Here is a 43,970-nt window from a genome sequence, read left to right on the forward strand (position 1 = left end):
GGCCCGTTGCAGCAGAAGGTGTTCGCCGCCACGATGCGACTGGCCGCCGCACTGCCCGCGCGTGGGGGCCAGCCCGATCCGGAACGGGTGCTCGAGGCGTCCGCCGCATTGGCGCGGACGCTGTATGACCTGGGCGCGCGGGCGGACGGTCTGCGTGGCTTCGCGGCCGACCTCGGGTCGCGGTTCAACCCCGACCATGCAGCCGCGGTGGCTGAGATCGCGACGCTGCTCGAGGACGTGGTGGCGACAGGCCGGGCACAGGTCACTGCGGCGCGCAGGTCGGTTTCCGAGGCGGTGGCCGCACGCCAGCGGACCGTTGACGCCTTCAAGGCTGCCAATGACGAGTTGGGTCGCTACGAGCGGCTGCTGAAGCTGGCCCGCGCCGGCAGGCCGGCGCTGACCCCCAGACGGTGGGCGAAGATCATCGCCGAGAGCCGGCTGGTGGGTCACGACCTGCCCGGGACCGTCGAGGATCTGCGGCTGCGGCTGATCGAGCTCCAGTCCGAGGAGACGCTCCAGCGGTGGGTTCACCTCGAAGGGCCCAGCCAGCGGCGGCTGCTCAGCGACTTCCAGGACCGCGCCGCCACGCTGACTCGGGCGCTCACCCGGGACGGCATCGCGGTGCGGCAGGCGCTCGACCGGCTGGCCAAGCCGATGCCCGTGCCGGTGGCGATCGACGGTCTGCGGTCGGCGCTGGCCGGTCCGGCCCCCGAGGGGCGGGGCACGAGCCACGTCGTCATCTGGGTCAGTGGCGACCCGCCGACGCCGGAGAAGTGGGAACAGCTCGAGTCGCTGGGGACCGTCCACTACCAGGGCGGGGACGGCCCCGCTCTGGCCGAGGTACTGGTCGTCTCGGACCTGCTGACGCAGGTCACGACGCTGCTCGGCAGGATCGGCGCCGAGGTGCGCGAACAGCCGGAGAGCGTGGACGCCTGGCGCGCCGTGCTCACCGCGACCATGCGGCTGGCCGCCGTGCTGGCCGCGCACGGCGGGAAGCCGGAATCGAAGACGGCCAGGACCGAGGTGCACAAGGCCGCAGCGGCCCTGCAACGGACGCTCGACCGGCTCGGCGAAACGCAGGCTCCGGAACCCCTGTCCGAGTACATCGCGACGCTGACGGTCCTTGGCCGGGCCTACGCCACGGTCGCGGTCCGGTCGGCTTCCGGCCCGCTGCCGCACGAGGCCCCCAAGGATCCCGAGCCGGACGGCATCCTCGACCCACGCGAGGACGAGATCGTCGAGCAGCGGCCGTCCGGCCCGGAGTTCGGCGAGACACTCAGGACCGCCCATGCCGAGCTGTCCCTGTTCAGCCGGCTGGTGACCGAACGGCTGTACGTCGACGCTTCGCTCAGCATGGCGGTGTGGGCCGGCGACCCCGGGACTCTTCCCGCCATCCGCGTCGAGCTGGACGTGCTGCTGGACACGCTGAACGAGATCGAGCGGCTGGCACTCGACCTGCTGATGCGCCTGGCCGGGAGCGACAATGCGGACCAGTTGCGGCTGGACTACTACCGGGACCGCGTGACCGACCTGCGCCGCGACATCGAGGCGGTGCGCGAGCAGGTGGAGCAACGGGTGCTCGACGGGCTGCCGCCCTCGGCCCGGCGCACCGATCAGGACCGGCCGCGACGCGAGCCCCAGACGGACAGCCTCACCGCGCTGCGCCGCGAGGTCGATGCCATGCTCGCGGCGGATGAGCTGTGGTCGCCCGGGTCCCCGAAGTCCCCGAAGTCCCCGATCATCGACGCGAAGCTCAACGGTGCCGCAGCCGAGCTGGCCATGATCACCCAACTGCGGTATCTCGCGGATCGATTCGGCGGTTCGGCGCGGGTCGCCCTGCTCGACACGCTGGCGGGCACGCTGGATTACCTCGAGGAGCGGACCCTCGGCCGGGTGCCCCAGTTGAACACCTTCCGCACGGAGCTGAAGTCCTACCAGCGGCAGGTTTCCCAGCTGCGCCAAGGGCTTGCGGCATGGCGGCAGGTGGTGGCAGCTGGCCCGGTGCCTTCGGTGGAGTCCGGAGAATCGGTGCCGACCTCGCGGCAGTCCGTCGCGGCGCTCCTGGACGCTCAGGCCCAGTTGCGGCCGTTCATCGACCTGCTGCGCCTCGACTATGACGTCCATTCGCGGCCGGGCGAGCGCGACCAGCTCATCGAGGACAGCGGTCTGCCCGGTGTGCTGGGCGGCAACGTCGACGAGGTGCTGCGCACGCTGGAGGATGTCGCGAACCGGGTGTTCGACGTGCTGCGGCCCATCGCCGAGGTGGAAGGTCCGTCGCTGGAGCAGCCGTACCTGGACCGGGTGCTGCACCTGCGGTCGGAGATCGCCAGGCGTCGCGACGCGCTGGAGCCGACGCTGCGCGAGTTGGCCGCGCCGAGGGTCGTGACCGGGGCGCCCTCCGACATGCGGGCGAAGTTCGCCAGGGTCATCGCCCTACGCCGGATTCCGCAGCCCCGCCGGGGCACCGCGGTGTTCATGGTCAGCGGGCCGCTGCTGGCCGAGGACAGGGAACTGCTCGACACCGAGGGGGTCGTGTTCGGCGTTCCCCGGGACACCGGCGGCCAGGTCCGGGTCGAGATTCGGATCATCCCGGACCTGGCCGCCGAGTTGACCTCGAAGCTCCAGGGCCTCCGCAACCAGATCAGCAGTCTGACCTGGTCGGTTCCGGACGATGAGCCGACCGTGCAGGAGTTCGTGCGGGAGCTGGACGAGCGGTATCAAGCCGCGCAGAAGGCCGCGGGCCGCCTGGCCGCCATCCTGGCCGAGCACCGGTGGCGGCTGGGGGACCCCGAGGTTCGGGAGCTGGTGCGCAAGCAGGCCGAGACCCTTCGGGACAACGTCATCTCCTTGGCGGAGCTGGTGCGCGGTCCGCGTCCGGAGCTGGTCAAGTCGGAGAGTTTCACGTCGGTCAGGAAATGGGTCGAGGGCGTGTTCGTGGCCGGCGTGGCGCACAGCGAGACCCTGCTCAGGGAGGAATTCACTCCGAGCCAGCAGGCCGCTGCCGTTCTGCGGGATCACCTCAGGCAGGCGCGCCGCACCCTCGAGGCCCTGTCCGGCATCACGGACGTGCCGGCGCCGCGGTGGCAACGCCAACTCGCCGAGGCACACGCCGACCTTGACAGGATTGCGGCACTGGCCGAGCGACTGGCGGACCATGCGGACGCCGACAAGCTGGTTGATTCGATGGTGGGTCGGGCGAAGCTGCTGAGCCATGAGCTCGACGAGATCCGGACCGTTGTGGTGAACAGCTACCGCGCGCTGGAAGCCGTGGACCTCGACACCAATCGCGGCAAGGCGATCGACGCCACCATGGTGCACATCGTCGCGCTCGAGGGGGTCGCGGCGGCCGTGACGGCACTGAAGAGCGCGCGCGAGGCCATACCGTACCTCCGCGACACCGATCCGTCGGTGTCGTCGGAGCCGGATCCGGCTCCGGCTCCACAGGGGAACCCGGTGGCACTGGACACCGGCATCGTCGTGACGATCACCGAGCTGCAGACCGCGATCCGGGCCGCGCTGGCCGGCATTCCCAGGAAAGACTGGGACCACGCGCACCGGCCGCTGGCGTTGCTCGATCTCACCATCACCAGGCTGAAGGCGCACCGAGCGGCGCTGAGCTGGGGCGATGCCACCGCGGCCGAGGCGGCGATGGCCGGGATGATCGCCGGGTTCGCCGAGTTGGCGCGCGAACTGGCGGTCCTGGCCTCGGTCGAGGCCCGGGCGCGAGCCAACCCCGAGGTGCGCCGGTCGGTCGTGTACCTGCTGGACAAGGTCGTGGCGGCGGGGAAGGCCGTTCTCCGGGCGGGGGAGCGGGACGCCCTGGCGAGCCTCCTCGAACACGGAATCGCGCGGTTCAACGAGGCCCTGGAAGGCGACCCGGAGACCGCGGACACGGATTTTGTGAGGTGGTGGCTCCGCCAGCCGCTGAACGCGGTGCTGGCTGGGATCGCGAATCCGGCCGCGACCAGTGCCGAGGACGTCGGTCTGGTGACCGAGCTCGCCGACTACCTCGCCGGCCGCGGCGAGGCGGCGGAGCGTGCCGTGGCGAAGCGGCGAGAAAGGATGAGCCAGGCGTCGAACGCCCAGTTGCAGGCCGTTGATTCGTTCCGGCGGGAGGCCAACGAGCTGGTCCGGTGGGCCAAGAGCAAAAGGCTGTCCGCAACGCAGCAGCAGGCCCTCGTTGACCTGATCCGGATCGCCAAGCAGGTTCGGAGCCGGCTCAAACTCCGCGGCCAGGAGATGGCCGCGAACGTGGCCTTCGCCGACGATCTGTCGAGCCTCGCCGGCCAGATCGGTGTCAATCAGACGCTCACCGAGTTCATGACCCGGGCACGACCTCCGGCGGATCCGCTGAGGCCGGATCCGCCGAAGATCGGTCACCAGTGGTCGCCGGTCGCCGTGGCGTTGGTGGGCGACCTCACCGCCGCGCAGCTGCGCCAACTCCTGAAGTTCGTACATGTCAAGGAGAACCAGGGCACCTTCTACGTGTACTTCGGGCGCAAGGAGGTCCTTGGCGCCGAACCCGACGCCGACGGCAACGTGTCACTGACGGCCCACTACCGGGTGTTCGAAAAACTGGCCGAGCGCGGGCTATCCGCCCAGGGACAGCCGTCCACGGTGGTTTCCCTCATCGAGGGTCGGGACGGCCTGTTCGTCATGCCCATCGGCGAAACGACCGACGTCGACACCACTCTCACCGGCCGGCACTACGAGCAGCTTCTCGCGGCCGTTCTGGGTCTGCCGGCCGGTGCCGAGATGCAGCAGATCAGCTGCCTCCCCCGCACGGTGTCCCAGCCCGAGGCGATGCAGCAGCGGCTGGCCGACACCCTGAAATGTGTACTGCTCACGTCGATAGTGCCGATTTTCTCGACCTGGAAGGTGACTCCCGGCCTGAACACCAATGCGGTGACCGTCGGCTGGCGTCCGGATATCAGCGAGGCGGGCTGGCTCACCGCGGGAGAGCCATTCACGCGCGAGATGCGCGTGCTCAGGCGCTTCGAGCCGTATTTCGGCTACAGCACCGTCAAGGCCACGACGTGGGCGGCGGGAGAGCTCGACATGGCGGAACTCGGCGTGAATGCCTGGTCCATCCTCTGGGGCGACGAGGATTCCCAGGCCACCCAGGCGGGGCCGGCGTCCCCGGAGCTGCCGTCCGCGGAGGCCGGTGGCGATCCGGAGTGGACGGCCGATGACGACACACTCGTCGACGAGCCGGTCGGCCGGTGGGACCTCGTCGAGACCGAGCTGTACCGCATTCGTCAGGTGGCGGACCTGGCGGATTCGTTCCTGCTCCATCGGAAGCGGGGCGTGCGGATCGGGTTGATTATCGACAGTCACTTCTACGGCGGGGTGCTCGAGACGCGTCCGGGGCAGTTGCTGGCTCGTCTGGACGAGATCGAGCGGTGGTTGGGCGACGGCGCGCAGGCCGGCGTCCGCGACCGGGTGGCGGGGCTGCGCAGGAGGATCAACGACCACGCCGGGGGCGCCGCGCTGCAGGACGTGCTGACGATGCTGAGCGGACCGCTGGAGTTCACGGTCCCGGCGAACAAGGATCTGTGGTCGACGATGAGCGGGCTGGCTCCCCGCGCCCGCCGCACCCGTGGCGCCCTCGTCTTCCACATCGCCGGCCGTCGGGTGAATCCGACGGATCTGGAGCGTCTTTCGAAGCTGGGAGCCATTGTCAGGGGCACCGAGAACGTACCGGACGACGATTCCGTCCGGGTCAGGGTCGAGTTCCTCCCGGAGCCGTACCTGACGTTGCTGGACGATTTCGCGCCGCTTCGACTCCGCGCTCTGCAATCGACGGACGATTTCTGGCGGTCGGGTTCCATCGACCTGAGGCCGCTGCGCGATGTGCTTCCCGACGTGACGGACGCGGCAGCGGAACTGGACCGCGTTCTGGCCAACCACGGTACGGATCAGGCGCAGGTGCGCGAGATCGCCACGGATCTGCTGGGCAAGGCGACCAGGCTGGCGGATGAGGTATCGGCACTGCGTGCCAGGAACGACGGTTCCCTCGATGAGTACGTGCTGGTGGCTGACCGGGTCGCCCGGGATGGGACGGCCTATGCCAGGTCCGCGCTCATCTCGGCTCGCGGCGAGTTCGCCCCGGCGTTCCGCGACGCCTACGACAAGTTGGATGCCATCGAGCGGCTGGTGACCCTGGCGGACGACCTCGCCGCCGTGGAGGCCGACGACCGCCCGGCCCTGGCCGACGAGGACAAGGACAACTTCAAGGTGAGCCTGCTCGCCGCGAGCGGTCTGCTGGGCGCACGGCCGGCCGAGGACATCGCCGGGCTGGAGGCCGTCCTGACCGAGGTCGAACGGGAGATACGCGAGCGGTTGGCGGACGTGGCCAGGCCGGTGGACGAGACGTTGGGGAAGGCCGTACAGCGGTACGTTGCCGGCCTGCGTTCGCGGATTGCCGGCGGCCGCGAGTGGCTGACGTCGACCCTCGATCTACTGCAGGAGCCGACGGTGTCCATGACCGTGGAGCACCCGGACAAGTTGCGGATGGTGGTCGCCACGGTGGTTCGTCCGCGTCCGGACGCGGACCGCGGCGTGATCTTCAGGCTCCGCGGACACCCGGGGCGGGCGAACCTGGAATGGCTGATGCGGCAGGGGATCGTCCTCATCGAGGACCGTCGGGCCCGGAACCAGGTCGAGGTCGAAGTCAAGTTCGTGCCGGCCGTGCACAGGGTGTTGCGGACGGAGCTCGACGAGCTCGGGACCGCCGTCAACCGGCTGCTGGCCTCGACACCAGATCATGAGCCCACGACGGCACTGGCCGGCCGGGTGCGCGCGATGGCGCAGGCGGCGGACCGGCTGACCGACGTTCTCGCCGGGCACGGGGGGAACCTGGTCTCCCGGGCCGCGCGCGACGAGGTGCGCGCGGCGGCCATGGCCCTGCGGCGAGAGCAGGACCGACTCCAGGCGCAGGCGGCGCGGCTGGAGGTGGAGGCGGGCCTCGATGCCGGACCGGCCGACCTGGCTCGCGTCGTGAAGCTGACCAGGCTGGTGGCGCAGCTGGGCCAGGCCCGCGTCGCGGCCGTGCTCGGGCTGGTTTCCGGTGCGGAGCCGGCCCCCAGGGCGATCGCCGACGGGCTCAGCGCCGCCTACGGCACGTTGCACCGCATCGAGCGGCTGCTGACGCTCGCGAACGAGACCGATCCGGACGGGACGCGGTTGCTCACCAGCGGTCTGGCCGGCGCGGACCTTGGCCGGGATGTCGTGGGGCTGCGGGCCTTGCTGGACCAGGCCAGGAAGGAGACGCTCGAGTGGTTCGGGCACGTCGCCGGGCCGGAGCACGCGTCGCTGGCGGCCGCCTACGAGGCGTACGTCGCCGGGGTGCGCAGCAGGATCGACGCCGGCGGCGAGGCGGTCGAGCGGATGCTGACCAGGCTGCGGCGGCCGATCCCGGTGATCCTGGCGGCGGGCGAGGTGCGGTCGGCGTTGGCCGGGGTCGTTGCGCCGGAGCCGGGCGAGCGTCACGGTCTCGTCTTCGAGGTCAGCGGCAAGCCGACCGGGGCGGACCTGGAGCGGCTGGGGGAGCTGGGGGGCATCGTCCACGTTTCCCGCGACGATCTTGCCGATGGTCGCCTCCGGATCGTGGTCCGGTCCGTTCCGGACCCGTGGACGCACGCGATGGAGCAGCTCAACGAGCTCGGTGCCCGGCTCGACGAGCTGGCGACGACGACCCGGTTCCAGGAACTCGTGCCGACGCTGCGCGAGCGGCAGCAAGCGGCGTTCGACGCGCTGATGAAGCTGGCCGCCCGGCTGGCCGCGCATGCCGGGCAGCCGGACTGGGTACAGGAACAGGTGCGTGCGGCCGCCCACACTCTCGAGGATGAGCTGGACGAGCTGAGCGAAGGCGCTGACCAGCTCCGGGCAGACGTCGCCAGCCTTGATGCGGCGGCCGAGGTCGCGGCGCTCCTGGATGAGGTGGTGGCGGCCGGCCGGGCCCACCTCGCCTCGGCGGCCGGGCCGATTCTCGCCGCGCACAAGGTGAACGAGCGGTCCGTCGGGAAGGTCAACGCTGCCTACGCCGAGTTGGGCCGGATCGGCGAACTGCTGCGCTTGGTGAAGGAGGGCGACAACGCCACCGAGGCCGAGTGGGCGCGCTTGCAGGCCAACAGCTACCTGGTCGGCGCGCCGCTGCCGGAGACCGTCCCGGCGCTGCGGACGAGACTGGCCGAGCTCGAATTCGAATCGCTCGAGCTGACGTTGCCGATGGCGTGGGAGGGGTGGGGACAGAACAGGAGCGGCGCCCACGCGTACTACCTGGCCGAGCTGCGTTCCGACATCGAAGAGCTCGCCGGGCCACTCCGGCGGACGCTCGCCAGTTCCAGGCTGCACAAGAACCTGTCCGTGACCGTGCGTGCGGATCGCCTGTGGCGGGTCTGGACCCCCCGCGACGGCTCGACGGGAGAGGCGGCGGCGCTCGCCGGCATCGTTTCCGACTCGCGTTCGGCCCCGCCCGGTGGCGGGTTCGTCTTCCGGGTCTGGGGCCGGCCGAAGCAGCAGGACCTGGCTCCGCTGCGGCGGCACGGGGCCGTCGTGCTCGCCGGCCCGGTACCGGATCTGGACCCCGATCACGTACGGGTCGAGATCGGGGTCATCCGGGACGTGGTCAAGTACGGGACGGAGAAGCTCGGCGCGCTCGGCGCCATCGTCGAGCGCCTGCGTCGTAAGAATCCGGCGGATCAGGTCCTGGCGGACCTCGGCGCACGGCAGCAAGCGGTGTTCAACGCGCTGATGACGCTGGCCGCCGTCCTGGCCGCGCACGGCGGGAAGCCGGCGACGGCCCGAGCCCGGGCGGAGGTGCACGCGGCCGCCGGCGCGCTCGAACGCGCGCACCGCGAGCTGACCACGCAGACAGCCCGGCTGCGCCCGGCCGACGACGCGCTCCGCGGCGCGCAGCCCGCGCCGAGCGCGCGGGCGCGCCAGCTGCGCAGGGCTGCCCGCCGGGACAGCTTGGCCTCCTCCGCGACCCGCGCGATGGGCGCGTTCCGTACTTTCACGGCCACCTCGGGGAACACGACCCTGGCCGGGCGACCCGAGGTGACCGAGCTGCTGACGCTGGCCGACGACGTGGAAACGCTGGCGCAGGCGTACGTCGCGGCCGCGCGGGTGTCCGCCTCCGACCCGGTGTTTCCGGTGGCCTCCGAGCTGCCCGACGTCCAGGCGGTGAGCGAGTTCGATACCGCTCCGGAGCCGTGGAAGGGGCCGTCGGCCCCCGCGTTCACCGGGGAGGTCGAACGCGCCAATGCCGAGCTCGCGGCCGTCGCCGACCTGGTGCGGTCGCTCGAGGACCGGTTCGCCGGTGTGGTGGACGCCGGTGATGATCAGAGGTTGGTCACCGCCGGCGTCCTGGTCGACGTGCTGCTGGACACCCTGACCGAGGTGCGGCGGAGCGCTCTCGACCGGCTGGCGCCGCTCGCCGGGGGGACCGACCTGGACCAGCTGAGGCTGGACCACTACGCGGGGCGCGTGGCGGAGCTGCGGGCGCCGCTGGAGGCCGTCCGCACCACGCTGGCGGACAAGCTCGCCACGTCGACCGGGCCGGACCGGTCGGCGGATGCGGTGCTCGCTCGTGCCGATGCCGAGCTGGCGGCGGTCACCAACCTGGTGAACCACGTCATCGGGCGGGGTGAGCGCAGGGTGGCCGCCGTCGTGCTCGAGGTGCTGTCGCGCCCGCGCGCGCAGCAGCAGCCGGACACCCTCGAGGATCTCCAGGAGCGAACGCTGGGCCGCCTCGAACACCCGGTTCCCGCGGGGGATCAGCCGAAGCTGGACTCCTACCGGGAGCGCGTTGCCGGCATGCGCCGGGAACTGGAGGCGCGGCTCGCCGGTGTGGAGTCCGCGGCGAGGTCCGCGAGTTCGGCGTGGGGAATGCCGCAGTCCGGCAAGGCGCTCGCGGATGCTCGCGCTCAGCTGTGGCCGATCGTCAAGTTGCTGAAGGTCGCGGCGAGCGTGCGCGGGCCGGGCCTGCTCATCGCCCCCGAGTTGATCCGCACCAGCCGGTTGTGGGGTCTGCCGCTGGGGCGAGACGTCGGGGAGTTGCGTCTCGCACTGACGAACCTCGCGGCCCGGACGATCGACGTGCTGCGGTCCATCGACGAGGCGGAAGGCTCGTCCACGGTGCAGGACTACCTGGATCACATCGCCGCACTGCAGGCGGAGATCAACCGCAGGAATGGCGCCCTGAACCGGATTCTTCGCAAGCTGGCCAGGCCGATGGTCGTGGTCGGCCCGCCGGAGGCACTGCTGGCTGCGCTTCCGCCGGCGACGCCGTGGCATCCGGTGCGGCGCCAGGGTCTCATCGTGTTCGAGGTCGGCGGCCCGATCGACGCCGCGCAGCTGCGGACGCTCCAGACGCGGGGGACCGTCGTCCGGGTTCCCGCGCACCCGCTCTTCCCGAGTCGCACCCGGATCGCGGCGCGGTTCGTTCCCGACCTGGCCCGCGAGCTGGCGCGAAAACAACAGGCGCTCGGCGAGCACCTCGCCACGATGAAGGTCTGGTTGCCGCGCGCGCTGACCAGCCGGGTGGCGTACCTGGAATACCAGTACCGGCTTGTCACGAATGCGGCGACGGAGCTGACCGACACTCTGGGGGATTCCGCCTGGCGGCTGGACAATCCTGAGGTTGAGGAGTTGGCGCGCGCGGACGCCGAGTGGCTGAAGACGTCGCAGAACACCCTGAACGGTCTGGTGAACGCGCTGTTCGGGTCGCGTCCCGCCTACCGGTTGGTCCGGCAGCTTCGGGCACTCAACCACGAGGTGAGCGTGTTGACCACGGCCCACTACCAGGCCGTGACCGATCCAGCGCCCAGCGAGGACAGCCGTGTCCTGCTGAGCGGTCGCCTCAAGCAGGCTCGGCGCGGCTACGAAATTCTGCGGGTCAGCACCATCGCCATGGAGGGGCCAGGGCAACCGCCGTGGCTGGCTGAGCTGGGGAAGGCGGACGGACACCTCGTCGAGATCGAGGCGCTGCACCAGGAGCTGGCCTCGGATGGTTTCGACCCGGCCCGCTTCGCCGGGTTGGCCCAGCAGATGGCACAGCACGCGAATCGGTTGGGCCAGGTGCTCGACCCGATCCGGAACGACGTCTGGGCTCGGCACCTCGAGATGCTCAACCCGATGAAGCCTGGCCCGGCTCCCGCGAGCCACGCCACGTGGATCGATCTCGTTCCGGATCACCTCGCCGCGCTCGACATGGTCCGGGACGCGGTACGGACGCTGGAAGAGGAGTCGCGCTCCGGATCGGACCGGAACCGCAACCGGCACACGGGTCGGGTGCCTCCCGTGGCGGGGTTGTGGGAGCAGCGGGACGAGCTGGCCATGGCGCCGCCGCCGGTGCCGGCGGATCTCGCCGAGGACCCGGTGGCGGTGCGGGTCGGTGCTGCCCTGGTCGCGGCGCTGGACAGGCTGGACGCCGCGCTCGGAGCCGTTTCCCCGGATCTGCCGGGCGACGCCGGCCATCCGGTCAAGATCATCAAGTCCACCGCCGCGAGCATCCGGCAGCGGTGGCGGACGGTGGACGCGTCGCTGGGCGAGGACGCCAGCGACGTCAGGTCGGCGATGTACGAGCTGCTCGCCGAGGCCGACCGGTTGGCGCTCGACGTGGCGGTGTTGGCGGGACTCGCCGCCCGGACGCGGTCCGGGCCGGGCACGGGCGGCCTGGCGTCGTCGCTGGACCGGGTCGTGCAGGCTGGGGTACTCGTCGTCGACGCGGGGCGGCGCAGCGCCGCGGCGATGGTCCTCGATTTCGGGATCGCGCAGTTCGATGAGGTGCTGCTGACCGACCCGATGGGTACGAGCACCGAGTTTCGGCTTTGGTGGCAGGGCAAGCCGCTGGACGGCGTACCGGACCTGGTTTCGGAGTTGTCGTCGACCGGTGCCGACGACGCCGCCATGGTTGCCTCCCTGGCCTCCTACGTCGGTGGCGCGCGGGACCAACGCCAGGTTGCCGAGCAGCTGCGACGCACGATGGAGACCGATGCGGCGACCTGGTCGTCGGCCGCCAGCGCACTCGACCGCATGGCCGGCGAGCTTCGCCAGTGGACCATGCGCGACCTGCTGTCCGAAGCGTCGCGGGAGGCCATCGCCTCGCTGAGCGACGGGAATTGGCGGTCGGCCGCCACCTCGCTCGGCCGCGTTGTCACCGAACTTCACCGCCTGGCCAGGCCGGAGGAGACGTCCGGAGCGTCGCGGGAGGCCAATGCCTGGCTGAGCAACGAGGAATGGTTGCCGGTGGCCAGGTCACTCGACAGCATGCTGGGCGAGCTCAGGCGGTTGGCCGAGTCGGCTACGTCGCGCGAAGCGGCGCGGGAGGGCGTGGACCGCATGGTCGGCGAACTTCGCCAGTGGGCCAGGCCGCCCGCGCTGTCCCGAGCGACGCGGCGGGCCTTCGACACCCTGATCGACCTCGTCGAGCGCGTCCAGGCGCGGATCGAGCTGCGCGGGCAGGAGATGGTGGCGAACGCGGCCTTCGCCGGCGAAGTGCTGGCGGCTGGGGAGAGCATGGGTGTCCGCACCGGGGAGACGCTGCGCGAGTTCGTGACCAGGGCCAAGGGGCAGCCGGAGCCGCTGACGATCGGGTACCGGTGGTCGCCGGTGGCCGTGGCGTGGGCGGGTTATCTCTCTCCGGAGCAGGTGTCCTCGCTCATGCGGTGGGTGCACGTGATCGACAACCGCAACCACACGGTCGAGATCGAGGGCGTGCCGGTCGAGGTCAATGGCGGTTTCAACGTCTATTTCGGACCCAAGGAGATCAACGGCCGGCCCGCGAAGCACTACCAGGCGTTCAAGCTGCTGTCCGAGCGCCGGCTGCAGCGGGTGATCCGGTCGGGGGTGCCGGAGTACACCGTGATGCTTGTACAGCACGGTAGGGACGGCCTGTTCCCCGTGCCGGACAGTGACCCCGGGGACACCGAGCCCACGGTGGACGTCGACGAGCTCACCTACCTGCAGTCCATACAGCTGACCCGGGCCATTTCGCGACTTCCGATCTACGAGGTGCAGGAGCTGGTCAGCTGCTTCACCCGCGACGTGCCCCATCCGATGGTGGCGCTGCAGCGTTGGGCCTCCTACACGAGCGGGCTGACCACCACGGTCGAGCCGGTCTCGTCCATCTGGACGACGATCCCCGGCACGGACGGGACACGGGTGCGCGTTCGCTGGTATCCGGGCGTGACCGGTTCGGGTCGGCTGACGGTCGGCCCGCTGCGGCTCGAACGGAACCCGCTGAGGCACTTCGAGCGGGATCTGCGGGTCGCCCCCGTGCCCAGTACGTCGTGGGCCGCCGGAATGCTGGCGAAGGAGCTCAAGGAGGGCGACGAGGTCCTGGAATGGGGGCGCGACCCCAATCCGATGATCGACGAACTGGGCGGCGAGCTCGACGTCGAGGACGCGCTGCATCGTCTTCGCCTCCTGGCGGACCTGGCGCGGGACTACGACAAGGAACCGGACGGGGCGAAGCGGACGGCGCTGGTCGCCAGGAGTGGTCTGCTCGGTGCGCTACCGGCAACGACGACACAGCAGCAGCTGGTTGACCTGCTGGACGCGATCGAGCTGTGGCGGGGTGACAACGCGTCGCGCGATCTCCTCGCCCGCGTGGACTCGCTGCGGACGCGGTTTGCCGGCCTCACCAGCCTGCCGCAGGTGCTGGCCGAGTTGGCCCCGCCGCTGCGGAGCCTGACCATCGACGCCGGTGAGATCCCGGCCCGGGTGCTTCGCGAAATTCTTCCCTGGCACCGTTCGCTGCTGAGCGGAAGCACCATGTTGATTCGGAGCGGTGTTCCTGTCTCCTCGCTCGGAGACCCCGTCGACGGTCCGCTCGTCATGAGAATCGAGATCGTTCCGGACGCGGTCAAGAAACTCAAGGAGAAGTCTGAAGCGCTCATTAGTCGTATCCAGGGGCTGGGTCCGGGCTTTCCATTCCTTGATGCGCTGGAGGAATCGCTTCGACTAATGGCGACCGAAGCGGAGCGGTACGCCGGTGTGTTGTCGCAGCGCCGTGGGAAGAGGGCATCCCATGAGGAGTTGGGGCACATGTGGCATGCGCGCGAAGCATTCGCCGCGCGGCTCCAGCCAGTGCGGGAGAACTCTTCGGCCCTGCGATTCCATTCTCGCACCCACCCGGCCCCGGGAATGGTGGAAGAACTTGTTGGACAGGTCGGGGAATTGATCGAGCTGGCGGGAACCTACTACGCACAGTCCTCGATCCAAGGGTTCTTGAGGATGTCCGCCGCCGATTTCGAACAAGCTTATCGCGATTTGCGCACTATTGAGCGCCTGCTGGACGTGGCGCCTGAGTTCGCGCGGGCCGAGACCGAGTCGGCCAAGAAAGAGGTGCTGGCCGGCAGCGGTTTGCTGGGCGCGAAACTGCTTGTCGGTGTCGACAATGCCGATGATCTGGCGAATGTGCTGGATCGGCTCGAATCGGAGACGCTTCGGCTGACTGGCCGCGGTGCCGCTTCGGTGGATCCGTCGTTGGTAGCGGCCTTCCGGACCTACGTCGAACAACTGCGATCGAGGATCGACGACGCCACGGAGGTCACCGACGACAGCAGCAGTGAGGACAGCAGCAGTGCGGCGGGCACCAGTGCGGCCGGCAACAGCCGAGTTGTGAACCTGACTCTTGCCGCCCTGAATGAGCCGATCGTGGTGACCGCGGCGCCGGATGACCTGATGTCGGAGCTTGCCGGGGTGATTCCGGAACCGGGCGAGGAGGCCGCTCTCGTTCTCGAGACGAGCGGTGACGAGCTGAGCTGGGACCTGCGTGAACAGCTGTCGTGGTTGGGGGCCGTCCGTGACGTCCAGGATGCCGATCAGGTGGAGCCTGGTCAGATCCGGGTGCGTGTGCGGTCCATCGTGGCTCCGGTCGGTGAATTCTATGAACGGCTCCATTCGCTCGCCGACAGCGTTGAGAGCCTGCGCCGTGGGATACCCGACCATCCCGCGGTGGCGGCATTGGCGGATCGGCGTCTCGCGGTGTTCCGGGCGATGGAGCGGCTGTTCGATCTGCAGACCCTGCATGGTAAGAAGCCGGCTTCGCGGCAGGCCCGGGACGAGGTGCGCGGAGCCGTCGAGGCGCTGGGGCGCACGCTGGTGGCGTTGCGCGAGGCGTCGACCGGGTTGAGCCAGGCTCTTCTCACGACCAGCGACGGCTTCGACGCGGCGTCCAGGACCGTGGCGATGGCCGAGGAAACGGCGATGGTGGGCGATGCCTACGTCGCGTTCCAGCACCGGTTCCTTTCCGATGGGCAGCCGGTGGGTGGGAATGTCGTTTCCGCCTTTGGGCCCGCCTATCGTGAACTGGGCCGTATTCGGCATCTTCTGACGGTGGCGCGGCAGGTCGGCGCGCTCGGGGCGGACCGGGCGAGGTTGCTGCTCGGCAGCGAGTTGTTCCAGGCGTGGTTGCCCGGCAATGGCACGGAACTGCGGCGGATGTTGACCGGGGTGGAACAGACCACGCTTTATCGGTCGGGTATGGCCGGATCGGTGGATCCGTCGTTGGTGGCGGCCTTCCAGGCTGACGTCGCCCAACTGCGTGCGGAGATCGACGCCAGCACAGGTGCGGTGACGGATGTGCTCGCCCGGTTGCGGCGGTCTTTCGCGGTGCCGGTGCCGCCGGGGGGCGTGCGGTCGGTGTTCGCGGGGCTGAACCGGCCTCGCGACGGCGCCGGTTTCGTTTTCGAGGTCCGCCGGGGCGAACTGAGCCCGGAGGATGTGAAGTTCCTCGAAGGATACGGGAAAGTCCTGTTCGCCGACGATCCGGCTTTCGGTCCGGGTCAGGTGGTGGTTCGGTTCGTTCCGGCTCCGGTCGCGCTCGGGGCGAAGCGGCTCGATCAGCTCGGCGCTCGCCTGGGCGAACTCACCGCGCGCCTCGGTGCCCATGGCGGGGACCTGGCGACCGTGCTGGGCAAGCGGCAGTGGTGGGCGTTCGACGCGATGATGAAGCTGGCTTCGTCCCGCGGGACGCCGGCGCAGCGGCGCGACGCCGTCAATGACCTGCGGGCCGCACTGAATGGGCTGCGGACCGCGACGAACCACTTGCGGGTGCCTCCCACCGAGTTCAGGACGCGTTTCGGTGTGGAGCCGGCCGAGGTGGTCGGTGAGGTCCTGGCGCTGGTCGACGACGCGGCGGTGGCGGGCTGGGCTCTCATCGCGTCGGTGACCCAACCGGGAGAGCACGCCGGTGTCGGGCTTGGGGCCGTCCAGGCGGAGTTGAACCGCATTCACCGGCTGCTGGAGCTGGCGGAGGCGGGCGATGGGGAACAGGCGCGGAGTCGCCTGCTCGGCGCGCAGTTGCCGGGGACGCTCAACGGGCTGCGCCGCAGGCTGGACAAGCTCAGGAAGGCGATGCCCGCGCTGTTCATGTCCAGGTTCGGCGAACCTGTGCCGCGGCGGGATGCCCGCCATGCCCAGGTCACGGAGCGTGTGGGCGTTTTCCAGGATGCGGTCGACGGACTGCGCAGGAGGATCGACGCCGCGCCCGAGGCGGTGGCGCGGGCGCTCGCGGAGGTCGGGTCGGTCAGGTCGCTGTCGGTGACGGTGTCGCCGGACGATCTGTCGGCGATCGCCGAGGTGGTGTCGGAGGGGCAGCCGGTGCGGCCCGGGAGCGGCTGGGTGTTCAGGGTCGGTGGCGGCCCGCTGGACGAGACCGTCCGGGCGCAGTTGGAGCGGCTGGGGGCGGTCGTCGACGCCGCAGCCCACGATGGTCTGCCCGGCGACCGCGTCCATGCCGAAATCGAGCTCGTCGCGGGCGTGGCCGAGCGCGGCACCGAGAAGCTCAACCAACTCGGCGCGGGCATCGCCCGCCTGCTGGCCACGTCGTCCGAGCCCGCTGTGCGGGTGCTGGCCGGGTCGCACCAGGCGGTGTTCACCTCGGTGATGAGGCTGGCCGCGGAGCTGGCCGAGCACGACGGCGGACCGGGCTCGGAGCGTTCCAGCGCACGGGTGCGTAAGGCGGCCGGCGATCTGGAACACCGGCTCCGTGAACTCCGTGAAATTCACGAATCGGCGAGCTGGTTGCGGGAGATCCGGAAGAGCGGCATCAGCGGTCCCGGGTTGGATCGGGTGCTGGAGCTGGTCGGCCAGGTGGTGACGCTGGGGCAGGCCCAGGTCGCCGCCGCGCGCGAGTCGGCTGCCGAGCAGCCGTGGGACGAGCCGTCGAACGCGGAGTTCACGTCGGCGTCGGAGCGGGCACGGCCCGAGTTGGCGGCCGGTTCCGGTTTCGTGCGGCTTGTGGATCTGTTCGTGCGGGCACCGAGCTCCGGCGATGTTCGGGGGATGATCGCTGCCGGCGTCGTGGTCGATGTCGCGCTGAAGGTGCTGGGTGAGGTCAGGCAGCGGACCCTCGGCCCGATGGTGCCGCTGGTCGGGAGGAACAGGCGCAACCAGCTGGAGCTGGATTACAGCATGGACCGTGTCGCCAAGCTGCGGCAGAAGCTGGAAGCCCACGGCGCGAGGCTGACGGAGAAGCTGGCGAGGTCGTCCAGGCTGGACCAGCCGGTGGACGAGGTGCTTGGGCGTGCCGATGCCGAGCTGGCGGGGGTCGCGCAGTTGCTGAGCATCGCGGATGTGGTCGGCAGCCGGCCGGCCGGCGTCGTGCTGCGGGAGTTGTCGGGCACGCTCGCGGAGATCGAACAGTGGACGGAGGGCCGCCTGGCCGGCTTTGCGTTGCCAGTCACCGAGCAGGAGCGCCGGGAGCGGTCGAGGCTCGAGAACGCCTACCGGGAACGCGTATCGGAGCTGAGCCAGAAGCTGGCGACGCGGTCCGCCGGTGCACTTCCCGCCGGGACCGAAGCGACGTCGGTGCCATCCGTCCCGGCGCCGGCGAGCGAGCGCCCCCACCAGGCGGACCTGGCCGACTCGGCCGAGGATCTGGTGATGCGAAGCCATGATGGGCTCGCCCAACTGCTGACTGAGCTCGACTCCGCGGTCCAGACGGCCAGGTCCATCGATGGTGACCGGCTTCTCGGTGCCGGCCAGACGGTGGAGCTGATCGGTGTCCTCACCATGAAGCTGCGGCAGGGGTTGTGGGTTCCGGGCTCGCCGCCGCGCGATGCGCTGATCTCCGGACTCGACGAGTTGGGGACCGCGGTGGGTGTGCTCGCCGAGCACCTCGAGCGGCGTGATCTTGGGTTCGGTCAGCAGGTTCGGGAACCGCTGCGCGCCGTCGTGGCGGCGGGGACGGACGTGGTCAAGGCGGGACAGACGGTCGTCCTGGAGTCGCTGCTCGATGCCGGGGTCCAGCGGTTCGGTCGGACGCTGCGCCGCCAGCACGAAGGTTCGCCCGAGTTCCTCGAGTTCATGCGGTGGTGGCGGGTGGGACCGCTCGACGCGGCGCGGGAACTGGTTTCGACGCTGGTCCCCACCAGAGCCGGCGACATCGAGTTGGTCGCTCAGTTGGCCGCATACCTCAGATACCCGACGCCGGAGGCATACGCGGCCCTGATGGTCCGGCCCGCCGCCATGTTGGAGGTGTCCGCTTCCTGGCTGTCGGCCGCTCGGTCGCTCGAGGCGACGGTCGAGCTGCTGCGTTCCAGGGCCGGGGAGGCGGGGCTGACCGGTGCGGTGCGCAAGGCCGCCGACGAGCTGATCGCGGACATCGCGCGTGTTCAGCGGCAGGTTCAGTTCGTCGCCGACGACATGGCCGCGGGTGCGGGCTTCGTCCGCAGTCTGCTGGAGGTCGCCACAACGGTCGGTGTGGGTAACCTGACCACCCTCGGCTCGCTGGTGGCCAAGGCCGCAAAGGCGGAGGGAGCGCCGGAGATTGGCCATCGGTGGTCGTCGGTGGCGGAGATGCTGGCGGGTGATCTTAGCGAGAGCGTGCTGGAGGAGCTGCTCAGCCAGGTGAACCGGGAGGGCCCCGGGCGCAAGATCAAGGTCGTCAGCCACAACCGGGACGGCGTCCAGGGCGGCTACGGCGTCTATCTCGGGGAGACGCGGGAGCAGGAGAAGGCGTTCGACGCGCTGGTCGCACGGCAGTTGGTGCCGGCGAACGCGGTCCTGGTCCTGGTGCCCGGCGCGAACGGTTGGCCGCGGTTCGGGGGCCGGCAGCGCACGCTTCGCCAGCTCCGGCAGTTCCTCCTGAAGTTGCCGGGCTTTCCGGCGGACGCCGAGATCCACCTGGTCAGCTGCGTCTCGGACAAGGTGACCCCGCTGGGTGCGCTGATCCGGCATGCCGCCTACTCATGGCGGGTCCCGGTGGCCGGGTCCACCGTGGCGCTGTACCTGGTGCCGTTGAAGCAGTCCGGCACGGAGCCGGACCTGGTGAGTGTGGTTCCGCATTCTGTTGAGTTGCGGTTCACATCGGACGGCAAACTCAAGCCGGAATCGGTGCCGCCGGTGGGCGAGCCGGTGGTCCAACGGGCGGAGCCGGACCTGAGCACGGATACCGTTGAGCGGTGGTCGGCCGTCGGCCCCCTGCTGGCCGAGGTACTGGCCGCGAGCACCGTACCGATCACGGAACCGCTCACCGCCATCCACATGGGCGACGACCCGCAACACGCCACCGCGTCCACGGTGGGCACCAATCCGGTCATCGGTGATCTGGGCGGCAAGCGCCACGACGAGACCGAGCTGCGTCGTCTTCGCCTCCTGGCGGACCTGACGCGGGACTACCAACAGGAGCCGGATCCGGCGAAGCGGACGGCGCTGGTCGCCGCGAGCGGTTTGCTTGGTGCGGTGCCGGAAACGACGACGGACGAGGTGCTGGGTCTGCTGGACGCGATCGAGCGGCGGCGGGGTGACAACCCGCCGCGTGGCTTCCAGTCGCGTGTGCGGTCGCTGAGGGAGCGGTTGACCGGCCGGTCCGCGCTGCCGCAGGTGCTGGCCGAGCTGCGCGGACCGCTGGACATCGACATCCCGGCCGGGGCCGACCCGGCGCAGGTGCTCGGCCGCACCGTTCCCAAGCACCACTCGCTGACCACGGGCAGCGCCCTGATGTTCCGGGTCGGGCAACCGGGAGACGGCGGGGCGATGCTGACGCCCCACGGGACCGTGGACACGATTCCCGATGATCGCGCCGACCGGCCCCGCCGCGCGAGAATCGAGGTCGTTCCGGACGTTGTGGCCAAGCTCAGGGCGGAGTCCGGCCAGTTCGGCGATTCCCTGGACACGCTGCTTGCGGAAGCACCGGACGCCTATTCCGCTGTGCAGCTGAAGAGCTTGCTTGACCGGATGGCGACCCAGGCGGAGCGGCTGGCCGATGATCTGGCGCGCCACCGTGAGCAGCGGATCTCCGCAGCGGATGCGGCGCGCCTGCACGAGATCACCACGGTGCTCGAGGAACGGGCGCGGGACCTGCACAACGGTGCACGGAACCTGCTTGCCGGCGATCCGCTCGGAAGCGCGGCCGCACGGCTGGCCGAGGAAATGGTCGCGACGGCTTATGCCTATGCATCGTCTTCGCGTGCCGAGCTCGGGAGGATGTCGGCCGCCGAGCTCGGCGACGCGTATCTCCGCCTGGAGACCATTGAGCGGCTGATGGAGGTGGCGAACTCCGCGAAGGCCGAGACCGAGGCGATGCGGAAGCAGCTACTGCACGCGAGCGGTTTGTGGGGCGCGAAGATGCTCAGCGGCATCAACAGCCACGTCGAGTTGGCCGGTGCGCTGAACGGGCTCCAGCAGGAGGTGGATCGGCGGGCGGGCAGCGGGTCCGTGGACAGGTCGTTGCTGGTGGCCTTCCGGGACACCGTCACCGAACTGCAGCAGAACATCGCCCGTGACGGCGCCGCCCTGGATCTGGCGCTCGCCGCGCTGAACGAGCCGATGGTGGTGACCGGGAAGCCCGATGCGGTTTTGGTGGCACTTGGCAGGCTGCTTCCGGGACCGGGTGCGGAGGCCGCTCTCCTTCTCGAGGTGAGCGGTGCCGAGTTGAGCCTGGAGCAGCGGCGGCGGCTGAAGCGGCTGGGAGCCGTCCGGGACGTCCCGACCACCGGTCAGCTCGCGCCCGGTGAGATCCGGGTCCACGTGGAGATCGCGGCACCGTTGGCTGCCTTCCAGGGCCAGCTCGACTCGCTCCGCCTGCACCTCGAGACACTCAGCGATCCGGCGCCCGGCCATCGCGCCGTGGCCGCCCTGGCGACCGCGCGGCTCGCGGTGTTCCAGGCGCTGGAGCGCGTGCTCGAGTTGCGGACCGTGCACGGTGGGCAGCCGGTCTCGCCGCGGGCTCGGGACGAGGTGCGCGAGGCCGTCGAGGCGTTGGGGCGCCAGCTGGCCGGGTTGCGTGCGGCGTCGGCTGGGTTGCACCGGGCCCTGCTCACGACCAGGGCCACCGCCGGCGCCACCGCGGCGTACGCGGCCGTGGCGCTGGCGGGGGAAGTGGTGACGCTGGGTGAAGCCCAGGTGGCGTCGGTGCTCCGGTTGATCTCCGATGGGGAGGCGGGGCCCGGGGATGTCGCCACCGAGTTCGAGCGTGCGTTCGGCGAGCTGGATCGCGTACAGCAACTGGTGACGCTGGCGAGTCAGGTCGGAACGGCCGGGGCGGACCGGGCGCGGGCGCTCGTCGGCAGTGGGCTGTTCCAGGAATCGCTACCCGGCAACGACACGGAGTTGCGGCAGTGGTTGACCGGGCTGGAGCGGGACACGCTCCACCGGTTGGGGCGGGCGGGGCCGGTGGATCCGTCGCTGGTGGCGGCGTTCCAGGCGGAGGTCGCCGGCCTGGGTGCGGCGATCACGGCCGGCACCGGTGCGGTGGCGGATGTGCTTGCCTGGCTGCGGCAACCCCTCTCGGTGCGGGTGGAGCAGGACGAAACCGTGCGGTCGGTGCTGGCCGGGTTGACCCGGCCGCGCGGCGGTGGCGGCTTCGTGCTCGAGGTTCATGGTGGCCCGTTGAGCCTGGAGGATGACGAGTTCCTGGCGGGGCTCGGGTACGTCGTGACCGGTGACAGTCCCGTTCCTGGGCCGATCCGGGTCGTGGTCCGGTTCGTCCCGGACCCGGTCGTGTTGGGCGCGAAGCGGCTCGGCCAGCTCGGCGACCGCCTCGCCGAACTTGCTGCCCTGGTCGGCGCCGATGGGGCGGCGCACCTGACCTCGATGCGCGAGCAGCAGCGACAGGTGTTCGACACGATGATGAGGCTGGCCGCGCACAGCGGGACGCAGAAGGAGCGGCGCTCCACCGCCGATGACCTCGTGAACGACCTCGATGAGCTGCTCGACCAGGCGGACTGGTTGCGGGTGCCGCGCGAGGTGTTCGAGGGCCGTTTCGGTGTCTCGCCGACCGAGGCGGTCGATGAGGTCCTGGCGCTGGTCGATGAGGTGATGGTGGCGGGCCGGGCTCTGGTCGCGTCCCTGACCGGACCGGGTGTACCCATCCTTGCCAAGCTGGAGGCCGTCTATGCGGAGCTGGGCCGTTTCAACCAGCTGCTGGACCTTGCGGAGACGGCCGAGCCGATCCGGGCGCAGCGGTTCGTGGAAAGTGGCCTGGTCGGCGCGCAACTGCCCAGGAATGTCAACGAGCTGAACCGGAGGCTGGCCGAGATCGAGGCGTCGATGCCCGACCTGTTCCGGTACCTGCTCAACGAGTCTTCTGACGATGAATCTTCTGATGCCTCTGATCCTGGTAGTGCCGCCGCCAACCCTGGTAATGCCGCTAACCCTGATGATCCTTTGACGATCTGGTTGACCGGCTTCGGGGAATCCTTCACCCCGCTGCGGGACCGGATCGAGCGGGCGCCCGATGCCGTGGAGCGGGCGCTGACCGATGTCCGACTGGCCAGGCCGGTGTCGGTGCCGGTGTCGCCGGCCCAGTTTCGGCTGGTGCTCGCCGGTCTGCTGTCCGGGGGGCATGCCGTGCGGCCGGGGAACGGTTGGGTGATCACGGTCAGTGGGAGCGCCCTGCTGGACCAGGAGGACCGGGAGTGGCTTGCGGGGCTGGGGGCGGTCCTCGATGTCGCTCCTCAGGAGGGTCTGGTCAGCGGGAAGGTCCGGGTCGAGGTCCAGTTCGTCGGCGGTCTGGCCAAGCGGGCCGCGTATCGGCTCCATGAGCTCGGCGCGAGCATTGCTCACCTGCGGAGGTCGTCGCCCGACCCCGACCCGGCCGTGGCGCAGGCACTGGCCGAGTTGGCCGGGCGGCAGCAGGCGGTGTTCATCGCGACGATGCGGCTTGCCGCCGTGCTGGCCGCGCACGACCACAAGCCGGACACACGGTGGGCCAGGACCCGGGTGCTTGCGGCGGCCGGCGAACTGGAACACCGGCTGAGTGAGCTTGGCGTCCCCGATCCGGGGTCGGTTCGGGTGCTGGAGTTGATCGCCGGCGTGCGGACGCTGGGAGAGGCGTTCGTCGCTTCGGCGCGGTCCTCGGCGTCCCACCCGGTGGCGGTCTGGGAGCCGCAGGCCGGGGAGGACTTCAGCCGTGATCCGGAGCCCTGGAACGCGCAGTCGGACGCCGAGTTCACCCCGGAGCTGGAGCGGGCAAAGGCCGAGTTGGCGGCCGCTGACATGGTGGCGGGGTTCGCGCAGCAGCTGGCCGATGCTGCCCGCGCCGATGACGTCCCGGGGTTGATGGCGGCCAGCGCGGTGGTCGACATCGTGCTGGCCGCGCTGGATGCGGTCCATCGGCGGTCGCTAGGCGGGTTGACCCCCCTGGTCGGCAAGAACACGCTCGACCAACTGCGGCTGGCGCTTCACCTGGACCAGGTCGCGGGCTCGCGGCAGGCGATGGCGGCCAGCAGCACGGCGCTGGCGCGAAAGCTCTCGGAGTCATCCGGGTCGGACCCGTCGGCGCACGGGACGATTGATGGTGCCCAGGCCGAGTTGGCGGCGGTCGAGCAGATCGTGAGCGTCGCGGATCAGGCCGGCGGCGTGGTGGCCGAGGCCGTGCGGACGATGCTGCCGGGCACTCTCGACATGCTTGAGCGGCAGACGCTGGATCGCCTCGAACGGCCGCTCACCGAGCTGGACCAGTCGAGAGTGGACTCCTACCGGGAGCGTGTTTCCGCGCTGCGCGGCGAGCCGGCGACGCAGTCCACCACTGTCCCGCCCCCGGTCATGGCGTTCACGCCCGAGGATCCGGTGCTGCCCGCGGCGGGGGTACGGGTCGCCCACTGGCCCGCCGCGGCGCTCGCGAGCGCGCGGGTTGAGCTGGCATGGGTCGACAGACTGCTTCGCCTCGCGCGTGACCTCGTCCAGGCGGGCGGAAATGTCGCGTTGGCGCAGCATGTGATCCTGACCAGTGGACTGACCGGTGTGCCGCCGGACGTCGCCACCCTGGTGAAGACGCTGGAGGAGACCGAAAAGCGGGCGGTCGCGGCGCTGCGTCCCATCGCCGAAGCGGAGGACCCGCTGCTGGTGCCGCTCTACCAAAACTACGTCGCCGGGCTGCTCACCGAGATCCGCCAGGCGGGTACGGCACTGCCCTACACGCTCACCGCGCTGAACACGCCGAGATCAGCGGTCGTTCCGGCCACTCACGTCGGGGCGGCGCTCGCCAGTCTGGTTCCGGCGGTACGGCGGACCCCGTTGTTGCGCCAGGGCGGTCTCGTGTTCCGCTACGCCGGCCCGATACCGCACATCTACCTGCCACATCTCGCCAAGGCAGGGGTCGCCGTCGAGGTTCCCTGGCCCGGCCTGCCCCCCGGGCACGTCGGGATCGAGGTTCGGTTCGTCCCGGACCTGGCCCAGGCCCTGGCCGCGAAACTCGACGAGCTCGGCCACGCCCTCCGCCAGCTCTACCACGCGTCGCCGGGTGATCAGACCGTCATGCAGCTGGGAATCCCGTACCAGACGACGAGCCACGCGGCGAGGTATCTGGCCCACGGCCTCGACTCGTACGCGTGGAAGCTGAACTCGGCACTGGTGCAGGAGTGGTTGGCACAGCCCGCCGTGAACCTGGTGAACGCGCTCAGTGGACTCGAAACCGAGGCGGGACGTCTGACCGTCGGCAACCCACAGGCCGATCACGTTCGAGCCCTCGTTCACGAGGTCTCCTGGTTGGGCCAGGCCCACCACGGTTCCCTGTTCCGGCCGGAACCCACCACGAGTGAGCACGCCAATGGCGTGCTGCGGGGGATCATCAACGAAGCGTTTCGCACGAAGGACGCCCTGGCGGCCACCGTCGCCGGGTCGGCGTCGGATCAGTCGCCGTTGGTGGACGAGCTCGCCAAGGCGACAGCGCCCCTCCAGCAGATCGGCACCCTCTATGGGCAACTGTCCGGGATGGCGTCGACGGAAAACGCGACCGCCAAGAACCTCATCAAGCAGATGGCTGCTGAGGCCGAGACGTTGGTCGCGGTGCTCGACACGGTTCGGAGTGAGGTAGAGCAGCGGCACTACCTGACGCGCATGGCCCAGTGGGGCGGTGAGGCACCGGACGCCTGGATCGGCTTCGCTCCGGTTCACGTCGACGCGCTCCTCAAGGTGGCGTCCGCGGTGAAGGCGCTGTGGCAGGCGTGGGACATGCCGCTCACCCGCCGCGACGACCACGAGCCATCGATACGGCCGCCGCTGTGGCAGCTGCCGGAGCGGCCGCACCAGGTGGACCTGGCGGCGGTGGAGCTGTCGGAGGACCTGCCACTGCCCGGCAATGATCAGCTCGCCGCGGCGCTGGGCGCGCTCGACACCGCGGTCCTGGGCGTCGAGTCCCTCGGTTCCGACCGGCTAAGCGGTGCCCACCGGGCGGTGGAGCTGATCGCGTTCCGCACCGCGAGGGTGCGGGAGCGGTTGCGGGACCCGGATTCGTCGCCGAACGACGCGCTGATCTCCGGGCTCGCCGAGCTGACGACCGAGGTCGGCGTGCTCGCCGGGTTCGTCGAGCGGAACCGAACGTCGCTCGACGACGAGGCCCACGAAGCGCTGGCCGGTGTCGTGTCGGCCGGGAAGGCCGTGGTCGAGGCGGGACAGACCTACGCCCTGGGGTCGTTGCTCGACATCGGGGTGCAGCGGTTCGACCGGGTGCTGCGCCGCGAGCACGCGAGCTCGCCCGAGTTCGTCGAGTTCCTGGAGTGGTGGCGGGGGCAACCGCTGAAGGACGTGCGGAACCTGGTTTCGGCGCTGGCCCCGACTGCCGGCGATATCGACGTGGTCGCCCAGCTCGCCCAGTTCCTCCGCACCGCCAGACAGGACGAATACGACTTCCTCAAGGCCAGGCCCGATGCGATGGACGAGGCTTTCCTTGCCTGGCAGGAGGTCGGCTGGTCGCTCAAAGCGAAGGTCGGTCTGCTGCGCTATCGGGCCGACCAGGCGGGGCTGTCCGGTGCGGCGCGGCGGGCGGTCGACGAGTTGATCGCGGACATCGCGCGTGTTCAGCGGCAGGTTCGTTTTGTCGCCGCTGGCATGGCCGCGAGCGCGACATTCGTCCGGGGTCTGCTGGGTGTGGTTGATCGGGTGGGGGTTGTTTCGGGGGACAGTGTTGATTCGCTGGTGGCCAGGGCGGCGGATTTGGAGGAGCCGCTGACGATTGACGATCGGTGGTCGCCGGTGGCGGAGATGCTGGCAGGTGATCTCAGCGAGAGCGTGCTGGATGAGCTGCTCGGCCTGGTGAACCGGGAAGGCCCCGGACCCAAGATCAAGGTCGTCAACCACAACGGTGGTTACGGCGTCTATCTGGGGGTGACGCCGGAGCAGGAGGCCGTCTTCGACGCGTTGGTCGCGCGGAAGGGAAGGCCGGCGAACTCGGTGTTGGTGGTGGTGCCGGGTGCGGATGGGTTGCTGCGGTCGAGCACGGTGCGCCAGATCCGGCAGTTCCTCCAGGAGTTGCCGAACTTTCCCGTGGATGCCGAGATCGACCTGGTCACCTGTGCATCGGACAACGTGGAACCGGACGGCATCCTGATCCAGCATGCCGCCCAGTCGTGGCGGGTCCCGGTGACCGGGTCCACCGTGGCGCTGTACCTGGTGCCGTTGCAGGAGCCCGGCACGGATTCGGACTCGGTGAGCTGGATTCCGCATTCCGTTGAGTTGCGGTTCACTCCGGACGGCAAGCTCAAGCCGGAATCGGTGCCGCCGATGGGCGGATCGGTGGTTCGGCGGGCGGAGCCGGACCTGAGCATGCGGACCGTTGAGCGGTGGTCGGCCGTCGGCCCCCAGTTGGCCGAGGTACTGACCGCGATCACCGAACCGCTCACCGCCGTCCACATGGGCGACCCGCCGCAGGGGACCGGTTCGACGTCCACGCTGCCGGAACCGGACCCCGCGCCGGCCGAGGGCGAGGCGCCGCCGTCGGACGTGGGCCAGCAACTGACCGAGGCGATGGCGGATCTTCGTCGACTCGGTGAGCAGGTCGCCAAGTTACCGGACGACCTGACCATCCGCGTCAGGGAGCTCCTGGGGGCGCCCAAGGGGGATACGACACCAGGAAACGACGTCGAGTCCCTCGCGGCGGAGTGGCGCCAGGCGGAGGCCACGATTGCCGAAGCGCAGACGAACGTCGACTGGCTGTTGAGCTACCTGAGCGCGTTGTCGGATGCCGGCGAGCTTGCGCCCGATGTGGTGGAGGTCCGGGACGAGCTCACCGGGATCCTCACTCTGGTCCTCGGGGTGGAGAGAGACCTCGGCACCGGGTTCACCGGCGGCATCAGCGGGGCCTATGCGTTGCTCCGGCTGTTCGGGCTGGCCGCGAAACACGCCGCACAGGGCGGCAACGCCGAGGGCGCGGAGGCGCTCTCGGCGGCCGACGCCGATGCTCTGGCGCGGAACGGCCTGATCCGCGACGCCAACGGGTTGCTGGAGCTGCTGAACCGGTTCGAGCAGCGCGTGCTCGAACTCTGGACGGGGGTCGCGGAGGAGAACGGGCTCTGGTTGTCCCGTTTCCAGGAAGCCGTTGACGCCGTGCGGACGGGGCTCCAGGCCGCCAGGCCCACGGAACTCGGTGCGCACCCGGACGAACTCGGCTCGGACCCCAAGCCGAACCTGGTCAAGGACGTGCGCGAATGGATCGAGCAGCTCTCCGTTCCCGAGCAGCTCAGCAGCGAGCTGGGCGAACAAATGAAGGACCTGGCGGGCCTCGATGCGCCCCAACTGAAGCTGATCGAGTCAAGCCTGCAGGCGATCAGCGACGAGCTCGGGACTTTCCAGAATGTCCTGAAAGACGTTCAGCAGCAATTGAGAACGGCGCTGGGGGACGGTACGCAACTGGCGGACGAGGCGACGCTGTTGCACGAGCAGCTGTCCCCGGCGGGCTTCCTGTTGCGGAACCTGGGACTGGTCCGGGTTATGGTCCTGGCGCAGTTGAGCTCGGCGGACACCTCACCGGAATCGCGCAAGGTGGGGTTGCTGCTCGACACCCTCGGGACCCTCCTCGACACCGTCACGGCGCGACTGCGGGATGTGCGGTGGGCCGGCCGGCACATCGCCACGTGGGTCACCAGCAACGTGGTGGCGGAGTCGGAGCTGGCGACGCTCCAGGAGACCGATGGGACGAAGTGGGAAGGCCAGGCCAACGCTCATCTGGCGACGCTCCGCGAGCTCCTTGGGCAGCACACCTCCTCGGACGACCTTGCGACAAGGGCTGGCCACTTGGAGGACCTGGCCACGGAGCTGAAGAATCTCGGCGAGACGGTGCGGCCGATCTGGATCGCGGTCAGGGGACACACCGCCCTGTTGCGCGTCCTCCCTCCGGAGGACCCCCGCCGCGCCCTGTTGCCGTTGCTGACCAGCGTGTCGGGGCGTCTGCGGCACGCTGCGCACGTGGCATCCGCTCATGGGTTCGTCCTGGCGGCGGCGGAGTTCGACCGCCAACTCGGTAAGGACATCGGGCTGCTGCTGGCGGCCGAGGTCAAGGCGATCAAGGCGGCGTCGCCGACGATCAACGCCAGGAACAACTCGATCGTCAACCGCATCGGCAAGAGCGCGTTCCGTGACTGGCCGGACAGCCTCCGCAAGCGGGCCGGTCAGCTCGTGGACTGGAAGGAGGAATGGAAGGCGGACGTGACGCGGAGGTGGGGCCGGCTGCTGGAGGACATCAATGTCCCGGTCCCGGAGTTCGACGCCGCCGTCGGTACCGTGAGCGCGATCATCGGACCGATCAGCGTCCCGCTGCCCGCCGAGAGCAAGGCGGAGTGGTCCCGGATCGTCGCTTTCACCAAGGCCGCCAGAGCACTGGCAGAAGACGGCGCCGGACACTACGTCTTCCGTGGTGTCCAGCCGACGGTGTCGTTGCTGGCGCTGCTGCGCAAGCAACGTGCCACCGTGTCGTTCGCCCCGAAGCTGGCTACGGTCAGCAGCGTCGAGTTCTACCCGCAGGGGCTGCCGGCGACCACCCACATCGCGCAGGTGACCAGCGACGACCTGCTCGGACTCGGACTCGGAGCGGCGGAGGCGACCGTCGTCCGCCAGCGGCTCTACGCCCTGAATAAGGCCCTCACGACCCTTCAGGACGCGCTGGCCGAATATCGGTCGACCGGGCCGTCCACCGGGCACGCCGACACGGTGAACGACCTCCGGGACCGGGCGACGGCCACGCTCCTCCGGGTGTGGTACCTCGCGGATGAGCTGCGTTCGGGCGACGGTCCCCTGACCGGCGATGACCGCGACAATGCGATCGCGGCGGTCGAGGCGATGATGAACGACGCGCACGTGCTCCTGGCCCTTGTGGACCGCGAGACCGTGGACTCGCGATTCGATGAGGGGTTGCCCAGCCCCGCCGAGCTGGCCGACATCGCCGCGTCCACACGCGCCACCGTGTACGAGTCCAGAACGCGGGCAGTCCTGCTCTCCTTCCTGCCCGATACTGAGCAGGAACCGGCCTGGTTCCACCAGAAGGCGACGGGTATCAATTGGAGGCCGCCCGTGAAACGCGGGGCTCTGGTGGAAGTCAGGCGCGCCGCCGACGGCACGCTGGGCGTTAGTGGCATCACCGGTGCGACATATCCGCTCGACGGGGCGAACCTCGCCTGGATGGTGGACGACAAGCTGCAAGAGCTGGGCGTCCGGGTCGAGCGCGTGACCCTGATTGTCCACGGCGAGCCGTCGAGCGACGTCGACCAGCAGCTCGCCGAGTTCGCCAAGGTTCTGACCGTTCCCGTCACAGTTCTGGCCCCTCCCGTCCCGGTGCCGGCGGAGGAATCCCAGCGGCACTTTTCCGCGCAGCTGAAGACCGCTAGGAAAGCACAGAGGTCGACGCTGGTCGATATGCCCTTCAAGGCGCTTGGCGCATACCTCGTGAATGGCGGTTTCGTGCCGGCCGGCAGCACAGGGAAAGCGCAGATACTGCGGTTCGATGCGAAAGAGGTGGCGACGAGTACCACGTTCCAGCCGCAGGTGCTGGCATCGCTCGCCAAGACGTTCACCGATCTCGGAGCCAGGATCGACAATGCCCTGGCCGCGCGGCCGCCGGAAGCCGGACTGAAAGCCACGGTGGCACACCGGGCGAGGCTGCTGACGGATACCGCCATCCGCTTGGCGGCACTCGCGGGGTATTCCGGCAAGTTCGATCTGGCGCGCGCCGAGCTCATGGCCCGGAACCCGAGGGGCGATGACGGGGAGTACTTCCTGGACACCGACGAAGTCGACCTGCTCGATGTCGCTTGGACAGCGCTTGACGAATTGGACCAGGCGGCAAGAAAGGAGAGGTTCGCTGGCCGGCTGGCGCGCGTTTACGACGAGGATCTGTCGAGTGTGGTCGAGCTCCTGGGGTTGGCCAGGGGTCGCAACCCGGAAGATGCTGACGCCGACTTCGCCGCCAAGGTCAAGAGCGCTGTCGCGCCGAGTATTTACGAGCTTATCGAAGGGAAAGGCGGCCTTCTCCGGGTCCGCACCCACCTGCTTGAGCTGCGCGACGAGCTGCGTGGGAAATGGATGGGTTCGCCGGAGTCGCTGGCAGGGTTCGAGCGGCAGGTGAAGGAGCTCGTGGGCCGGCTCGACACCACTCCCGGGCTGGCCGGAATGCTGGCCACATTCGAGGAGCACGGCCCGCTTGCCTCGACCGCGGATCTGCCGCAGGCACTCAACGAGGTGCAGGCGACGATCGCCAGCGTGGATGCGGAGGTGAATGCCCCCGACTGGGTCGGAGGCCCCGAATCTGTCCAGAAATGGCGAGCGCTTCTGGCCGACGCCGACCGAGTGGTCAGCCGGTACCTGAATGTCACACGCGTCCCGGTGGACGCCGACTACAGACCGTTGCCGATGTCGAAACGCGTCAAGATGCTGGTGCGGGCCGAACGGCTGATCGGCACCATGGAACGCGGGCGGCGGGCCTGGCCGACCATCAGCGACGACTTCGTTCGACTCCTCGATGACACGAGGCGGACTGGATCGGTGTCGCGCGAGCTGTTCAACTCCCTCGCTGGGGTCATCAACGGCCTCGGTGAGGTTCTTGACCTGGCCGAACCGTGGATCCCGCCGATTCGCAAAACCGCGAAGGCCAACCGGGAGGGGCTGCCCCCGGGGACCAGGGTGGAGCTCTTCCGCCACAACACCCCGCTGTCCAAGGGTTTGGCCGAGTGGCTGGCCAGTGCCGCGCAGGTCGATCTCGACCTGCGGACCGTGCACTTCCCGAGCCAGGAGCACGACGCCGACGACTTCGACGACTTCACGAAGGTTCTCGAGCTGAGCCCGCAGCACCGGGGTGAAGGCCGCTGGAAGATCGTGGCGCACGGAATGTCGGGCGTGATCGAGGTGACCGCACCCAATGGCGCCGTCTTCGTGCTGAACCTGATTCAGTTCGCGCACGTGCTGGCACGGGTGCTCAAGGATCTCCCGGCTGGCCGGGTCGACCTGATCGACTGCCTCACGGAAGGGCTCGACTTCGAGACGGCTCAGCAGCTTCACCTGTTCGTGAAGGACATCCTGGGACGAGAGGTGCTCTATGCGACCAAGGCCGCCTTCACGCAGAAGCGTGACGACGAGTCCAACCCGACCGGGCTGAAGGCCGGCTACCTGGCCATCTCGTCCGAGGTGATCAAGAGTCCCGACGGGAAGCTCAAGCCGAAGTTGCCGTCGACGGGCACGTGGATGCTGGTCCACCTGGACGGCACGACCGAGGACCTGGGTTCGGACTACCTGTGGGGGCCCGATCCCGTCGCCCTGGCCGTGACGGCGTGGAAAGCCCCGGCTCCGACGGGGGTCTCCAGCGGCAGCGGCCTCAGCGGGAACAACTCCGTCCGCAGCAACGCCTCCACCCTTGTCGGCACCGTCCCCACCTCGGTCCCCGGTTCGGCGGGTCCCAGCCGTAGCGGCCCCAGCGGGGACGACTCCTTCCTCAGCAATGCCTCCACCCTTGTCGGCACCAACCGCACCTTCGCCCCCGGTTCGGCGGGTCCCAGCCGTAGCGGCCCCAGCGGGGACGACTCCGTCCCCAGCAACGCCGCGACGCTCGCCCCGTCCGGCCCCCCGCCCGCTCGGGACCCTGCTCAGGATGAGCAGAACGTGCGCAACTTCCTCAGTGTGCCGGGCGCCATCGGCGGGCCGCTGAGCGAGATCACCGGCTACGGAGGCGGCGCGGAACTGCAGGAGAAGGTCAAGCGGCTGCTGAAGGGCAGGGCCGCGAAGTGGCCGCCGAGGATCGTCGGGTGGTCCGGGGTGATCAGCAGGGCCGTGCGGCAGCACCTGGGCGGGTTGTCCGCGCGTCCTGGGCGGTTCAGCCAGTTGCACAAGCTGGTCAACGGCTCGGGCATTCGGTTCACCATTGGCCGGCACGCGAACGCGGTCGAGGTCACCGTGCACCTGGAGCGGTCCGGCTCCGTGGCGCCGGCCCCGCCGAACCCTGCCCCCGCCGACCAACCGACGTTCGACATGAACGTGAACCGCGACGTCCACACCGACGCGAACACGCAGGAGGCCACCAAGTCCTGGACCACGGGTGTCGGCGTGCAGGGCACGATGCCCAATGGCCCCGTGGGCGGCGTCACGGTGAACTACGGCGAGACCACCACCGAGTCCGTCACGACCTCGACCGTCCACCGCCGTACCGAGGAGCTGGCCTCGTCGTCGACCACGCCGTACGACGTCGGGCTGAGCCGTCTTCGGATCGAGATCCGCCGGCGTGGCCAGGCGCAGCCCGACGTGATCACCGAGGTCCTGGACCAGAGCATCACCGTGGCCCTGGACGACGCGACGCGCGATTCGGCGGCCGCCGTGGACTTCACGAAGCCTCGCCGAAGCACGGGCGTGCGGGCACCACGCCTGCCCGAAACGGCGCAGAGGTGGCTGGGTCAGGTGCCGAGCGACCTGCCCGACCGCGTCTTCAGGAAGCTCGAACGGGACAGGGCGGCCGGACTGGGCAAGGTCGGCGGCACGGCTCGCGAGCAGCTGCTGGACGCCCTCAGCGCCGGCCAGCTCGCCCAGAACATCGACGACATTCTCAAGGGTGGCTACCGCATCGGTCCGCTGGTCAGCAGCACCCGGGGCGAGCACGCGGACGGTGGCGTGGTGGCGCCGTCGGACGCGGTCGTCGGGCGGTTCGAACTCTACGGCGAGCTCGGCGAACCCATCCTCGTCAGCGAGCGGACCGGCACTTACACGGGGAGCAAGCCGCGGGCCGAGGTCGGGCGCCGTGCGGGGCGGACCACCAGCGACGTCACGGCGAAGCGACGATGGCTGAACTGGACCGGGCGGGTCGGCTGGAACTTCGGCTGGGGCCTCGGCAATGGCCTGCAGCTCACCGCCACTCCGCAGGCCACCGGTGGCCTCGACACCTCGGCCGCGACATCCCGGGGCAGATCGTTGGGCTACACGCTGGACACCCTGCTGAAGACCCGCGTGCGAACGCCGGGCGTGTACGCCGTCCCGGTCTTCCTCTCCGGCAGAACGTTCGTCAACGGGGAACCGGCGGGGGACAAGGAGGACCTCGGTGGGGAGCCGATGTGGCTGTGGGTGGCGGTGGAAGCCACCGACATCGACCAGCTCGACACCAGCGTCGAGAAGGTTGTCGCCGAGGACGGCCGCGGGCTCCCGCCGCTGGCGGGGATCCACAGCCTGGAGGTCACTCCGGACCTGGTGGACAGGTACGTGGCCGAGATCAGCAAGCTCGATCCCGACCTGCTGCCCGTCGCGGGAAAGCGGAGCCGTAGGCGTGAGGAGAACCTGGTCAGGCTCAGCAAGGCGCTGAACGAATCCTGGCAGAACGTGACGTACCGGCCGGTGCACCTGAGAAACAAGTTCTCGATGTGGGTCATGAACCAGCACACCGATGTGGTCATCGAACCGATCATCGACAACGTGCGCCGGATCGAAACGGTGGACGGCAAGGACGCCAGGATCCCAGGAGACCTGGCCAACAACGTGAACTCGTTCGAGCACATCACCTTCAGCACCGCGAAGGACACCGACGGCCGTTCGCGGGGACGCGGATTCAACGCCGGGGGCCTGTTCAGGTTCCTGGCGAGGTTCGGTGGCTTCGCCGCCACCGCCGGGTTCGACATCCGGGGGTCCCGGGCGTGGACCGCTGCAGAGCAGGTCAGCACGGGCGAGGTCAATGGCAAGCTCATCGAGTCCGCGAGGGATCGGCGAATCGGCATCGCAGACGCGACGTGGACGCTCCGGGTGGAGCCCTTCCGGCGGCCGCCGTTGGTGCTCGCGCCGTTCGTCCCGGTGTTCGAGCGGATGAGCACCCACCACGTGGAGATCGCCAAGATCAAGAACGGCGCGCGGGTGTCCTTCCTGGACAACCTGGACAACGTCTGGCCGGACGGACGGGCGCCCGAGCTGGATCCGAAAGTCACGCTGCGGATGCCGACGGCGAGCCCCCCGGACAACGTTCTCGATCTGAGCGACGTTCGCTACGGAATCGCCGGGGTGCTGCGCGCGCCCCGTGCCCTCAACGCCTGGCGGCACGCGCTGGAGGTCGCGCTCAGCGCCCGCTTGTCGAAGGCGGTACCGCCGCCACAGGTGACGCCGAACGGCAAGCTCCTGCCGCCGGAAGGCGGTCTGGACCATCTGATGGCCCCGCTGTGGCCCACGTACGGCACCGTCGGCATCGTGGGTGTCGAACCCGTCGAGGGTTCCACCGGGCCCCGCTACACCGCTTACACCGCCGAGGTTTCCGCGGTGATCGAGAACATCGGGAGTGTGCTCGCCCAGCTCAGCCCGGACGCGCTCGCCGCCCACCTCAGCCGGCCGTCCGACGGGTCCAACGGCAACGCCATCCCCCTGTTCGGTGGCGTCGACCTGAAGGTGCTGGCACCCGGGGTGAAGAACATGGTGGGCAAGGTCAAGGCGTACGCGTGGCTCACCGAGCCGAAAGTGCTGGTGCCCAACCTGAGCGGGGACCAGCTGTCGGACATGCCGTTGAACCTGGTGTCCCTCGCGGCTTCCTCGACCGACGTCAAGGCCCTGCACGTCGCCGTGCGCGCCGGGGCGGGGTCAACCAGGGCCCTTGCCTCAAAGATCGCGAGCTCCGTCTGGAGCTGGGGAAGGGGCACGGGTGACACGCTCCTCATGATGGAGGGGGCGGTCCAGCGCAACGAGGGACCGTTCAGCCTCGTGGCCGCGAAGCTCCAGTGCAGCGTCGACGGAAACCTGACTATCGGTGACGCGGATGAGAAGACCACCACGGTAGACGTCGCGGACTCGCACTGGGTCCTGCTGCTGATGCCGGAGAGCGAGGCGCGGCGGCTGACGTCCACCCGCTCCACGGCCACAACCCCGAAGGCGCACGACACGGTGGCGCCGGACCCGAAACCCACGGCGACCCCGAAGGCGCACGACACGGTGGCGCCGGACCCGAAACCCACGGCGACCCCGAAGGCGCACGACACGGTGGCGCCGGATCCGGATTCCACGGCGACCCTGAAAGCGCACGGCACGGTGGTGCCGGATTCGAATTCCACGGCGCCGCCCCCCGGGATGACCGCGCTGCTGAGCACGATGCCGGTCAACACCATCGTCCGGCCCGTCCCGGCGAGCCAGCTGCCGTCTCCGGCGAGCGAGAACCCACCCACGCCCGAGCAGGTGGCGACCAGGCTGGCCGACCAGTTCGTTTCGTCGCCCGGTGGCTCGCAGATGCACGGACTGGTCCACGACGCGGCGAAGGATCTGTTGGAGAACCTGGGCGGCCGGTTCGGCGAGGCCGTGGTCGGCGCCAAACGCACGTTCTTCGCCAAGAGCGACGCGCGGGTCCGCAACATCGGTGCGAAGGCGGTGACGGTGACCATCCGGGCGAAGCCCGACGTGACGGACGAGCGTCCGGCCCCGCCCGGAACTTCCGTCGGTCTGTACCAGATGGTCTTCACCGAGCAGAGCACATCGAAGATCTCGGCCAAGCAGCGAAGCGGAACCGCGAACCCGACCGGGAACTCGGGCGACACCATGCCCGACGCCGCCCTGTCGGGAGGTGGCACGGTCGGCACGACGCTGGAGACCATGCGCACCGACCAGAAGACGGAAGGTCACCTCCGCTGGGTCGCCAAGGAAACGACGGCCTGGCCGGACGTCGAGAGCAAGGCGCATGAACTCGACTTCACCCCCGAGTTCACCGTCGAGGTGACCGTGATCTGGCCCAGCGGCGGCCACAGCGTCCGCCTCGGCACCGAACCGGTCCGCGGAGCGCCGCTGCGCGCCACGCTGCCGAAGTGGATGGTCAACCTGCCCGACACGATCGCCGCGATGCTGCCCACCTTTGGTAGGGCGCACCGGTCCGACTCCCTCAACCCGCAGGCGTCGGATATCCACGACAAGCCGGGCGAGCATTTGTGGCGCGTTGGGGGTGCGATGCCCATCATCGAGGCGGCCCTGCCAGGGCAGGACCAGTCGGACTCTACGCACGACGGAGCGATCTTCCGGGAGTTCCGCGAGGACGGAGCGTCGGACGAGCAGATCGCGATGCTCCGCCAGTTGCGGTTCAACGTCCTGGCGGCGGCCGTGCTGACCGGCAACTGGTCGGGATTCCAGACCATGCTGAAGGATCGTGGCCTGCGCGGCGACTTCTTCGCGCCGGTCGGCCTGGAAACCCTCGGCCTGCAGGCCGCGCTGTACGGGCAGCCGCTCGCCGTCAACGCGGAGGACGCCTCCGTGGAGACCGTTGACAACATTCCGAAGGGCCAGAGCACCAGCACGAGCGAGAGCGTCAGCGGGCAGGTCGGTCCGGAGTTCAACTCCGGCGTGCCCGTCGTCGGCCCCATGCTGCCCCCGTCGTCGCTCACCGCGGGCAGGGAGCGATCCGAGCTCGACGGTGCGCAGAACTTCGCGGGCCACCGGCGCCTCCACGACGATGTGCGGGTCGTCTACGCGGTGGACGCCCGGTACTGGATTCCGGGCGATCCGACCCGGAACGCGCTGCACATCGACAAGGGCGTCATGATCTCGCTGACCTTGCGGGAGATCACCAGACGCCGCATGCTCGGCTGGCGTGAGCAGTTCGCCGCGCGGGCCAAGCACAAGGGCGCGATGCCCCCGGCACTCGACAAGGTCGCCGGCGTTCCGGCCGGCACCAGGCTCGGTGTGTACCCGAACGGGCAGGGCGAGGCGGCGTGGCTGCGGCTGGGTGTGGACGATCCGGCCGAGCCGGCGGGCGACATCGTCGCCCTGCCGTCCAACACCGACGCCAGGGTTCTGGCCGTGGGGCCCGGCGTGGCTGCCACGGACGTCCTTACGTTCGCTCGCCGGTACCCGCCCGAGAAGATCGTCATCCTCGGAGGCAGCGAGATCAAGCCGGCCGACCTGGCGGCGCTGGGTATTCGGGTGGAGGAACAGGACCCCAGCGTGGACGTCGAGCGCGGGGACGTGCGCGAGCGGAACTGGACCGCGGAGAAGATTCTGTGGCTGCGGCCGACGGGACAGCAGGGTGAGCATTTCAACCTGGACGCGGCGAAGGTCCGCAGAGGCTCCGACAAGAACGTGGGACCGGACGATCTGGTGGTATACCTCGGCCCCGGTGCCTCTCCCATACAGGCGTACCCGATCCTCGTCGATCACTGGCTCGGGCTCGGCGGCGGGGCGATCTGGATCGGGGCGGTCGACAACGACGGCAACCCCACGGGTGAGCTGGTCGACTGGTTGGATCCTGATTTTGGTGAAAAAGCTCAAAATTTGGTCAAGTAAACCCGGTTGAATTAGTTCACCTGGATGTCGCCCGCCGGATCGCTGAGGTTCGGTATGGCGAAAGGAGGTGGTGTCAATACCCCGGTTCACTTGACGCGTGAGCCTGACCATCCCCCCGAAGGTCGCCACCGCTATTTTCATCACCACGGGGCAACACTTCCCTGGCGTCGGAGAAACGGAGTTGCGCGGGGCGGCGAGGGGGTTCAAAAAAGGCGGGCAACGGCTGCGCGGGCGATTGTCCACCCTCGTGGATCTGCTCTCGGCGATCAGCGCGAAGAATCTCGACGGCGACTTCGCCGCCGCGCTGCTGCGGCAGCTGCGGGGTTGCCGGGCCGGGTTCGGCATGCTCGCCTCGTACGCCGACGGAGCCGGCGACACCATCGAGCGCATCGCGCTGGCCGTGGAGTACTTCAAGATCAACCTCATCTGCGAGTTCATCGAGTCCCTCATCGACCTGGCCCTGGTCCTGCTGTTCCCCGCGACGGCGCCACGCCTCGCGGCTCGCCAGGCGGCGCGGGTGGCCCGTCTCGGGGTGCTCCGCACGGCGTTTCTGCAGGTGCTGCGCGCGGCCCTGGCCGAGATGGGTTCCGAGACGGGGGCAGACGGGGTCGCCCAGACGATCCAGGAGCACTGGGGACACCGGACCGGGCACGACTGGTCGCTCACCGCCGACGCGGCCAAGGGCGGGTTGATCGCGGCGGGAGTCGTCCCGCTGATGGGCTTCCTCGCCGGCCCGACCCGGTCGCTGCTGGGCGACCTGCTCCGCGGTGCGGCCACCGAGCAGGTGACCGACGTGGCCGCGGCGCTCCTGCTGGACGGCGGTGACCTGTCCGGTGTCGGCCTCGGGGGAGCGCTGTCCGGAGCGGCCGAACGCGCCGGGCACCGGATCGCCCGCGGGGGCAACACGTTGCTCTTCGGCGGCGGTGGCCCACCCGTCCTCGACCCGCCGCGCGACGCGGGTGGTCCGCGCGACGCACCCAGGGGGCCGGCGGCGCCGGGCGTGCCGGTCAGCCGCGGCGCGGCGCAACCCTTCCACCCGGTCCCGGCACCCGCCACGCCGCCCGGGAACCCGGCCGGCAACCCGGCGCCGACTCCGGGCAGCGCCGGTACCGCGCGGGCGGTCCCCGCCCCGCCGTACCTGCTCGAGCCCGGTCTCATCGGAGGACCGAGCACCCCCGTCGAGGACTACACCGGTGGCGAGTCGCTGCGCAGGGAGATCCACGACGCGCTGCTCCGGCGCCACGCCGGCACCTCGGAGGAGCTCACCAGCGAGCTGAACAGGCAGCTCAGCGACGACCTGCTGCGCTCGACGGGGGCCCGGAGACTGTTCAGCGGCGGCCTGCCGGTCGTGCTCTTCCCCGGCGGGCCGCACGAGCTCGACCTCACGCTCACCGCGCCGCCACCCGGCGCCTACACGCCCGTCGCGGCGCCGGAGGAAACCGGCTCGTCCGACCACCGGCTGCAGACCGCGCACACCAGACAGCACGGCACGGTGGACGAGGGCCGGCACGGGTTCGTGACCGGAGCCGGATACGGCGGCACGGGTGGATCCGCACCCGTCGACGTCAAGGTGGCCACCACCGGTTCGGTGAGCGTGACCGCGTCGAAGATCACGACCACCACCAGCACGGTGTCCAGCGGCGTGCGGAATCGTCAGGAGGTCACCAGACCGCGCCTCGGTCCCGGCCCCACCAACGCCGAGCTCCTGCGCGGATCCACCGAGATCTCCGTGACCCTGCGCCGCCGGGGCGCACCCCCCAGGCGGATCGCTCGCCTCGGCAACCAGCAGATCACCTTGCGCACCACCAGATCCGTGCTCACCTACCGGCCGGTGGCCGCGGCGCAGCACCGCGCCGAGCGGCTGCCGGGCGACCTCGTCCTGGAGGGGGTGTCCCTGCCGGCGACCTTGCGCGAGGACGTCGAGCGCCTCCTGCCGCCCGGCATCACCAAGCCCGGCGGAGCGGCGTCGACCAGGCTCATGCGGGTGCTGACCCCGGACGCCTTCGCCGACAGCTACCGGCTGATCGTCTCCGACGGCCTGGAAGTGGACGATCTCGAGACCAGGACCGGAGAGCACGGACCCGGTTCGGGACTCGACCGGGTACCGAGGATCAGCGGAAAGGTCGTCCTGCGCGGCACCCTCGGCCCGCCGGTGCTCATGACCGACGGCGCCGACCCGATCAGGAACGCACCCGGCAACGCCGAGACGTTCAGCCGGACCTGGGGCACCAACTCCGTCAGCACGAGCACCGCGAAGACCCTCAGCGCCAACTCGACGATCGGTCCGACCGTCTCGGTCAGCTTCCTGGACGACTCCGCCCCCGCCGTGCTCGCCACCGCCGGGCTCCAACTCGGCGCGCAGGTCCAGCGCGCCGAGCGCCGCGGGAAGCTGGCCGGCCACGCCCTGGACGTGAAGAGCAAGACGACGGCCGACCGCCGGCTCTACCGCATTCCGGTGACGCTCTGCCTGGAGACCGATTTCAGCAACGGCCCGGTCACCGGCCCGACCCGGGTCGGGGACCGGCCCGCCTACGTCTACGCCTGGGTGACCGACGACGAGGCCGCCGCGCTCGGCTATCCCGGCGCCAGGGCGTCCGCGCCGCCCAAGACCACGGTGGCGCCCCCGCGCCTGGTCGGTGACTGGATGCCGATGCCGAACGCCCACGTCCCGGAGTTCGACACCGGCGGCGGCAAGCTGCGGGACCTGATCCAGGCGGCCGTGCGCGGGGTGGACGAGACGCTGCTGCCGGTCCCCGGTACGCGGGCCAGCCAGGTGCAGCGGGAGAACAACCGCGCGGTCCTGGCCGCCGTCGACACCGCGCGCACGTCCTGGCGGACCCTGAAAAGCCGGCGGGGCCTGCCGATCGTCCTCAAGGACCGCAAGGGCCGACCGACCGTGGTGACCGTCCGGGCGGCCGTCGAGAAGCTCAAGCGCGGCCCGGCCACCGATCCGGCGGCCACCACGAAGGTCGAGACGGTCAAACAGGGTGCCGAGGCGACGACCGAGGGCCGCGACGCCCGGCAGGGCGTCCGGGTCGGTGCCGGCGTCGCGGCGGGCACGCATCTCCGGACGTCGGCGTTCAGGTCGCTGCTGCTGCGGCTCGGGTTCATGGGTTCGTGGTGGCGCGCCCGAGCCACGGTCGGCACGGCCGGCGTCGCCAAGACGACCCTCACCGAGGTGTCGGGCCGCCGGCGGCACTGGACGGGCGACCTGCTGTTCACCGTCACCGTCGAGTCGTCCTCGGGTGTGATCAGGAAGGCGCCGGCGCTGCGGGTGAGCCGGGGGTTCCGGGCGACGCTGCCCGACCTGCGGTGGAAGGGCACGACGGCACTGTGGACGGTGGATCGGACACCCCGGATCCACCGCGGACCACCGAAAGGGCCGCCGCACGCCCCGGTGGAGCTGGACGGGCCGTTCGACGTCCTGGACCTCGACGCGCCCCGGGACGAGCTGATGGCGGCCGCGCGGACCGCGCTCGCCGGCCACCCCGAGCTCGCGGACCCGAGCACCTCCGGAGCCGCGGTGCTGGAGCAGGTCACCGGGCAGGAGTCACTGATCAGCCTGCTGCCCATGATGCTCAGGCCGAAGGGGCACGTGGTCGGTCTGACCTCCGCCGGATGGTTCCGCCGCTCCAAGGCCGCGGTGCGGATCACCGCGACGCCGTACCACGCGCGGCCCTACGCCAGCCTCACCTCCGAGGGGGAGGCCACGGCCTCGGCCACCATGTGGGCGCTCGACCAGGTGTCGGCGACCCTGACCACGTCCGCGGAGACGCAGTGGGGGGCCGAAGGCGGGTTCACCCTGACCACGACGACCGCACCGGCCGCCGGCAGCGCACAGCCCGCGTTCGGGCACGCGGGCCGGCAACGGTTCGAGATCACCGGCACCGCGACCAGCCTCGCGGGCGGCGTCGCGCGCGGCGAGGTCCACAGTGGACCGGCGGCCGCGGTCCTCACCGGCATGCGGTTCACCATCACGACGACGGCGAAGCGGAAGTGGTTCGGCGTCCCGACCCGGACCGCGCAGGACACTGTCGTGGTGGACGCCGACGCCAGCGCGCTGTTCGCGCTCCCGCCCGCCGCCGCGGCCCGGCTGTCCGGCCAGCCGGGCCCGCCCGCCGCCGCGCCGGTGGCGCTCGAGCCCCCGGCCACGCTGCACGCGATGCCGCTCGTGTCCACCCCGCGCTTCCTCTCGCCGATCCACACCGATCCCGCCGAGCTGGCCCGGTTCAGCGACCTGCTCGCGCATTCGGTCCAGCCACCCGCCGGCCGGGGATGGACGGACGCGGAGATCCGACGGTTCGTGCGGGACACCGCGCACCGGTACCTGCCGGCCGGTGCGCTCAAGCCGGTCGTGGACGGTCTCGGCAACGGGCTGTCCAGCAGCTACCGGACCGCCGGTGGCGCCACCGTGGTCGTCACGCTGCACGCCGAGACGGCACCGCACCACCGCGGCACCCACCTCCCGGCCACCCGGTCGGCGTCGCTGCTCGTGACGTCGTCGACCATGAAGGCCAGTACCTCCGCGGTGCGGCTGCGCCGCTGGTTCGGGCTCGGCGCCGGATACGGGACCGCCGTGCCGGGCACCCGCACGACGGGTGGGCAGGGCGGCGTGACCGGCGGATGGTGGCGCACCCGGGTGCAGGCGACGTCGGCCGGGGCCGGTTCGTCGGCGCATGTCAAGACGGTCGGCAAGCTGGTCGACGTCCCGGTCGACAACCGCTACCGGGTCACCGTCGAGATCTCCCACGGAGCCGTGCACCACCAGGTCACCGGCACCCGGATCCTGGTGCGGGACGACCTGGCGCACGGCGTGCCGGTCACCTCGATCAACCCGCCGCCCGCGCTCGCCCACCGGCTGCGCGGGCTGGGACGGGCCTGGATCGAACGGCTGCCCAACCGGCCGCCACCGGTGGCGCGGGTGCCGGGCCCCGGCCTGTGGACGCTGCCCGCCGGCACGCCGCACTCCGTGGAAGGGGCGCTCACCGGGCGCGACGGGGCCGACGACGCGCCCGGTGCGTTCTACCGGGCCCTGCGGGCCGCCGGCGCGACCGAGACGGTCGTCGAGGAGCTGCGCCGCTTCCCGTATGTTGCCCTCATGAGCGCCGCGACCAGACCCGGCGGCGTGCGGACCGGCACGCTGATCGCGGACCGCCGCGGCGTCGTCCGGCCGGTCATGCTGGGCGGGTTCGCCATCACGGCGGCCTACCGCGGCAACGTGACCGCGCTGGACGGCAGCGATCAGACGCAGCTGGACTGCGTCCTCGACCACACGCGGGACCACAGCCGCGCGCAGGGCTCCGGTTCGGACGCCGAGGTGACCGCCGTCCCGGCCCTGACGGTGGGCAGCGCCGGAGGGAACCCGCTGGACCACCCGCAGCAGTCCGTGCTGCCGGGCGACTTCGGGGGACCCGAGGGGTTCGGCTCCGCGCCCGGTGACGGCGGCGGCGGCGCGCAGGCCCACAAGGTGTCGAACAAGGGCCGTTCGGTCCGCTACCTGCCCGACCAGCTGGTGATCCACATCGTGCCCAAGCGGCACCAGCGGACGCTGGGGGAGAAGCCGGTCCGCGGGACCCCGACGCGGGTGACCGTCGCCGGCGGGGCCGTGTTCCGCCTGTACGAGAAGGACGCGGTGCGGCTGGGTCTGTGGGGGTGGCGGGAACGGCTCGGCATGCCGGGCGCGTTGCGCGACGTGCCGAACGTGCCGGCCGGCACGCAGCTCGAGATCGATCGGCACGGGCGGTTGGTGCTCGCGCCGTACGACCCCACCCGGCCCGTCCGGGACGACGTCACGCTCCTGCCGTCCCGAACCGCCGCCGCCGTCCTGGTGGTGCGTGCTGGCGTGACAAATAGTCAGCTGGGCAAATTTCTCGAGACTTATCCGGCGGAATCTGTGACGTTCGCATAAATACTTCGTGAATAAGCCGGTGTCGGATTGTCCTCGGCCTGGTCACGATAACAAAGCGGGTGCGGGTTCACCGTGTAGGGCGGCTCTTGATGAAGATGTGACGTTCGTGCGGCCGCGAAGTGGCGGACCTCACTGGGCC

Annotated in this window: 2 protein-coding genes; both read left to right on the plus strand. The window is 70.2% G+C overall.

Features of this window, described 5'->3' with window-relative positions; genetic code table 11:
• Window positions 1-33: 33 nt before the first annotated feature.
• On the plus strand, window positions 34-37,923 hold the full coding sequence (locus VGR06_RS39440; RefSeq protein WP_327564348.1) for a hypothetical protein: 37,890 nt from the start codon (window positions 34-36) through the stop codon (window positions 37,921-37,923).
• Between the two features lie 97 nt (window positions 37,924-38,020).
• Window positions 38,021-43,831 (plus strand): hypothetical protein, encoded by a 5,811-nt coding sequence (locus VGR06_RS39445; protein ID WP_327564349.1) that lies wholly within the window; start codon window positions 38,021-38,023, stop codon window positions 43,829-43,831.
• Window positions 43,832-43,970: the final 139 nt, after the last annotated feature.

This window comes from Actinophytocola sp. (genome assembly GCF_036002505.1).
Lineage (GTDB): Bacteria > Actinomycetota > Actinomycetes > Mycobacteriales > Pseudonocardiaceae > DASYTH01.

Excerpts from the sequence above, each read along its gene's own strand:
- VGR06_RS39440 (WP_327564348.1), top strand. The coding sequence starts at position 34 with ATGCGACTGGCCGCCGCACTGCCCGCGCGTGGGGGCCAGCCCGATCCG.